The organism is Nonomuraea sp. NPDC005730, assembly GCF_040630865.1.
GTDB lineage: Bacteria > Actinomycetota > Actinomycetes > Streptosporangiales > Streptosporangiaceae > Nonomuraea.
Window position 1 is genome coordinate 1 of record NZ_JBEXYK010000076.1, and the last position, 46417, is coordinate 46417.

General features: G+C 73.5%; 45 protein-coding genes. 25 read left to right on the forward strand and 20 right to left on the reverse strand.

What is annotated here, in order from left to right; genetic code table 11:
- Nucleotides 1–88 precede the first annotated feature (88 nt).
- Nucleotides 89–3685, forward strand: a complete 3597-nt coding sequence (locus ABZ444_RS45460) for a hypothetical protein (protein ID WP_358010463.1) — start codon at nucleotides 89–91, stop codon at nucleotides 3683–3685.
- A 7-nt stretch (nucleotides 3686–3692) separates the two neighbouring features.
- On the opposite strand, the gene ABZ444_RS45465 is transcribed toward ABZ444_RS45460, so the two are convergent.
- Nucleotides 3693–4898, reverse strand: a complete 1206-nt coding sequence (locus ABZ444_RS45465) for an alpha/beta hydrolase (RefSeq protein ID WP_358010464.1) — start codon at nucleotides 4896–4898, stop codon at nucleotides 3693–3695.
- Nucleotides 4899–4908: 10 nt separating this feature from the next.
- Nucleotides 4909–5199 (reverse strand): hypothetical protein, encoded by a 291-nt coding sequence (locus tag ABZ444_RS45470; protein WP_358010465.1) that lies wholly within the window; start codon nucleotides 5197–5199, stop codon nucleotides 4909–4911.
- 112 nt (nucleotides 5200–5311) lie between these two features.
- Here ABZ444_RS45470 and ABZ444_RS45475 point away from each other — a divergent pair, with 112 nt between their 5' ends.
- Complete coding sequence (locus tag ABZ444_RS45475) at nucleotides 5312–6289, forward strand: alpha/beta fold hydrolase (protein ID WP_358010467.1); 978 nt, start codon at nucleotides 5312–5314, stop codon at nucleotides 6287–6289.
- A gap of 52 nt (nucleotides 6290–6341) precedes the next feature.
- On the opposite strand, the gene ABZ444_RS45480 is transcribed toward ABZ444_RS45475, so the two are convergent.
- Both ABZ444_RS45480 and ABZ444_RS45485 read right to left on the reverse strand, forming a co-directional pair.
- Nucleotides 6342–6629 carry an iron-sulfur cluster biosynthesis family protein gene (locus ABZ444_RS45480; RefSeq protein ID WP_358010469.1) on the reverse strand — a complete coding sequence of 96 codons (288 nt, stop codon included), beginning with the start codon at nucleotides 6627–6629 and terminating at the stop codon, nucleotides 6342–6344.
- Between the two features lie 138 nt (nucleotides 6630–6767).
- Nucleotides 6768–7217, reverse strand: a complete 450-nt coding sequence (locus ABZ444_RS45485; protein WP_358010470.1) for a pyridoxamine 5'-phosphate oxidase family protein — start codon at nucleotides 7215–7217, stop codon at nucleotides 6768–6770.
- A gap of 180 nt (nucleotides 7218–7397) precedes the next feature.
- Here ABZ444_RS45485 and ABZ444_RS45490 point away from each other — a divergent pair, with 180 nt between their 5' ends.
- The 3 genes from ABZ444_RS45490 (at nucleotide 7398) to ABZ444_RS45500 (ending at nucleotide 9589) form a co-directional block, all read left to right on the forward strand.
- Nucleotides 7398–7943: a DUF4142 domain-containing protein gene (locus tag ABZ444_RS45490; protein WP_358010471.1), complete on the forward strand. Its 546-nt coding sequence runs from the start codon at nucleotides 7398–7400 to the stop codon at nucleotides 7941–7943.
- 14 nt (nucleotides 7944–7957) lie between these two features.
- Nucleotides 7958–8593 carry a hypothetical protein gene (locus ABZ444_RS45495; RefSeq protein WP_358010472.1) on the forward strand — a complete coding sequence of 212 codons (636 nt, stop codon included), beginning with the start codon at nucleotides 7958–7960 and terminating at the stop codon, nucleotides 8591–8593.
- Nucleotides 8594–8698: 105 nt separating this feature from the next.
- A complete protein-coding gene (locus ABZ444_RS45500) occupies nucleotides 8699–9589 on the forward strand; it encodes a PRC and DUF2382 domain-containing protein (RefSeq protein ID WP_358010473.1) in 891 nt (296 codons plus the stop codon).
- Nucleotides 9590–9683: 94 nt separating this feature from the next.
- On the opposite strand, the gene ABZ444_RS45505 is transcribed toward ABZ444_RS45500, so the two are convergent.
- The 5 genes from ABZ444_RS45505 to ABZ444_RS45525 all read right to left on the reverse strand — a co-directional run bounded on the left by ABZ444_RS45505 (nucleotide 9684) and on the right by ABZ444_RS45525 (nucleotide 15537).
- Nucleotides 9684–11000: a flavin-dependent oxidoreductase gene (locus tag ABZ444_RS45505; protein WP_358010474.1), complete on the reverse strand. Its 1317-nt coding sequence runs from the start codon at nucleotides 10998–11000 to the stop codon at nucleotides 9684–9686.
- Nucleotides 10997–11965, reverse strand: coding sequence for an ABC transporter substrate-binding protein (locus ABZ444_RS45510; RefSeq protein WP_358010476.1), 969 nt, complete (start codon nucleotides 11963–11965; stop codon nucleotides 10997–10999). Before ABZ444_RS45510 ends, ABZ444_RS45505 begins: the two co-directional genes overlap by 4 nt.
- 87 nt (nucleotides 11966–12052) lie before the next feature.
- Nucleotides 12053–12796: an ABC transporter permease gene (locus ABZ444_RS45515; protein WP_358010477.1), complete on the reverse strand. Its 744-nt coding sequence runs from the start codon at nucleotides 12794–12796 to the stop codon at nucleotides 12053–12055.
- Entirely contained in the window at nucleotides 12793–13587 is a 795-nt protein-coding gene (locus tag ABZ444_RS45520; protein ID WP_358010478.1) for an ABC transporter permease subunit, read from the reverse strand. The genes ABZ444_RS45515 and ABZ444_RS45520 overlap by 4 nt, the downstream gene beginning before the upstream one ends.
- 246 nt (nucleotides 13588–13833) lie before the next feature.
- Nucleotides 13834–15537, reverse strand: coding sequence for an exo-alpha-sialidase (locus ABZ444_RS45525; protein WP_358010512.1), 1704 nt, complete (start codon nucleotides 15535–15537; stop codon nucleotides 13834–13836).
- Between the two features lie 247 nt (nucleotides 15538–15784).
- Between ABZ444_RS45525 and ABZ444_RS45530 the strand changes: the two genes are divergently transcribed.
- From ABZ444_RS45530 to ABZ444_RS45550, 5 genes are all read left to right on the forward strand, one after another.
- On the forward strand, nucleotides 15785–16675 hold the full coding sequence (locus tag ABZ444_RS45530; RefSeq protein ID WP_358010479.1) for a hypothetical protein: 891 nt from the start codon (nucleotides 15785–15787) through the stop codon (nucleotides 16673–16675).
- Between the two features lie 69 nt (nucleotides 16676–16744).
- Complete coding sequence (locus ABZ444_RS45535; RefSeq protein WP_358010480.1) at nucleotides 16745–17005, forward strand: hypothetical protein; 261 nt, start codon at nucleotides 16745–16747, stop codon at nucleotides 17003–17005.
- 46 nt (nucleotides 17006–17051) lie between these two features.
- Entirely contained in the window at nucleotides 17052–18437 is a 1386-nt protein-coding gene (locus ABZ444_RS45540) for an FAD-binding oxidoreductase (RefSeq protein ID WP_358010481.1), read from the forward strand.
- A gap of 85 nt (nucleotides 18438–18522) precedes the next feature.
- Nucleotides 18523–20091: an MFS transporter gene (locus tag ABZ444_RS45545; protein ID WP_358010482.1), complete on the forward strand. Its 1569-nt coding sequence runs from the start codon at nucleotides 18523–18525 to the stop codon at nucleotides 20089–20091.
- Between the two features lie 25 nt (nucleotides 20092–20116).
- The gene (locus ABZ444_RS45550) at nucleotides 20117–21256 is read left to right on the forward strand and encodes an FAD-dependent oxidoreductase (protein ID WP_358010483.1); all 1140 of its coding nucleotides are present in this window, start codon (nucleotides 20117–20119) and stop codon (nucleotides 21254–21256) included.
- Nucleotides 21257–21292: 36 nt separating this feature from the next.
- Here the strand turns inward: ABZ444_RS45550 and ABZ444_RS45555 are convergent, their stop codons facing one another.
- Nucleotides 21293–21751 carry an Lrp/AsnC family transcriptional regulator gene (locus ABZ444_RS45555; protein ID WP_358010484.1) on the reverse strand — a complete coding sequence of 153 codons (459 nt, stop codon included), beginning with the start codon at nucleotides 21749–21751 and terminating at the stop codon, nucleotides 21293–21295.
- Between the two features lie 95 nt (nucleotides 21752–21846).
- Between ABZ444_RS45555 and ABZ444_RS45560 the strand changes: the two genes are divergently transcribed.
- The 3 genes from ABZ444_RS45560 to ABZ444_RS45570 all read left to right on the forward strand — a co-directional run bounded on the left by ABZ444_RS45560 (nucleotide 21847) and on the right by ABZ444_RS45570 (nucleotide 24329).
- Nucleotides 21847–22728 (forward strand): LLM class flavin-dependent oxidoreductase, encoded by an 882-nt coding sequence (locus tag ABZ444_RS45560; protein WP_358010486.1) that lies wholly within the window; start codon nucleotides 21847–21849, stop codon nucleotides 22726–22728.
- The gene (locus ABZ444_RS45565) at nucleotides 22715–23140 is read left to right on the forward strand and encodes a nucleoside deaminase (RefSeq protein WP_358010487.1); all 426 of its coding nucleotides are present in this window, start codon (nucleotides 22715–22717) and stop codon (nucleotides 23138–23140) included. The genes ABZ444_RS45560 and ABZ444_RS45565 overlap by 14 nt, the downstream gene beginning before the upstream one ends.
- Nucleotides 23141–23363: 223 nt before the next feature.
- A complete protein-coding gene (locus tag ABZ444_RS45570) occupies nucleotides 23364–24329 on the forward strand; it encodes an acyl-CoA desaturase (protein ID WP_358010514.1) in 966 nt (321 codons plus the stop codon).
- Here the strand turns inward: ABZ444_RS45570 and ABZ444_RS45575 are convergent.
- On the reverse strand, nucleotides 24296–24598 hold the full coding sequence (locus ABZ444_RS45575) for a hypothetical protein (RefSeq protein ID WP_358010489.1): 303 nt from the start codon (nucleotides 24596–24598) through the stop codon (nucleotides 24296–24298). The two genes, ABZ444_RS45570 and ABZ444_RS45575, sit on opposite strands and share 34 nt — an antisense overlap.
- Nucleotides 24599–24674: 76 nt before the next feature.
- Here ABZ444_RS45575 and ABZ444_RS45580 point away from each other — a divergent pair, with 76 nt between their 5' ends.
- From ABZ444_RS45580 to ABZ444_RS45590, 3 genes are all read left to right on the forward strand, one after another.
- Complete coding sequence (locus ABZ444_RS45580; RefSeq protein WP_358010490.1) at nucleotides 24675–25238, forward strand: hypothetical protein; 564 nt, start codon at nucleotides 24675–24677, stop codon at nucleotides 25236–25238.
- 110 nt (nucleotides 25239–25348) lie between these two features.
- Entirely contained in the window at nucleotides 25349–25882 is a 534-nt protein-coding gene (locus ABZ444_RS45585; RefSeq protein ID WP_358010491.1) for a copper resistance CopC family protein, read from the forward strand.
- Nucleotides 25872–26864: a hypothetical protein gene (locus ABZ444_RS45590; RefSeq protein ID WP_357976737.1), complete on the forward strand. Its 993-nt coding sequence runs from the start codon at nucleotides 25872–25874 to the stop codon at nucleotides 26862–26864. The genes ABZ444_RS45585 and ABZ444_RS45590 overlap by 11 nt, the downstream gene beginning before the upstream one ends.
- Nucleotides 26865–26910: 46 nt before the next feature.
- Here the strand turns inward: ABZ444_RS45590 and ABZ444_RS45595 are convergent, their stop codons facing one another.
- From ABZ444_RS45595 to ABZ444_RS45610, 4 genes are read right to left on the reverse strand one after another with little or no spacing between them, the layout of a single operon-like run.
- Nucleotides 26911–28815 (reverse strand): hypothetical protein, encoded by a 1905-nt coding sequence (locus tag ABZ444_RS45595; protein WP_358010492.1) that lies wholly within the window; start codon nucleotides 28813–28815, stop codon nucleotides 26911–26913.
- A gap of 50 nt (nucleotides 28816–28865) precedes the next feature.
- Nucleotides 28866–29483, reverse strand: coding sequence for a pentapeptide repeat-containing protein (locus ABZ444_RS45600; protein ID WP_358010493.1), 618 nt, complete (start codon nucleotides 29481–29483; stop codon nucleotides 28866–28868).
- A gap of 17 nt (nucleotides 29484–29500) precedes the next feature.
- Nucleotides 29501–30661 (reverse strand): cation:proton antiporter, encoded by a 1161-nt coding sequence (locus ABZ444_RS45605; RefSeq protein ID WP_125637599.1) that lies wholly within the window; start codon nucleotides 30659–30661, stop codon nucleotides 29501–29503.
- Nucleotides 30662–30667: 6 nt separating this feature from the next.
- Nucleotides 30668–31150 (reverse strand): cation:proton antiporter regulatory subunit, encoded by a 483-nt coding sequence (locus ABZ444_RS45610; RefSeq protein ID WP_358010494.1) that lies wholly within the window; start codon nucleotides 31148–31150, stop codon nucleotides 30668–30670.
- Nucleotides 31151–31365: 215 nt separating this feature from the next.
- Here ABZ444_RS45610 and ABZ444_RS45615 point away from each other — a divergent pair, with 215 nt between their 5' ends.
- From ABZ444_RS45615 to ABZ444_RS45625, 3 genes are all read left to right on the forward strand, one after another.
- Entirely contained in the window at nucleotides 31366–32010 is a 645-nt protein-coding gene (locus ABZ444_RS45615; protein WP_358010495.1) for a response regulator transcription factor, read from the forward strand.
- A 93-nt stretch (nucleotides 32011–32103) separates the two neighbouring features.
- Nucleotides 32104–32532, forward strand: a complete 429-nt coding sequence (locus ABZ444_RS45620) for an ATP-binding protein (RefSeq protein WP_358010496.1) — start codon at nucleotides 32104–32106, stop codon at nucleotides 32530–32532.
- 40 nt (nucleotides 32533–32572) lie between these two features.
- A complete protein-coding gene (locus ABZ444_RS45625) occupies nucleotides 32573–33997 on the forward strand; it encodes a PAS domain S-box protein (protein ID WP_358010497.1) in 1425 nt (474 codons plus the stop codon).
- Nucleotides 33998–34021: 24 nt separating this feature from the next.
- Here ABZ444_RS45625 and ABZ444_RS45630 read toward each other — a convergent pair whose 3' ends face one another.
- Both ABZ444_RS45630 and ABZ444_RS45635 read right to left on the reverse strand, forming a co-directional pair.
- Nucleotides 34022–35200: an acetate kinase gene (locus tag ABZ444_RS45630; protein ID WP_358010498.1), complete on the reverse strand. Its 1179-nt coding sequence runs from the start codon at nucleotides 35198–35200 to the stop codon at nucleotides 34022–34024.
- On the reverse strand, nucleotides 35176–37479 hold the full coding sequence (locus tag ABZ444_RS45635) for a phosphoketolase family protein (RefSeq protein WP_358010500.1): 2304 nt from the start codon (nucleotides 37477–37479) through the stop codon (nucleotides 35176–35178). The genes ABZ444_RS45630 and ABZ444_RS45635 overlap by 25 nt, the downstream gene beginning before the upstream one ends.
- Nucleotides 37480–37541: 62 nt before the next feature.
- Between ABZ444_RS45635 and ABZ444_RS45640 the strand changes: the two genes are divergently transcribed.
- The 6 genes from ABZ444_RS45640 (at nucleotide 37542) to ABZ444_RS45665 (ending at nucleotide 43566) form a co-directional block, all read left to right on the forward strand.
- Nucleotides 37542–39248: an IlvD/Edd family dehydratase gene (locus ABZ444_RS45640; RefSeq protein ID WP_358010501.1), complete on the forward strand. Its 1707-nt coding sequence runs from the start codon at nucleotides 37542–37544 to the stop codon at nucleotides 39246–39248.
- A 136-nt stretch (nucleotides 39249–39384) separates the two neighbouring features.
- Nucleotides 39385–41016 carry a glucose-6-phosphate isomerase gene (gene pgi / locus ABZ444_RS45645; protein WP_358010502.1) on the forward strand — a complete coding sequence of 544 codons (1632 nt, stop codon included), beginning with the start codon at nucleotides 39385–39387 and terminating at the stop codon, nucleotides 41014–41016.
- A gap of 2 nt (nucleotides 41017–41018) precedes the next feature.
- Entirely contained in the window at nucleotides 41019–42386 is a 1368-nt protein-coding gene (zwf, locus tag ABZ444_RS45650; protein ID WP_358010503.1) for a glucose-6-phosphate dehydrogenase, read from the forward strand.
- Between the two features lie 27 nt (nucleotides 42387–42413).
- Nucleotides 42414–42770, forward strand: coding sequence for a spore germination protein GerW family protein (locus tag ABZ444_RS45655; protein ID WP_357976703.1), 357 nt, complete (start codon nucleotides 42414–42416; stop codon nucleotides 42768–42770).
- A 19-nt stretch (nucleotides 42771–42789) separates the two neighbouring features.
- Complete coding sequence (locus ABZ444_RS45660; protein ID WP_358010504.1) at nucleotides 42790–43326, forward strand: hypothetical protein; 537 nt, start codon at nucleotides 42790–42792, stop codon at nucleotides 43324–43326.
- 18 nt (nucleotides 43327–43344) lie between these two features.
- Nucleotides 43345–43566 (forward strand): LysE family transporter, encoded by a 222-nt coding sequence (locus ABZ444_RS45665; protein ID WP_358010506.1) that lies wholly within the window; start codon nucleotides 43345–43347, stop codon nucleotides 43564–43566.
- Between the two features lie 42 nt (nucleotides 43567–43608).
- Here the strand turns inward: ABZ444_RS45665 and ABZ444_RS45670 are convergent, their stop codons facing one another.
- The 3 genes from ABZ444_RS45670 to ABZ444_RS45680 form a co-directional block, all read right to left on the reverse strand.
- A complete protein-coding gene (locus ABZ444_RS45670) occupies nucleotides 43609–44331 on the reverse strand; it encodes a VIT1/CCC1 transporter family protein (RefSeq protein WP_358010508.1) in 723 nt (240 codons plus the stop codon).
- Between the two features lie 200 nt (nucleotides 44332–44531).
- Complete coding sequence (locus ABZ444_RS45675) at nucleotides 44532–45227, reverse strand: hypothetical protein (protein WP_358010509.1); 696 nt, start codon at nucleotides 45225–45227, stop codon at nucleotides 44532–44534.
- Between the two features lie 156 nt (nucleotides 45228–45383).
- On the reverse strand, nucleotides 45384–46417 hold a 1034-nt coding region (locus ABZ444_RS45680), incomplete at its 5' end, for an alpha-1,6-glucosidase domain-containing protein (protein WP_358010511.1).

Genomic DNA, 46417 nt, shown 5'->3' on the forward strand with positions numbered 1-46417 from the left:
GGTCCGCCCGCAGGGAGGCCGCGCGGCCGTCTCGGTGAGAGGGTCGGTGGGTGACGCGGCCGGTGGGGCTCTGCCGAGGAGGCAAGGGGTGATGTATCGGTTGTGCGTGGTGGGGGTGGAGCGGGCGGTGGCCTGTTCGGCGCGCAGGCCCGTCGCCGTGCCGGTCGCCGCGGACGTCACCGGCGACGGCCTCCCCGACCTGGCGGCCGACCTGGTGCCCGCCGCGAACCCGGGGAACGGGGGCATCGGGCTCGGGTTCGCCGTCAGGAGCCTGTCCGGGAAGAGGGTCAGGGCGCTGGTCTGGGCCGAGTACGACGGCAGGGTGACCGTCGGGTTCGACGGCCTGCGCGGCGGCGCGTCGCTGTCGGTGCTCGACCGCGGGACGTTCACCATCGACCCGGACGGCCGGACGGTCAGGGCGAACGTCACCCGCAAGGACCCGGGACCGTCCGCCGTCACCCTGGCGGGGCTGACCGGACGCACGGCGGTGAGCCTGCGCCAGACCCCCGCCACCGAACGGCTCACCGTCGAGGCCACCCTCAGCTCGCTCACCCCGGCCGCCACCACCTCCCCGGCGGTCGAGCTGGACGTCACCGCCTCCCGGCCCGCCAGGCTGGACGCGGTCGCCGTCTCCCCGGGCCGCTACACGCAGGCCGTACTGGACCGCATGCCCACCCGCGCCCAGGTGCGCCTGGCGGGCGGACGGATGCGCTTCACCGCCCCCGCCCCGATCGCCCGCGCCGCGCTGCACAGCCACCTCTACCGCGACGGCCGCCTGGCCACGGCGGCGAGCGCCGAGCTGCGCGAGCTGCCCCGCTCCTTCACCGCCGCCCACGTCTCGTCCGGTGACAGGCAGAGCCTGACCGTGGAGTCGTCCGGGCCCGCGCGGACGGGCTCGGCCAAGGTGCTCTACTACGACCGGGCCGCGTCCAGGACCGTGCTGCGGGCCGAGCTGAGCGGCCTGCCGGCCCGGGTCCGGATGGAGAACGACCCGGCCGCGCAACGTGTCACGCAGACGGCCAGTGCGCCGATCGGCCGGTTCGCCGCGGTCCTGCAACGCGGCGGCGGCGCGATCTCCAGCCCCGCCGGCGGCCACGTCACCATGATCAAGAACGGCGACGCCGCCGGCGTCTCGGCACTGCTGTCCGGCGTGTCGAAGTTCGACGTCACGTACGGGAGCGCGCCGCACGCCCACCTGGAGGCCAGAGCGAGCGGCCGGCCCTTCGTGGCGGCCGGCCTCGACGGGAGGCGCCTGGCACGCCTGGAGATCTCCAACACGCCCGCCGGGGCCGACCTCACCCTCGACCCCGCCGCCGGGACGGCCGTCTACCGGGCCGGCGGCGTGATCGACCGGGTCCGGGCGGCCTACGCCGACGTCCGGAGCGGGCCGACGATCGACGGCACGGTCCGCGGGGTGCGTGGGGACGTCAGGACCGCCTGGACGCTGGGCGCGCGCTCGTCGGTCGAGGCCACCACGTCCGGCCGGCTCCGCGACCTGCGCCTCTACGCGGCCAGGTCGTACGTCACCACCCTCGACGACGCCCCGGCCGGGGACGACGTTCGGGTGGCGGTGGAAGGGGTGCCGAAACGGGCCGAACTGGTCGCCGACACCGCGGCCGGGACCCTCGCCTGGACCGCGAGCGCGCCCGTGGCCAAGGTGTCGGCGCTGGCCCGGATCAGGACGGACGGCCGGGTGCTCAGGGCCGCCGCCGACGTGACCGGCGTCCCGGCCCGCTTCGAGGCCGCCTGGAAGGGCGGCGGCTACCGCTTCCGCGGGCTGTCCGGCCCGGTGGGGTCGGCGGCCCTGGCCGTCGCCAACCACGACGGCGCCACGTCCCCCGACGGCCCGCACCTGGCCGCCCACTACGACCGGGCCGGCGGCGACCTGGACGCCAGCGTGCTGGTCAGGGGCCTGTCGCGGGTCGAGCTCAGCCCGTCCGGCCAGGGGTTCATGGCCCGCTTCCGCGCCGCCCGGCAGCGGCTGGCCGTGGACGCCGACATCGTCCTGGGGGACGTGCGCTTCGGCGTCCTCGGCAGGGTGGGGCCGGTGCCGGGCGACCTGACCGTCGCCGCCACGCCCGAGGGCAGGCTCACCTACTCCGGCTCCCGGCTCGGCGTGACCGCCCGCGCCTGGCTCGGCAGGACCGCCGCGCTGGCCCGCATGCGTCCCGCGCCCGCCGTCGAGAGCGGCCTCTCGCTGGTGGACGGCGGCTGCCCGGCCGGGGGCTGCGGGCAGGGCCCGTTCTGCACGGCGCGACGCGGCTGCTACGGCCTGCAGGGCTACCTCGACGTCACCGGCCTGCCCAGCCAGGTGACGATCGACCCGGCGGGCGGCACCTTCGCCTTCTCCGGGTTCGCGCCCAGGCGCCGGACCCTCGCTCTCCACCTGGCCAGCAGCGTGCTCGCGCCGGTCCCGGTCAAGGCGCGGGCCACGCTGACCCGGCTGCCGCCGAGGATCACCCGGTTGTCACTGGGCCCGCTGGACGCCGGGCACGTCGCCTACCGCGTCGAGCCGCCGGCCACGCTGGGCGCGCTCGACGTGCGGGCCGAGGCGGGCGGGCTGCGCGGCCACGTCGCCCTCGACCCGGTGCCCGCCGCCGTGGACGTACGGGGCACGTACGGGGCCAGGACCCGCATCCGGGTACGGAACTCCGCGCCGGTCGAACGCCTGACCGCCGAGGTCACCCTGCCCGGCCGGGGCAGCGGCGGGCTGCGCCTGACCGACGTCCCGGCGGTGCTCGGCCTGGACGCCGACGCCTCGGCCGCCGGGCTGAGCGTCCCCACGCTCACCTACCGGGGCGGCGCGAGCACCCTGGACGGCCGGCTGGCCGTGGACGGCCGCCTGGTGGACCCGTCCGGGCGGCTCGACGGCGTCTCGCTCGCGGTCGCGGACCTGGCCGCCGACACGACGATCAGGCTCAACCCCGACCAGTCGCTCGACCTGGTCTCGAAACCCGGGCCGACGGGCCGGATCGCGGTGGGCGCCGGGTTGCGCGTGGGCCCGGTCGCGCGGCAGCGGATCGCCGTGTCCAAGGAGCTCCCGTACACCTCGGGGTTCCTCACCTACCAGGTCGGCGGGGACTTCGCGCTCGGCGCGAGCGCCGTGCGGGAGGTGTCGCTGGCGGTCCGGCGGGTGTCCTGGTTGCGGGTAAGGCCGGGGCGGATCCCGTTCGGGCTCAAGGCCCCGGCCGCGGCCGGGTTCCTCGCGCCCGGCTTCGAGGGCGCCTACGACCGCCTCCACCTGGCCGCCAAGGGCGTGGACCTGCGGCCGGACGTCTCCCTGCGGGTCAGCTTGAGCAGGAGGATCGGCGCGGACGCCTTCACCGGCTCCCTGCGGCTCACCCGGGCCACCTCGCTGGCCCTGCGCCGCTACGACCAGCGCATGCGCCGCATCGGCGCCCGCCAGGAGATCGCCGCCGCCGGGATCGGGCTCGCCTGCCTCACCGTGGACGCCAAACCCGGCTTCGCCTCCGGCGGCAGGGGCGGCTCGATCACCCTGCGCGGCTCCGACGGCCCGCAGATGGTGTCCTTCCTCGACCCCGGCGGGCAGGCCCCCGACTACGCGGTGGACCTGCTGACCCACTTCATGTCGCCGTTCCCGGACGCGGGCTGGAAGGTGGCGGCGGCCACGGCCGGCTCCTGCGCCCGCCCCGGCCGCCCGGAGCCCCGGACACAGGACCGTTGATCCGGGGTCACCACGGGCCCCGGTAGCCGGGCGGCGGGGTGGCGCCCTCGTACGGCGGCACCGCCCGGCCCGCCAGGAACGCCCGCAGCATCGCCAGGTAAGCCCCCCGCCCCTCGGCGTAGACGAGCCCGGCACCGGGGATCGCCTTCCGGACGTCGGTGGCCGCCGACCAGCTCTCCCCGTCGCACGGCCCCTTGACCACCAGCACGGGCGCCGCCACCCGGGCCAGCCCCTCCCGCATCCCAGGCGGCGACGGCCGATCCACCAGCCCCGCATACCCACCCGAACCCTCCGGCTGGGGCGCCGTGGGCGTGCTTCGGGGCGGCTGCTCGACAGGCCGGCCCTTCGCGCACACGGCGGCGCCGACGGCGCGGGCGTCGAGTTCGGCGTCGCCGGCGAAGGCGTGCGCCGCCGCCGGTTCGACCCGCAGCAGCGTGTGGACCGCCAGCATCCTGGGGCTGGGCGGGCCGTCGTCCAGCAGCGTCGCGGCACGGGCCCGGTCGAGATCGGCGGGGGAGGCGAGCGCCGCCCTGGCCACCCCGTCCGGATGGGCGGACAGGTAGGCCGCCGCGAGCCGGGCGCCCTCGCCGCGCGCGACCAGGTTCAGGCGGCGGGCGCCGATCGCCTGCCGCACCTGCTCCAGGTCCGCCACGTCGCGCACCAGCCCGTACGCGGCCGGGTCCGGCAGCCGAGCCGAACGTCCCGCGCCCACCCGGTCGTAGACGTACACCTCGTGCCCGTCGGCGGCCAGCCGCCGGTAGAACGCCGGATCGGCGGCCAGGTCCGCCAGGCCGGCCCCGCCGGACAGGAGCACCACCGGCTCCGGGCGGGTGACCCGCTTCGGCGCGACCCGTACGTACGCCAGCCGCGACCCCGTCGGCAGCCGCCACTCGCGCTGCCCGGCCACCGGCGACGTGGCCGCGGCCGGCACCGGCGGCGGGGTCAGCGTCGCGTCCGCGACCCGCCAGACCACCGCCACCTCCACGGCCAGGATCAGCACCGCCCGTAACCACCGCCCCCACGTCGCGCCCGGCCGCGGCACGCACAGCAGCAGCCCGAGGTAGCACACCGAGGCGAACACCGCGAGCCCGGTCACCGTGAACACCCCGGGCCGCGCGCCCACCATCGCCGTCCCGGCCAGCGCGGCCAGCCCGGCCACGGGCGACAGCGCGAGCACCGCGGCGCCCGCCACCATCCCGGCGAAAGACCTCACAAAGGGGACGCTAGCCCCCGACGGGGGAGGGAAGCGAGCGGCCCAGGCGGATGCGCAGGCGGTCGCCGGTGCGCAGCGTCTCGCGCACGGTCCACACCCGCTCGTCGATGACGGTGCCGTTCGTGGTCATGTATCCGCCGACCCTGAGCACCGGACGTCCCGAGGCGTCGCCGAGGAGCTGGGCCCGCGACTCGGAGTCGTCGGCGAACAGCACGAGGAAGTCCTCGGCGTGCGCGGGGGCCTCCAGCACCAGGCCGGGATAGAGATGGGAGGAGGGAACCTCGATCACGTATTCGGTCACGCGATCACCACTACCCCGCACGCGCGCTTTCAGCTTCCGCCGACGGAGGATAGCGCTTACCTGGGCTGATGAGGTGAAATATCAGGGTTGCCTACAGCTTGGAGCCCCCCGCATGTCCTTGTTCGACCTCCCGATCGAGCAACTGCGCGCCTACCTCCCCGACCGCGACGAGCCCGCCGACTTCGACGACTTCTGGTCCCGTACGCTGGCCGAGGCCGAGGCGTTCGACCCGGCCGCCGAGTTCGTGCCCTACGACCTGCCGCTGAGCGGCGTCGACGTCCACGACGTGTCGTTCGCCGGGTGGGGCGGCCACCGGATCCGCGGCTGGTTCATCCTGCCGCGCGGCGTGCGGGAGCCGGTGCCGTGCGTGCTGCACTACATCGGTTACGGCGGCGGGCGCGGGTTCCCGAAGGACCACCTGCTGTGGCCCGCGGCCGGGTACGCGGTGTTCGTGATGGAGACCCGGGGACACGGCGGCGCGAGCCCCACCAGCCCCGGCGCGACCGGCGACCCGCACGGCAGCGCCGACGTCCAGGCGCCCGGCATGATGACGCGCGGCATCCTCGACCCCGAGGACTACTACTACCGGCGGGTGTTCACCGACGCGGCCAGGGCGGTCGACGTGGCCGCGGCCCACCCGGCGGTGGACGCCGAGCGCATCGTGGTCTCGGGCGGCAGCCAGGGCGGCGCGATCGCACAGGCCACGGCGGCGTTGCGCCCGTCGGTGCGGGCCGCGCTGGTGGACGTGCCGTTCCTGACGCACTTCCGGCGGGCGGTGGAGATCACCGACAGGGACCCGTACCAGGAGCTGGTCCGCTTCCTGGCCTCCCGCCGGGACGGCGCCGACCAGGTGTTCCGCACACTGTCGTACTTCGACGGCGTCAACTTCGCCGCCCGTGGCCGGGTGCCCGTGCTGTACTCGGTCGCGCTCATGGACTACGTCTGCCCGCCCTCCACGGTCTTCGCCGCCTACAACCACTGGCAGGGGCCGAAGGAGATCACCGTCTGGCCCTGGAACGGGCACGAGGGCGGGTCGGGCTACCAGACCGAGGAGCAGATCCGTTACCTGCACAAGCTCCTGGCCGGCTGACCCGGGTGCGGGGCCGCCGTACCGGCGTGATCACCGGTACGGCGGCTGCCCGTCACACCGCCTGCGGGGTCACCATGAACGACACGCTCCCCTGCGCGTCGGCCCCGGCGTCGAGGGACTTGTCGTCCAGCACGGTCGCGGCCACGGGATCGAGGTAGACCCGCGCACCCTCGGTCTCGACCACCTCGTCGGCCGGCTCAGGGGCCGTGGCCAGGGAGAGGCTGAGTGAGTTCGCGCCCTCGCCCTGCGACGAGATGCGGATCCCGCCCTGGGCGGGTTCCGGCGCGGACGCGGTCAGGTCGCGGATCGCCTGGGCTGCGTTGGCTGTCAGGGTGAGCACTACGGCTCCTCCAAACGGTCGACGTACAGAAGTTGCCTGCCCTTCCCCCCATGCCGGAGCCCAACCCTTCTCGGCGTTTTCTTTACCGGAAATTCCCGGCCGGTGGACAGCGCCGGTCGTCACCCGTCCGGGGTTCGGTCAGACGGTCCACTTCCCGGCGAGCATGAGGTCGCGCCCCGCGAGTTCGTTCACCTCGCGCCACGCCTGCACCAGCACCGGCGTGACCCAGAAGTACGTGTACGGCCCACGCGACACCCGCGGGTCGAACCCGGTCTTCACCGCGAACGCGTCGCCGATGTCGTCCGGGATCGTGGCGGCCGGCTGCGCGGTCACGGTGCCGTGGATGAGGACGACGTCCCTGGTCAGGCCCAGGCCGAGCCGCACGGTGCCGCTGTCGAGCAGGTTGCGGGCGGTGGGTGTGGCGTCGGCGGTGGAGAGCAGGAGCCGGTGCCCGTCCCACAGGAACGACAGCGGCGTCATGTACGGGCCGCCGTCGCCCGCCGTGGCCACCCAGGCGTCGACGTCGTGTTCGAGCCGGTCGAGCGTGTCCTGCTTGCGCTGCTCCGGTGATCGGGCCGGTGGCGTCATCCTTCTCCTCGCACTCTCGGCGGCCACGTCGACCGCGTCACGTCCGTCAACATGATGACGGACCCGGCGGCGGCCCGCGACACCCGGCCAGGGGTGCGACGCGGCGCGCCTGAGGGGGAAGTCACGCGCGCGTGGTTACTCTCTGTGACGGAGAAGTGTCACCATGTCATAGGAAACCTCATGCGCACTCGTCTGACCATGCTGCTGGCCGCCGCGGCCGTCGTCGCCCTGTCGGGGTGCGGCGACAACGCCACAACCAACACCGCGGGGCTGGCGCCGCGGACCGATGCTCAGCCGTCCGAGCAGGACAGGACCTGGATGGCGACCATCCACCAGGGGAACCTGGCCGAGATCGAGGCGGGCCGCCTGGCCGAGAAGAAGGGCGCCACCGATCAGGTCAAGTCGATCGGCCGGATGCTCGTCGACGACCACACCCAGTTCGACAAGAAGGTGACCGAGACCGCGGGCCGGCTCGCCATCCAGCTTCCCGCCGCGCCGACCTCCGCGCAGACCGCCATGGCCAAGCGCCTCCAGGACCTCAAGGGCAAGGAGTTCGACAAGGAGTTCGTCGTCGGCATGGTCAAGGCCCACAAGACGGCGATCGAGGCCACCAAGGAGGAGATCTCCAAGGGGTCCTCGCCGGCGGTGGTGGCCCTGGCCAAGTCCGCGTCCCCGACGCTGCAGGAGCACCTCAAGGCGCTGAAGAAGGCGCAGGAAGACTACTGACGAGGGCGTCCGCGATGCCCGACGGCGCGGGCGTGCCGGCCGCGCTCGCCTCCTTCGCCCGCGCAGCGGCGCGCGCGCTGGCCGGGCTCCGGCACGGCCGCGCGCTGCACCGGCGCGGCCTGCTCCTGGCGGGCACGCTGACGGTCGAGGCGGCGCCCCTGGGGGAGCCGGGCGAGCACGAGGTACGGGCCCGGCTGTCCAAGGGGCTGTCCCTGCCGGGCCGGCTGCCCGACGTGCTGGGGCTGGCCGTGCGCCTGCCCAACGGGGTCGACCTGCTGCTGTCCACCGGCGTGGGCGCCCTGCCGGTGCCGCGTCGCACCTTCACCTCGGGGCCGTACTCCAGCCTCACGGCGTACGTGTACGGAACGGGTCTGTACCGGCTGGTCGCCCGGCCCGAGGGGGAGCGCGTGCCCGCCGATCCCGCGCTGCTGCCCGGCGCGCTGGCCCGCGGGCCGCTGCTGTTCCACCTGTGGGCGGGCGGTCGCTACCTGGCCCGCCTGCGCCTGCACACCGCGCTGCCCGGCGAGGACCTGACCTTCGACCCCGTGCTCAACGGCGCCCCCTGCCTGCGCCCGGCCGGATGGACGGCCCAGCTGCGGCGGGCTGCCTACGAGGGCTCCCGGGAGGGCCGCGGCGTGCCTCCGCCGTAGGCCGATTCATGGCAAAGACTGGCCGAACCGTGTGTGCAAATGCGGCTCTCTGGGGTATTTGTCCTTTTTGAACCAGGACGAACAATCGGGGGGATCGTCGTGGCTATGCAAACAGAGATCCGGAGCCTGCTCGAGTGCCATGTGATCGGGTCGGACGGACAGTCGATCGGCAAGGTGGGCCAGGTCTACCTCAGTGACCGCACCGGCGAGCCGGAGTGGGTGACCGTGCGCACGGGGTTCTTCGGCATGAAGCAGACCTTCGTGCCGCTGGCCAACGCCCGCCGTTCCGGGGACGAGATCAGGGTCCCCTTCGACAAGGAGATGATCAAGGGCGCGCCCAACATCGACGTGGACGGCCGCCTGTCGCTGGAGGAGGAGGCCGAGCTCTACCGGTACTACGGGATGCAGCCGTCCACCATCCCGTCCCAGCGCTCGCCCGCCGCGGGGGAGCGGCAGGCCCAGCGGGCCGCCGGCGAGTCGCGGACGGCCGAGGAACGCGGCAGGCGCCCGGGCATGACCGGCCAGCCGGGTGCGATGGGCCAGCCGGGGCAGCCGGGCCGGATGCGCGGCAGGGACGTGGGCGACCGCGACATCGACATGACCACGTCCGAGGAGCAGCTGCACATCGGCAAGGAGAGCCGCGAGAGCGGGCACGTCCGGCTGCGCAAGTACGTCGAGACCGAGAACGTCCAGGAGAGGGTGCCGCTCGCGCACGAGGAGGTCGTGATCGAGCGCGAGCCCATCAGGGACGGCGAGCCCGGCACGTACGAGATCGGCGAGGACGAGCAGCAGATCACCCTGCACGAGGAGCGGCCGGTGATCGGCAAGGAGACCAGGCCGGTCGAGCACATCCGCGTGCACAAGGAGCGCGTCGAGCACGAGGAGACCGTCGAGGGCCAGGTCAGGAGGGAACGCCTGGAGGTCGACGAGGACGGCGACGCGCGCGAGCACACCCGCAACCGCAACCGCGGGGACGACCTCCCGCCGAAGCGGTAGGAGGCCGCGCCCGGTCCCGCGCGGGGGCGCCCACGCGCCCCCGCCTCACCACGCCCACCTCCAGGACGCGCCCGCTACCAGGACGCGACACCGGTCAGGGCGCGCCCTCGACCTGCCCGGCGTTCAGGGGAACGGGCTCCTGCCCGGCGTTCAGGGGAACGGGCTCCTGCCCGGCGTTCAGGGGAACGGGCTCCTGGCCGGTGTCCGGGGGGACCGACCAGCTGGGGCGGGCGTTCAGGGTGGCCGGCTCGAAGCCCGCGAGCTGCTTGTAGTGCAGCGCGATCTTCTCCAGCGTGTCCCGGGGGATGACCTCCTCGATGTCGGCGAACCCGGCAGGGGCGCGTTCGTGCGCCAGCCGCAGGACGACCTCGGGCCCGTCCTCCCGGTTGGCCAGCACGATCCGGTTCGTGACCGGCCGCCGCCGGCTCTCGTAGAACTCCAGGCCCTGGCCGGTGGCCAGCGCGTGGGCCAGCACGCGGGCGTCGATGACGGCCTGCGTGCCGCCGTTGGACCCGGTCGGGTACATCGGGTGCGCGGCGTCGCCCATCAGCGTCACCGTCCCCGACGACCAGTACGGCAGCGGGTCCCGGTCCACCAGCGGGTACTCGTACGCCTTGTCGGCCGAGGCGATGAGGCCGGGGATGTCGAGGGCGTCGGAGCGCACGTCCGTCACGTGGTGCAGGAACTTGCCGACCTCCACCTCCCGGTTCCAGTCGCCCCGGGGGACGGTCTCGGGGGCCCGGTGCTGGATGGCCCAGTTGACGAGCTGCGTGCCGTCGGGGTCCGGCGGCGCGATCGGATAGATGACGATCTTCTGGGTGCCGTCGCCCGCCATGATCATGGATCGGCCGGTCAGGAACGGCCGGGCGCGCGACGTGCCGCGCCACAGCACGTGACCGCCCCACAGCGGCTCGCCTTCGTCCGGGAACAGCGCGGCCCTGACGCCGGAGCGGATGCCGTCGGCGCCGACGAGCAGGTCGGCGTCGTGGTCGAGCCGGGTGACGGGGGAGCCGGTCACCACGGCGTCCGGGCCGAGCCGCTCGCGTACCGCGTCGAGGAGCATGACCTGCAGCCGGCCGCGGTGGATCGAGTACTGGGGCCAGGCGTGGCCCGCGGCCCGGCCGCGCGGCTCGGTCCAGATGCGCTGCCCGCGCCGGGTGACGAAGGTCAGGTCGGCCGTCTCGACGCCGATGCGGGCCAGGCGGTCGCCCAGGCCGAGCTCGATGAGCTCGCGCACGGCGTGCGGCAGCAGGTTGATGCCCACGCCGAGCGGCCGGATGTCCTTGACGGCCTCGCGCACGGTCACGTCCGTGATTCCGGCCGCGTGCAGGCTGAGGGCGGCGGTGAGCCCGGCGATGCCCGCCCCGGCGATGACCACCCGCCGCGGGCGTCGTCCCGCGAGGCCGGTCATGACGAGCCGCCGGGAAGGAGCAGGGTGGAGACGTCGAACGGCGCCTCCAGGTAGCCGTTGCCCTTGAAGTCCAGCATGAGGTCGGCCACGCGCTGCAACCGGGCCTTGTCGACGCTGGTGGAGTAGCCGCCCAGCGCCATCAGGTCGGCGGTCGCCTTGTCGATCTTCGTGTACTTGAGCAGCGCGGCCTTGGCCTGGGCCGGGTCGGCGATCGCCAGGTCCACCGCCTTGCGCAGGCCGCGCTGGAAGGCGGCCACGGTGCGCGGATTGTCGGCCGCGAAGCCCTCGGTGGTCAGGTAGCCCGCCATCGGGAAGTCGGCGGTCGCCCCGGTGAACAGGTCCGACAGGCTGCGGGCCCCGCTGGTGGCGGCCGCGGTCTGCCAGAACGGCTCGGGCAGCACGGCGGCGTCCACGTCGCCGTTGGCCAGGGCGCCGGCCATCTGCGGGAAGGGCCGTTCGACGAAGGTGATGTCGGCGGGCGCCACGCCGGCGGGCTTGAGCAGCGCGCTCACGGCCAGGGTGGCGACGTTGCCGAGGGTGTTGACGCCGACCTTCCTGCCCTTGAGGTCGGCCAGCTTCGTGACGGGCGAGTCCTTCCGCGTCATGAGGACGAAGTTGCCTGGCTTGGCCGCGTAGGCGTCGCCCACGACCTTCAACCGGCCCACGCCGCGCGCGGCGGCCAGCATCGCCGAGACGTAGTTGCTGTGCAGGACGTCGAGCTTGCCGCTGATCAGGTCGGGCATCGCGGCGGCCCCGCCCTGGATCACGACGGGCTTGACGGTCAGCCCCTCCGCCGCGAAGAAGCCCTTGTCGATGCCGATCTGGACGGGGGCGACCTCGGGAAGGGCCAGCATGCCGAGGTTCAGCACGGCCTTCTCTGGCCCGCCGGACGACGGCCGTGGATCCGCCCCGCCGCACCCGGTCATCGCCAGGGCGAGGGCGACCGCCGCGAGTAACAGACGCATGAACGCTCCCAAAGAGTTGAGTTCGTGAACAAAGCGTGCCGGGGAAAAGAACAGCCGTCCGGCAATCTTCTTCATTCCCGTGCGGCTTTATTCGGTCGCGCCATAATGCGCCACCACCCGGCGTTCCAGAATCAGGAAAACCTGATTGAGCAGATATCCGAGAACGCCGAGCACGGTGACGGCCGCCCACATGCCCGGCAGGTCGAAGGAACGCTGGGCGGCGCGCAATCGGAAACCGACGCCGTCGGTGGCGAAGAACTCGGCGATCACCATGAGGATGAGCGCGAGCGACAGGCTGAGCCGCAGCCCGGCGAGGATCTTCGGGGCCGCCGAGGGCAGCACGACCCGCAGCAGGCGCTGCCCGGCCGACAGCCTGAAGACCCGCGCGGTGTCCAGGTGGAGCCGGTCCACGTTGCGGGCGCCGTCGGCGGCGTTGACCAGCACCGGCCAGACGATGCCGCACGCGATGGTCGCGACCTGCATGAGCGTGCCGGTCGAGAACAGCGCCAGGAACACGGGCAGCAGCGCGGGCGGCGGCAGCGCCCGGCAGAACTGCACGGCCGGGTCCACGAACCTCGACAGCAGCGGCGAGCGGCCCATGGCGACCCCGGCCGCCACGCCCGCCACGCCGGCCAGCACCCACCCGGTCAGCAGCCGGCCCAGGCTGTGGGAGAGGTCGTCCAGGGCCGTCCGGCTGATCCACAACTCGCGCAGCCGCAGCGCGATCGTGGACGGCGGCGGGAAGTAGGGGTTGCCCGCCGCCCTGGTGGCCAGCTCCCAGACGGCCACGACGACGGGCACTGCCCACAGCCGCGCCACGGATCTGATCATCGTGCCGCTCCCGTCAGCGCCGTGTGCCAGCGCAGCAGCCGCCGGAAGACGTGGGCGAGCAGGGCGTTGGTGAGCAGGCCGAGCGCGCCGGCCCACAGGGTGGCGGCGATGGTCAGCCGCAGGCCGTCGGGGCTGCTCTCGGCCACGATGATGAAGTGGCCGATGCCGCTGGTGCCGGCCAGCAGCTCGGTGCTGACGGCCAGGATCAGGGCGATGGCCGCGGCCACCCGCACGCCGGTCGCCACGAAGGGGGCCGCGCTCGGCAGGCTGACCCGCCACAGGACGGCCGGCGCGCCGAAGCCGAAGGCCCGCATCGTCTCCTTGGCCAGCGGGTCGACCTCGCGCAGCCCGTACATGGTGTTGAGCAGGACGGGCCAGGTCGCGGCGTACACGATCATCGCGACCTCCGTCTCCAGCCGGCCGGTGAAGACGAACGCGGCCAGGGGGATGAGCGCCACCGAGGGGATCGGCCGCAGGAACTCCAGCACGGGACGCAGGGCCCGCTCGACCGGCGGCAGGCTGCCCAGCAGCAGCCCGGCGGGCACGGCCACCGCCACGGCGGTCAGCAGCCCGAGCGCCCACGCGCCGCAGGTGGCCAGCACGTCGGCCAGGAAGGCGGGGTCGGCGGCGAGCCCGGCGGCGGTGGCCAGGACCGCCGAGGCGAGCGGCAGCTCCAGCTGGGAGACGAGCCCGAGGCGGCCGGCCGTCTCGGCGGCGCACAGCAGCGCGACGGTGCCCGTCACGCCGCACACGGCGGCGCTGTCGAAGGGGCGGGAGGGGATCAGGCGCACGGCGACGCCTCGGCGCCGGGGGAGCAGGGCGGCAATTTATCGGCTCTCCGGAACATCGGTCCGGCCATTCGTCACCGCGGCAGGCCGGAAGGCGGGCAGAGAGGAACGGAAGTCACAGTAACCGAGCCGCGCGTTTCCGCCCGGCCGGGAAAACTCCAGTTACCGAAAGCCGCCGAGTCCGGCGGCACATTCTGTTGCGGTCACACCATTTCGGCCCGCCTGTTAATACGCATATTCCGGCCGGGTTCAGCGTCCGTAGAGTTCGAGTTCGTTGAGCATGCTGCAGGAGTCGCCGATCTCGGCGTCGCAGCCGTCCGTCGGCTCGGTGACGATCATGACGTGCGCGCCGGTGCGGGCCACCGTGTGGTAGCGCATGGCGAAGTCGGTCCGGTCCTCGACGGTGACGGCGGGCTCGCCCCAGGAGCGGCCGTCGGCGGAGACGTACACGCGGGCGCCGGCCGCGTGCCCGGGGCGCAGGCTGAGGCCGATCCGGTTGATCGCGTACGCGCGGTCGAGGTGCAGGACGTACCGGCCGGGGCCGGCGGCCACGGCGCTGGACCAGTAGTCGGTGCTGCCGTCGAAGGCGCCCGCCGGGCCGGAGCGCGGCCGGCCGGGGCGGGTCCACCGCATGTCGGTCTCGACCCTGAGCGCGCCGCGGCGGTACAGGGCGGCCAGGTCGAGCAGGTCGGGGCCGGGGGCGGTGACGGTGAACAGCCGGCGCTTGATCGCGTACCAGCCGCCGTTCTCGAACTTGCCGTGGGCCGGGCAGGCCGTCTCGTTGAGCAGCCCGTCCGGGCGCACGCCGGGCAGCTTGCAGTTGTCGAACACCTGGATCAGCCGGTGCGGGCCGACCGCGGCCACGGCGGTGTAGCCCGAGGAGCCGTGCACGTCCCGCACGCCGTCGCTGTTGCGGTACGTCACCGTCTGGTGCCGCCACTCCTCGCCGATCCCGTCGGGGGCGATCGCCAGCCAGTTGTACGGACGCCCGGCGCTGAGCACGAGGACGCCGTCCGGCATCAGCAGCAGCCGTGGCGCCACGCCGCGCACCAGGCAGTCCTGGCCGTCGATGCGCAGCGGCCGGACCGGCGACCAGGTGCGGCCGCCGTCGGACGAGCGGCTCTGGTGCAGCGTGGAGGGGGGCTCGCCGTCCCTGCGCAGCACCGCCAGCAGGGAGCCGTCGAGCGTCTGGGCGAGGGCGGCCTCGTTGTAGACGAACGGCCCTTGGGGAGGGGCGATCACGCCGCGCCTGGCGAACGTGCGGCCGCCGTCGTCGCTGGCGAACACCTCCGGCTGGTAGGTCTCGCTGTCGCCCTGGCGGATGTAGGCCGTGAACAGGATCGTGCCGTCGGCGAGCTGGATCGGCAGGCCGTGCGCGGCCCCGCCGGAGGCGCCGGCGTCCGGCGAGGAGACCGTGGCATCCCAGCGCACCCAGCTCTCGTCGTGGGCGGAGGTGGAGGACAGCACGCCCAGCTTGGCGGTGCCCGGCCCGGAGCGCCGCAGGTAGTACTCCAGGGCCAGCAGCCGGCCGTCGCGCAGCTCGATCGGCGCCTCCCGCAGCGGCGTGCGGTTGGTCGGGCCGAACGTGAGGCCGCCGTCCTCGGAGGTCGCCGACTCGCTGGAGAGGGTGACGACCTTGTCCACGTTGGTGGCGTAGGTGACCAGGAGCTTCCTGACCGGAGCACCGTCGCGGCCCACCGTGTCGAGCGCCGCCACGCTCGGGAACCCGGCGAAGTCGAGCCGCTGCTCCGACGACGGCTCGCGCTCGGCCGGCGTCGGGTACGGGTAAATCCACCGCGGTGAGACATCAGTGTCGATCAGGTAAGGCCCCTCCGGGACCGACCTGCCGGTGAACTCCGGGAGACGGCAGAACGTCTCGCCGGCGTGCGTGACCCCATGGGCCGCGGGCAGGCCGGCGGCCAGGAACACCGCCGCCAGCGCGGCTCTGGGCATCGCCACCGGGCACTCCTTCCTCTCGTGGCCGCCCGCGGGCGGCCGCCTCGCGACGGGCGAGGCCATGCCTTGTCTCTTCCCCCTCCGGCCCCTTGGTTCACCTGCGTCCCAGGGTTGCCAACAGTGGATCCGATAGGTATTCGTTAAGTGTCAGTTGACAGCGACGGGCCGCGACCCGAGGATCAGAGCTGCAGGATTAAGTGTCAATTTACGTAGGAGGGACCTTCGGGTCTGGAGGTGGCCTCAGATGAGCATCGAGCCCAGGGCGCGAGTCGCCCCCGAGCGCGTGCCGCCGGTCTGGGCGGCGGACCCGGTGCCGGTGGCGCCGGAGACGGCGGCGCAGCAGAAGGTCGTCCAGCGCATCTGCGCCAGGGTGGCCCCCGAAGGGGTCGAGGTCGGCGTCGGCGAGCTGCCTCCCGGCGGCCTGCAGGTGTGGATCGACACCCCCGTCCACGTCGACCCGCGCGAGTCGTGGGTGCTCCACCACCGCATGGCCCGCGAGGTCAGCCTCGTCGGCTGGCACTGCGAGGCCGACAGCGACCGGCTGCTGGTGCTCGGCTGGAGCGCCGCCTGCCTGCACAACCGCATCAGGCTGCTGCAGAGCGGGCTGAAGCGGCTGTCCGACTTCGAGCACACCGCGCAGCGGGCCGTGCAACTGGAGGGCGAGGACCCGCGGGGCCGCACCGCGGCCGACGTCGCCGCCGCGACCCGCGCCGCCGTCGAGCGGCGGCTGCGCTGGCCGGCCCGGCTGGCCGAGCTCGACGGGTTCGACCGCAGCTCCGGCCTGGCCCACCTGCAACTGCTCCTGGCCCAGGTGGTCGGGCTGGAGTCGAAGGTGGCCACGGCCTGCGAAGAGCACCTGATCATGGCCCGCGCCCTCGCGTGGTCCGTCTGTGAGCACTACGCCGCCCACGGCGACTTGCCCAGGGCGCAGCGCGAGGTGCTGGCCGAGACCCGCCGGTGGGTGCACGCCAGCTCGATCATCCGCGGCACGGCCACCGTACGGCCGGCCGGCGCGCCCCGTCCGCACATGGGGCTGACCGAGCGCCGGATCGCCGCCAGCGTCATCAACCACGGCGTGCCGAGGGCGACCCCCACGGCCGTCATCCCCCGCTCCGGCCATCAGGAGGGCACCTGACGACCCAGGTGCCGCGCCACGGGCGGCAGCACGCACAACCCGTACGAACCCTGTAGGAGAGCTCCCGTCATGCGAACCCCACCGCATCTGCCCGCGCTCGTCCGGCACGAGTCGTCCGACACCGAACGCACCCGCGCCCGCCGCCACCCCTACGGCCCGCACGACGTGCCCGTGCAGGCCGCGCCGCGCGGCTCACTCGACTTCCCCGCCCCCGCCGCCGTCCCGGCCGCGCCCTACGAGGCGTTCACCGAGCAGCGGCTGCGTGAGATCAGGGAGATGTCCACCCAGGCCATCGGCTCCATCGACGACCTCCTCCAGCACACCGCCTGACGTGATTTCGCATCCCCCGAGGAGAGCCATGCAGGGACTATCGCGAGTGGATCTGCGGCCGCGTGACGTGGGCGCCCACCGACCGCGTTCGCTGGCGGGCACCGAGACCCCGCACACCCTGGACGAGGTCCGCGCCCTCGTCCGCCGGGCCATGGTGAGCAAGAGCCGCCTCTACCCGGTCAGCACCGGCAGGAACTGGGGCATGGGCTCCGCGCTGCCCGTCACCGAGGACAACGTCGTCGTCGACCTCAGCCAGATGAACCGCATCCGCGGCCTCGACCTGGAGGCCGGCTACGCCGTCATCGAGCCCGGCGTGACCCAGGCCCAGCTCGCCGAGGCGCTGCGGGACACGCCGTGGATGCTCAACGTGACCGCCTCCTGCGCCGACACCTCCGTCATCGGCAACGCCCTCGAACGCGGCGACGGCTGCTTCCGCTCCCGGGTCCACGACGTGGCCGGCATCGAGGCCGTGCTCGCCGACGGCAGCGTGATCACCACCGGCGGGCTCGACCCCACCGGCGTCTACCACGGCCGGGTCGCCGGGCCCGACCTGACGGCCGCGTTCGTCCAGCACAACCTGGGCGTCGTCACGGCCATGGCTGTCTCGCTGGTGCCGCGCCCGGAGCGGATCGGGCTCGTGCACGCGCGCATCCGGCGCGACCAGGTCGGCGCCGCGATCGGCGCCATGGCCGGGTTCCTGCGCCGCGGCAACCCCGCCGGCGGGCTCATGCGGCTCCGCGAGCTCGCCCTCGCGCCCGCCCGCGACGACGGCTGGTTGCTGCCGGCGGGCGTGGACACCGGCAAGTTCACCGTCCTCGGGCCGCTGCTGGGCACCGGCGCCACCGTCGAGCTGGCCGAGGAGATGCTGCGCAAGGCGCTCATCGAGGTCGAGGGCGGCGAGACGCTGCGCGTGCTCGACGCCGCCGCGGTCGGCCCCGACGACCCGCTCTACACCAGGGCACTCACCGCCCAGGGCATCCCGACCTGCAAGGGCGTGCGCAACGCGCTCGGCGTCACCTCCTGCGAGCAGATCGACGCCGGCAGCATGGGCTTCCTCGTGCTGCTGCCGCTGATGCCGCTGCACGCCAGGAGGACCGAGCGCATCCTCGACGCCCTGCAGACCGCCGTCGACACCCACGGCATCGCCCTGATGGTGGAGTGGAACCTGGTCAGCCCGCACATGGCCAACGCCGTCATCCAGATCTTCTTCGACCGGGCCGACGCCGACGCCGCCCACCGCGCCCACCAGCTGCGCAACGACGCGAGCTGCCTGCTGCGCGGCAACGGCTGCGCCATCTACCGCTCCGACATCGACCACGCCGCGGCCGACGTCTGGTCCGAGACCAGCACCGCCAGCCTCGGCATGCTCCACCGGCTCAAGACCGCTCTCGACCCGGACGGCCTGCTCTCTCCCGGCCGCTACGGCGCCTGACCCCCCGAACCACCCCGCGCCGGTCGCACCCACCGCAGTGTGCCGGCCGGCGGGGAACCTGAGGCTTTCTTGCGAGGAGGACCGAGTGCGTGAGACACCAGTGGCCGTCAGAGCAACCGGCGTGACCCGCCGTCACGCCGTGATGCTGCGGCTGGTCGGCGCGGGCGTGATGCTGACCGTGATGGCCGACACCACGGCCACCACCCTGGCCGTCGGCGTGCTGCGTTACACCCCCGCGGGCGCCGGCATGCCGCTGGGCGACCTGGTCTGGCTGACCAGCGCCGCCTTCATCCCGATCGCGGCGCTGCTGGCCACGGCCGGCCGCTGGGCCGACCTGTTCGGCCGCCGCCGGGTGCTGGCGTTCGGGCTGGTGGTCTTCGTGGCCGGCGGGGTCGCCACCGTGGCGGCGTCGTCCTGGTCGTTCGTGCTGGCCGCGCGGGCGGTGCAGGGCGCGGGCGCGGCGGCGATGATCCCGGCCAGCCTCGGGTTGCTGCTCGGCGAGCTGCCCGAGTCGCAACGCCGGGGCGCGATCGCGCTGTGGAGCTCGGCCTCCGGGCTCGGCTGCCTGCTCATGCAGGCCGGCGGCGGCTGGCTGGCCGCCACCGTCGACTGGCGCGCCCTGTTCGTGCCCGACGTCGTCATCGGCGTCGCGCTGCTGATCGCCTGCGCCGCGCTCCCGTCCGGCAGGCGTACCGCGGCCAAGGGCGTGCCGGACGTGCTCGGCGCCTGGCTGCTGGCCGCCGGGATCGCGGTGATCGTGCTGGCCATCTCCAAGGCCATGGCCTGGGGCCTGGACGTCGTGTGGCTGGCCGTCGCGGCCCTGGCGCTGCTCGGCGGCGCGCTGGCGCAGGCCAGGCACCACCGCCTGCCCGCCATCGACCTGGCCTTGTGGCGGCAGCGCAAGTTCGTCTGGGGCTGGCTGGCCACCTGGTTCTTCGGTGCCCTGTCCTACGGGCTGCTCACCGTGCAGCCGCTGTACCTGCTCCACCTCGGCTACCCCATGCTGGAGGTGGCCATGTGGCTGACGCCCACCTCCGTGGCCGTCGTCGTCACCAGCTACCTGGCCGGCAAGCTGCTCAAGCACATCGGCGCGTACGGCCTGATCTACGCCGGCTCCCTGCTCTGCGGCGGCGCGTGCGTGCTCGTGCTGACCCAGTCGGGGCCGACGGTGTGGGGCCTGATCGCCAGCGTCGTGGTCGGCATGGGCGTCGGCGCGCTGGCGCCCGGCACCTCCGTGGCCACCACCCTGGCCGCCCGCCCCAGCCAGTACGCCTCCGCCGTCGGCGCGGCCACCATGGCGCGCATGGTCGGCGGGGCCGTCGGCATCGCCGTGGTGTCCCTCGTCATCGACCACCCGTTCATCCTGACCGGCCCGCTGGCCGGGCTGGCCGGCGCGCTCGCCATGTGCGTGGCCATCTCGGTGTTTATCGGGGCCATCGCACTCACCAAGATCACCCGGCTGCGGACCGACCCGGGCGACGACATGATCAAGGTGCCGCGCCGGCTGCTGCTGGAGCTGCGCATGACCCTCGCCACCGTCGCGGCGGAGGCCGACGCGCTGCTGCCTGTCGAGACCCGCACGACCCCCAGGGATCACATCCCGAGGCCCCGGGCGGCAGAGAGCTCGGAGACCTACGGAACCACGCACGTCTAGTTCAACCTCAAGAAGGGCTCTCGTCATGGCAACCACCTCGTGCGACGTGGCCATCGTCGGCGCCGGGCTCGGCGGCTGTTTCCTCGCACTGCTGCTGCGCCGCCGCGGGCAGCGCGTCGTCGTCATCGAGCAGGGACCTTCGATCCCGAGCGCGGGCGCCGACTTCCTCAAGCCCCCCGGCCTGCGGGTGCTGGCCCGCCACGGGCTGGCCGAGCTCGTCGAGCGCCACGGCCTGCGGCGCGACCTCATCCGCTACTACCACGACGGCGAGCCGATCAGGGAGTGCCGCTTCCCCGACGGGGGCTTCCTCATCCGCCCCTACCGCGAGCTGGTCGAGCTCATCTACGCCTGCTGCGCGATGGAGGGCGTCGAGTTCTGCTTCGACGCCGCCATCGAGCACGTCGAGCGCGACGGCGACCGCATCGAGCTGCTGACGCTGTCCGACGGCAGCCGGCTGCGCGCCGACGTGGTCGTGGGCGCCGACGGCACGAAGTCGGCCGTCCGCCGGGCGCTCGACATCGACCAGGTCACCATGCCCTACGACCGGCTGCTGATGCGGGTGGCCACCGTGCCGCTGAGCGCCAGCGTCGCCCGGCTCAACCGGCTCTACTTCAGCTCCGGCGGCTGGCTCGCCTACCTCTACCCGCTCGACAAGGACCAGGCCAGGGTGTTCGTCGGCCTGCCCCCCGAGCAGGACGACGAGGTCTTCGGCCGGGGCGCCACCAGCCTGCCCGACATGCTGAAGGGCTTCGTCACCGACAGCACCGACGCCTTCGCCTCCCTGCACGCCGCCGCCTGGCAGCCGATCAGGGTCTCGTCGCTGCGGGTGGGGGCGTACCACAGGGGCAACGCCGCGCTGCTCGGCTCGGCCGCCTTCGCCTGCCACCCCATGACCGGCATGGGCATGAGCTACACCCTGTACGACGCCGAGATCCTGGCCGACGTCATCTCCGCGGCCGGCGGCGACCTGCCGCTGCTCGACAAGCTGCTCCAGGCCCGCTACGAGCCGCGCCGGCAGGCGCACCGGCAGCTCATCGACTACGGCGACGCCCTGGCCGCCACCTTCCACGACCGGCGGGCGTACCTGCGGGCCTTCCGCGCCGACCTGCACATCTACGGCGACGAGGCCGCGCCCCGCACCGCGCCCGCGCTGCAGCCGATCTGACCCCGCCGCCCTCCGGGAGGCCCCGGCGCGCCCGCCTCAGAGCCGTACGGGCGGGGCGGCCGGGCCCCGGTAGGGCAGGGTCTGGCTGTAGACGATGTTGGTCGTGGTGCTGCCGAACCGGGCCAGCTCGTCGATGACGCGTTCGAGGTGGGGCATCGAGCCGGCCGCGACCTTCAGCGTGTAGCAGTCCTCGCCGGTGGTGCGCAGGCATTCGAGGATCTCCGGGCGCTCGCCGAGCAGGCGGCGCAGCGGCTCGTGCCGGCTGCCCGGATACTTCAGGCGCACGACGGCCAGCACGCCGAACCCGACCTTGCCCAGGTCGACCTCCGCCCGGTAGCCGGCGATGACGCCCAGCGCCTCCAGCCGCCTGACCCGCTCGGTCGTCGCCGAGGCGCTCAGGTTGACCCGGCGGCCCAGCTCGGTCAGCGGCAGGCGGCCCTCCCGCTGCAGCTCCGCCAGGATCGCCCAGTCGGTCTCGTCGAGATCCTCGGCCATCCGGCGAATATACCGGCAGATCCACGGCGATCCCCGCCGTACGCCGTGAGCGGGGCCTTCAGTCCGGCGGGACGGCCTGGATAGCCTTCGGTGTCATGAGAATCGGCGTGAACGTACCGAACTTCGGGCCCGGCACCGACCCGGCCACGCTGCGGCGATGGGCGCAGACCGTCGAGGGCCTCGGCTACGACCTGCTGATGATCTCCGACCACGTCGCGATCACGCCCGACGTCGCCGAGCAGTACCCGGGTCCCTTCTACGAGCCGTTCACCACGCTCGCCTGGCTGGCCGGGATCACCACGCGGGTCAGGCTGGGCACCTCGGTGCTCATCGTGCCGTACCGGCATCCGCTGGTGATGGCCCGGATGGCGGCCAACCTCGACCGGTTCAGCGGCGGGCGACTGGTGCTCGGCGTGGGCGTCGGCTGGGCGCGGCAGGAGTTCGACGCGCTCGGGGTGCCGTTCGAGCGGCGCGGCCGGCTGACCGACGACCACCTGCTGGCCATGCGCGCCGCCTGGTCCGCCGCGGACGACTACCGCGCCGGGCCCATCCCCTTCTGGGTCGGCGGCAACGGCGAGGCCGGCCTGCGCCGCGCCGTACGGCTCGGCCAGGCGTGGCACCCCCTGCGCAACACCCTGCCCTGGCTGCGCGAGGCCGCCGGGCGGCTGGCGGACGTCGCCGGCGGGCTCGGCCGCCCCGTGCCCGCGTTCGCGCCCCGCATCCTGTTGCGGCTGACCGCCGAGCCGGTCACCGATCCCCGCCGCCACGCCGGGGAGGGCACCCTCGACCAGGTCCTGGCCGACCTCGACGCGCTGCGGCTGCTGGGCGCCGACACCGTCGTGCTCGACCCGTTCGCCGGCGATCCCGCCGAGACGCTGCATCCCCAGACGGCCTGGCACGCGCTCGCGGCCGTGGCCGCCCACTGGGACCTCGAATCCCGCGACCCGTCCAAGGAGGACGACGATGAACCCCGATGACGAGACCCTGCTGCGCCGGGCCATCGAGCTGGCCGCCCGCGCCCGTGCGAACGGCGAGGCCCCCTTCGGCTCGCTGCTGGCCGGCCCCGGCGGCGAGGTGCTGGCCGAGGAGCACAACACGGTCCTCGGCGACCGCGACATCTCCGCCCACCCGGAGCTGAAGCTGGCCCGCTGGGCCGCCCGCGAGCTGACCCCGGAGGCCGCGGCCGCCACCACCATGTACACCAGCTGCCAGCCGTGCGGCATGTGCGCGGGCGCCATCGAACGCTCCGGCCTCGGCCGCGTGGTGTACGCCCTGTCGAACGAGCAGCTCGCCGGCCTCAAGACCGGCCCCGGCTGGCCGCACGTCCCGCAGGAGGGGCCGGCCCTGTACGCCGAGGCCAGCGCGCCGCTGGAGGGCTACTACCGCTGACCCGCCAGGCCCGGACGAGGGCCGCCGATGGTAGGGCCTGCCCCACCATCAGGACGGGTGACAGCGGGGGTCCGCCGGAACGCCGCCGCCGCGATGCTGAGGAGTGATCACGCCCGCCTCACCAGCATCGGAGAGAACCTTGACCGTGGTGGAAACCCCTCGCGCCGCGCCCCGGGGGAGCGACTTCGCGCGGCTGTCGCGCCGCATCGCCCAGGCGGGGCTGATGGAGCGGCGGCCCGCCTACTACGCGATCAGGATCGGCCTGGTGGCCGCCCTGTTCGCCGGAGGGTGGACGCTGTTCGCCACGGTCGGCGACTCCTGGTGGCAGCTCGGCGTCGCGGCGCTGCTGGCCGTCGCCTTCGCCCAGGTCACGCTGCTGGCCCACGACCTGGCGCACGGCCAGGTGTTCCGGTCACGGCGCCGCAGCAGGTTCGCCGGGCTGCTGGTCGGCAACCTGACCGTCGGGCTCAGCTACGGCTGGTGGATGGACAAGCACACCCGCCACCACGCCAACCCCAACCACGAGGACCACGACCCCGACGTCGCGCCCGACATCCTCATCTGGTCGCGGCGGCAGGCCGAGGCCAGCCGCGGGCTGCCCCGCCTCATCGGCCGGTGGCAGGCGTTCCTGTTCTTCCCGCTGCTCACCCTCGAGGGCCTGAACCTGAAGGTGGCCGGCTTCCGCGCGCTGCCCAGGGTGAAGGGCGGACGCACCGAGGGGCTGCTGCTCGTCGCGCACAACCTGGCCTACCTGGCGGGGGTGTTCGCGGTGCTGCCGCCCGGCAAGGCGCTCGCCTTCCTCGCCGTGCACCAGGCCTGCTACGGCGTGTACCTGGGCTGCACGTTCGCGCCCAACCACAAGGGCATGCCGGTGCTCACCGCCGAGGACTCCCTGGACTTCCTCCGCCGTCAGGTGCTGACCTCCAGGAACGTGCGCGGCGGCCGGCTGATGAACGTGGCGCTCGGCGGGCTCAACTACCAGATCGAGCACCACCTGTTCCCCGGCATGCCCTCGGCCAACCTGCGCCGCGCTCGGCCCCTCGTGCGCGAGTACTGCCGCGAGCTCGGCGTCGATTACGTCGAGTGCGGGCTCGTCGAGTCGTGGGCCCAGGCCATGCGGCACCTGCACGACGTCGGGGCGCCGCTGCGCGCCCCTCAGGAGGTGACCACCAGCTCCAGGCCCTCCTGATCCTCCAGGATTTGATGGCCCGCGCGGGCCAGGACCGTCCGCAGCGCGAGCAGCACCGCGGTGCGGATGGTCGCGTACTTCACCAGGTGAGCGGCGGTGTCGGTGCCGGCCGCACCCCAGACGATCACCACCCCGCGGGACGGGTCGTGCCAGACGCTCAGGCCGCCGTCGACCGGCAGCAGGGACGGTTCGATGTTGAAACCCGCGTCGGTCAACTCCTGCCGGACCACCAGTTCCAGATCCGGCCCATCGCCTCGGGCGAAGTCCATCAGAGTCCGCTGCCCCCGCACGGACACACCGAACGCGCCGCCTGCCAAGTGTGGCGGTTGTGTAAGGATGGCGGCTGTGACCGCCGCGTCAGTCTGGCTGCGCCTGTCGCGGGCCGTCGTGTTCGCGACGGTCTGCGGCTTCGTGTCCGCGGCGGGGCACCTGCTGGCCGGTGGCGGTGCCGTCCCGCTCTGGGGCTGCGCGCTCGGGGTGCTGGCCGCCCTCGCCGCCGCTTCCACGATCAACGGCCGCGAGCGCGGCCCCGCGGCCATCCTGACCGCCACCACGCTCACCCATCTCGTGCTGCACCAGCTCTTCGAACGCCTCGCGCCCGCCACGGGCGCCGCCGCCGGGCACGGCCACCCCGCGCCCGCCATGGCGCTGGTCCACCTCACCGTCGCCGCGCTGACGGCGTGGTGGCTGCACCGCGGCGAGCGCGCGCTGTGGCTCATGATCCGCCTGTCCGCCGCACCGCCCCCGGTCCTCGGCCCGCTGCTGCTCGCGCCGGTCGAGGTGCCGATCCCGCCGCGCCGCCCCGACGGGCGCCGCCCGGCGCACGCCGACGTCCCTCCTCCGATGGGCAGGACGGCCTGCCGCACGGTCACCCGGCGAGGACCACCCCGGCGGCTCCGCCTCCGCTGAAGTCCCGCGTCCGCTCAGGACGCGTCCTCGTCCGTCCGTGCTCGTCTGTGCTCGTCTGTGCCCGGACCCGCGCCCCGGCGCCGGTCCGGCCGTCCGCATCCGGAGTTCCCATGAAGCCCTCCTGGCCCTTCCGCCTGGCCTCGCTCGCCTGCGCGGCCCTCCTGGCGCTGCTGCCGTCCACCGCGGCGCTCGCCCACGACACGCTCAAGAGCAGCTCACCGGCCAAGAACGCGCAGCTGTCCGCGCTCGAGCGGATCGAGCTGGAGTTCAACGCCCACGTCCAGTTCCCCTTCGTCGTGCTGCACGACGCGGCGGGCAAGGCCGTCGAGGTCGGCAAGCCGCGCCTCGACGGGCCCAAGGTGTTCGCCGACGTGCCCCGGCAGCCCGCGCCCGGTTCGTACGTGATCGCCTGGCGTGTCGTGTCCTCGGACGGACATCCGATCGAGGGCGAAATCCCGTTCGTCATGAAAGGATCTATTTCTCAACCGGCGGCGGCGCCCTCGCCCGTCGAGGAACGGCCCGCCGCGACGGGCGTCCCCGGCTGGATCTGGGGCGGGCTGGCGGTGCTCGTCGTGCTGGGCGCGTTCCTCCTGATCAGGGGCGCGCGCCGCGGCCCTGACCCGGAGGACGTGGATGCTGGTTGAGCGGGCCAGGCAGCTCGCGCGGCAGTGGGTGCTCGACGAGGGCGCCGGCCTGCCCGGGTTCGAGGGGGCGTTCCTGACCGGGTCCGCGCTGTGGGCGGCCCCGGGCACGGAGCTGGGCCCCACGTCCGACGTGGACGTGATGGTGCTCGCCGACCCGCCGCCCGCGATCGGCAAGTTCCGGTACGAGGGCGTCCTGCTGGAGGTCTCCGGCATCGCCCGCATCGGCTCCACCCACGAGGTGCTGAGCGACTACCACCTGGCCGGCAGCTTCCACCTGCCCAGCGTGCTGGCCGACCCGACCGGGCGGCTCGGCGAGATCCAGCGCCTGGTGGCCCGCGACTTCGCCGAGCGGCCCTGGATCATCGCCCGCTGCACGCAGGCGATGGACCGGGTGCGCGGCTGGATCAACTCCATGGACGAGAACGCGCCCGTCCCCGAGCAGGTGGCGGCCTGGCTGTTCGGCACCGGCGTGACCACGCACGTCCTGCTGGTCGCCGGGCTGCGCAACCCGACCGTGCGCCGCCGGTACGCCGCCGTGCGCGAGCTGCTGGCCGGGCACGGCCGGCTCGACTGGCACGAACACCTGCTGGAACTGCTGGGCTGCGCGCGGATGACCCCCCAGCGGGTGGAGCGGCACCTGGCGGCCCTGGAGGCGGTCTTCGACGCGACGGCCGGGCTGGAGGCGCCCTCCTACCGTTTCGCCTCCGACATCACGCCGCAGGCGCGTCCGGTGGCCATCGACGGCAGCCGCGAGCTCGTCGCCGCCGGGCTCCACCGGGAGGCGGTGTTCTGGCTGGTCGCCACGTACGCGCGTTGTCTGGACAAACGCGCCGCCGCGGGTGCGCCCGCCGGGTACGAGGAGGGCTTCCAGGAGCTGCTGGCCGACCTCGGCGCCGAGACGTTCGCCGACCGGCGCCGCCGCGGCGACCACGTCCTGGCCGCCCTGCCCAGCCTGTGGCAGACGGCCATGGCCCTGTGCTGACGGCGGTGGGGGGCTCCCCGGCCTCCGGGCAGGCCGGCCGCGCGCCTCAGGTCCGGCGCAGCGAGCGGGTCAGACCGGCGGCGATCGTCGTGGCCAGCACCCAGCCGGCCATGATGAGCCCCCAGGCCAGCCACTGCGCGCCGCCCTGCGGGCTGTAGGCCTTCTCCTGCCCGAAGTCGATGATCGGCAGCAGCAGGTCGAGGGTGTAGACCAGCGCGTGGAACGGCGGCGCCTCACCCGGCTTCAGCGGCGGCGGCACGTCGACCCCGAACACGACCGTGCCCACGGCCAGCAGCGCGGCCAGCCAGGCCGCCGCGCGCAGGGGACGGAAGCCGTAGCCGACGGTGGCGTCCTGGAGGTGGCCCCAGAAACGGGCGTACCAGGGGAGCGCGGCGCGGCGTTGCCGCTGGCCGGCCAGCAGCGTCTCGCGGGCGTCGGCGTCGCCGCCGAGCCGCCGGTACATGGCGGCCAGCTGCTCGTAGGCGCCCGGCAGATAGCCGTCGGGGTCGGTACGCAGCCAGCGCAGCCGCCGCGCGGCCGGCAGCATGGGGTCGAGCACCTCGTACGACAGCCCGTCCATGCGCATCGCCCGCGGCCACCCGCCGGGGTCGTCGCGCAGGACGCCGATCCGCGCGTACCGTAACTCCACCACCCCCTCGACCGGCGCGGCCGTGCGCAGCGCCAGCTCGCGGGCCTCCAGCCGCCAGCACTTCAGCGCCACCTCGCCGGGCGCCGCCAGGGTGGCGCCGTCGAGGCACAGGCGGCTGCCGACCTGGGCGCTGGTCAGCCTGATCCGGCCGCGGGCGGAGAAGCCGTCGCAGAGGTTGAGCACCTTGCCCACCGACAGGCCGTTGGCCGACAGCGCCGCCCCGCCGGGGTTGACCAGGGTCGCGCCCTCGAAGTGCGCCGGGCCGGTGACCGTGGCGTCGAGCAGGCTGAACTCACCCTCGGTGCGCAGCCCCCGCCAGGCCAGCAGCGAGCCGTTCACGGTGAGGCCGTCGGCGGCGACCACCACGCCGCCCGGGGCGCTCAGCCGGGCGCCCTCCAGGCCGAGGGTGCCGCCGATGACCGAGCGGTTGAGGCGCACCTGCCCCTCGGCCGTCAGCCCGGCCAGGAAGAGCCCCGCCTCGGCGTTGAGCCCGGTGGCGCGCAGCGCGAGCCCGCCCGGGTGCCGGATGCGCGAGCCGCGTAACGTGAGCGGGCCGGACACGCGGGCGAAACGCACGCTGACCTCGCCGTCGGCCTCCATGTCCCGCGCGAACAGCCCGACCTGGACGATCACGTTGGACGCCTCCAGGGCCGTGCCGCCCGGCGCGTTCAGCCGGGCGCCGTCCAGCTCGACCGCGCCGCCGATCCGGGCGGAGGCCAGGACCAGCGTGCCGTCGCAGGCGAAGCCGTCCTGGGCGCGCAGGTGGCCGGCCACGTCGAGGTGCTCGCCGTTGAGCGCCGTGCCCGCCGGATGGCTCAGGCGGGCGCAGTTGAGCACGAGGTTGCCGCTGATCCGGCCGCCGGGCAGCCGCAGCTCGCCGGTGACATGGCTGCCCGCCAGCCGCAGGTTGCCCTCGACCTGGACGTTCGAGGCGGTCAGGCCGGGCAGCAGCGAGCCGCTGAAACTGAGGAAACGGGTGCGGGCGTGGTAGAGGTCGGGGGCGGCGTCGAAGGCGCAGCCCTGGAAGGTGACGGGGAAGGGCAGCTCGGCGAACGCCAGGTTGAGCGCGCCCGTGATCCTCGCCCCCGCCAGGATCAGCCGCGGTTTGGCGGCGGGCTCGTCGAACCCGGCGAGCAGCAGCCCGGCCAGCACCTCGGCACGGACCGTGCGCCCGGCGCCCCAGGACGCGGCCGCGGCGGGATCGTCGGCGGCGGGGTCGCCGGTGCGCAGGTCGACGGCGTGGCCGTGGGCGAGCGCGGCGGCCACGGCCCGCTCGGCGTCGTTGAGATCGGCGATCGGCACACCGCCATCTTCGCCGACCCTCCCGCTGGAACGGATCTCAGGGCCGGCGCTCAGGAGCGGACCTCAAGGCCCAGCGCCTCGGCGATGACCGTGGCCTGGAACGGGTCGATGACCGCCTTCTTGAGGGTGACCGTGGCCGGATCGAGAGTGCTCAGGTCGCTGCCGCGCAGGTCGCAGCCGGTGAGGTCGGCGCCGTGCAGCCAGGCCCCCGACAGGTCGGCCCGGCGCAGCTCGGCCCCCGCCAGCCGGGCCCCGGTCAGGTCGGCCTCCCGCAGCCGGACGCCGTGGAAGGTGCTGCCGCGCAGGTCGGCGCCGGGCAGCCCGGTGTAGGACCAGTCGCCGCCGTCGACCTTCAGCAGCCCGTAGGTGCAGCCGTCGAACATGCTGCCGGTCAGCTTGCACCCCCTGAACGTGGTGTCGAACAGGGAGCACCGGCTGAACAGGCAGTTGAGGAAGCGCGCGTCCTCGTGGGTGGAGACGTTGAGCCGCACGTTCCTGAACGTGCACTCCTCGAACGACGCCCCCTGGTCGACCAGTTCGGTCAGGTCGACGCCCTGGAACAGGACCCGGTGAAAGGTCTCACCGGCGATCTCCGTCCGGTCCCAGTCGTCGGCGTGGATCGTCGTCTCGATCGGGGGCGCGGGCACCCCGTGCTTGCGGTCGGCCATGCGAACAAACTAGCGGATCACGCCTTGTTCGCGATGGCCGTGATGAGCGGCTGGACGAGCTTGGCCGCCAGCGGCCCGAACGCCGCCAGGATCAGCACGTAGGCCGCCGCCAGGGCCCCGAGGTCGGGATGGGCCCCGGCGCCCACCGCCAGGCCCGCAATGACGATGTTGAACTCGCCGCGCGGGATGAGGGCGATGCCCGCCCGTGCCTGACCGGCCTTGCCGATGCCCGCCCGTCTGGCCGCGTACGCGCCCGTCAGGAGCTTGGTCACCATGCTCACCAGCGCCAGCAGCGCGGCCAGCCCCGCCACCGGCAGGATCTTCGCCGGGTCGGTCTGGAACCCGAAGAACACGAAGAACACCGCCGCGAACAGGTCGCGCAGCGGCGCGAGCAGCGCCTGCGCGTCGTGCGCGAGCTGCCCCGACAGCGCGATCCCGACCAGGAACGCGCCGACCGCCGCCGAGACCTGCAGCTGCTGTGCCAGCCCGGCCACCAGCAGCGCCAGCCCGACCACCTTCAGCAGCAGCACCTCGGAGTTGGGGCTCGACACGAACGCCTCGATGAAGCGCCCGAAGCGCAGCGCCACGACGAGCACGACGCTCACCGTGCCGAGCGCGATGCCGACCGAGATCGCCCCGCTGACCAGGCTCAGGCCCGCCAGCAACGTGGTGAGGACCGGCAGGTAGACCGCCATGGTCAGGTCCTCGAACACCAGCAGGGACAGCACCGTCGGCGTCTCCCTGTTACCGATCCACCCCAGATCGGACAGCACCTTGGCGGTGATGCCGGAGGAGGTGGCGTAGGTGACGCCCGCCATGGCCACCGCCGCCACCGGCCCCCAGCCCAGCAACAGTGCGCAGATCGCGCCGGGGGCGGCGTTCAGCACGAGGTCGACGATGCCGGCCCGCGCGTTGCTCGTGAGGCTGGTGACCAGTTCGTCGGCGTTGTACTCCAGGCCGAGCGTCAGCAGCAGCAGGACGACGCCCAGCTCCGCGCCGACCGAGATGAACTCCTCACTGGTCGCCAGCGGCAGCACGCCGCCCGTGCCGAACGCCAGACCGGCGATCAGGTAGAGCGGGATCGGGGAGATGCCGACGCGCAGCGCGAGCGCGCCCAGAACCCCCAGACCCAGAAGAACAGCACCGAACTCGAGAAAGATGACCGCGGTTTCGTGCACCCGCGGTTACCCGTCAGCCAGGATGCCGGCGACTTCCGCGGTGCTGTCCGCGCTGCCCACCACGACCACGACGTCGCCCTCGCCGAAGACGAAGTCGGGGCCGGGGCTGGCGAACACCTGGCCGCCGCGGACCACGGCGACGATGGAGGCGCTGGTACGGGTCCTGACCCGGGCCTCGCCCATGGTGCGCCCGGCGTAGGGGGAGCCGGACGGGATGGGGAGCTGGACGCTGACCAGGCCCTCGACCTGCTGGTGCAGCTGGTTGAGCCGCTGCACGATGCGGGGGGCGCCGAGGAGCTCGGCCAGGGCGTCGGCCTCCTCGTCGTTCAGCTTGACCGTCTGACAGGCGCGGTCGGGGTCGTCCTTGTCGTAGATCACCAGGTCGCGACGGCCGGTGCGGTGCGAGACGATGCCTACCCGCTGGCCGGCGCGGGTGGTGAAATCGTGCCGAAGCCCGATCCCCGGCAACGCTGTCTGCTCAACCTCCACCTATCCCACCCATCCAAAAAATACGCATATTTCTGGACAACACTACCAACGGTCTCCGCCCCCTTGACCTCCTCGTATCCCGCCTCCCACGCCGTCCGGTGCTCCCCGGCCGCCCGCCGCGTCCCCCGTCCGGCCGGTGCGGGAACAGGAGGCGGAGGCGGGACGCGGATGGGAGGATGCCGGGGACGTTGCCGCGGGAGAGGCGAGACGAAGTGATGCCGACCACTTCCTCCATCCGGCTGCTGCTCGTGGAGGACCACGCGATGGTGGCCGAGGCCATCGGACTGGCGCTCGGCCGGGCGCCGGGCATCGAGGTCGTGGCGCAGGCGGGCACGGTCGCCGCCGCCCTGGCCGAGGCCGCCCGCCGCCGGCCCGACGTCGTGGTGCTCGACCGGCGGCTGCCCGACGGCGACGGCGTCGAGGCGATCGGCCGGTTCGCGGCGGTCGCGCCCGGGGCCCGGGTGCTGGTGCTGACCGGGGAGGCCACCGCCTCGGTCGCCGCCCGGGTGGTGGAGGCGGGCGGGGCGGGCCTGCTGGTGAAGTCGTCCAGGCTGGAGGAGCTGGAGTCGGCGGTGCGCGAGGTGGCCGCCGGCGGCGTGGTGTTCGCGCCCGGCCTGCTGCCCGGCGTGCTCGACCGGCTGACCGGCCGGGTGCGGAGCCCGGGGGCGGCGCTGACCGCGCGCGAGCGCGAGACGCTGCGGCTGCTGGCCGAAGGGGCGAGCACGGTCGAGATCGGCGCGCGGCTCGGCGTGGCCCGCAACACCGCGCGCAACCACGTCCAGCACGTCCTGGAGAAGCTCGGGGCCCGGTCCAAGCTGGAGGCCGTGGCCGTGGCGCGCAGGGAAGGGCTGCTCGACTGACGCAGATGCACCAGACGGCGTCCCTCATCCGCACCGGAAGAGGTGGTTCCACTGCGTCTCGTGATCAGTCCTGTACTGCCCGACAGTAGGAGGATGGGCAGTTTCGCTGCGCCGTACCAGGTGGACACCCAGCTGCCGGAGGAGATGGGCAGCATCACCGCGGCCCGTCAGAGAGCACGTGAGGTGCTGGCCGAGTGCGGCTACCGTGGGCGCCGCGAGGACGTCCTGCTCGTGGTCTCCGAGCTGGTGACCAACGCGCTCGTCCACGGCGACGGCCCGCCCGCCTTACGCATCCGCTGCACCCCCGTCCACGTGCGGATCGAGGTGCGCGACTCCGGCTCCCGCCTGCCCGAGCCGCGCGAGCCGGGGCCGGACAACGGCTGGGGCCTGCGCGTCATCGAGCTGCTGTCCACCGGCTGGGGCGTCTCCCGTGCCGAGGGGGGCGACGAAGGCGGCAAGGTGGTGTGGTGCGAGCTGGCGCCCCACGTCATCGCGCCCGCCCAGGAGCGCTCCAGGGCGTGATCGGGTTTCGGTCTTCCGCCGGGCCGTGCGAAGCTGCAGTATGCCCGGTCAAGACAGGCAGTCAGAGGACATCCAGCTGCTCGTCCGCAGCGTCGTCGACTACTCGATCTGTCTCCTCGACCCCGCAGGCCATGTGACCAGCTGGAACGCCGGCGCCGAGCGCATCAAGGGCTACCGGGCCGAGGAGATCATCGGCCGCCATTTCTCGGTGTTCTACCCGCCCGAGGCCGTCGCGGCCGGCCGTCCGGAACAACTGCTGGGCCGCGCGGCGGCGGCCGGCCGGGTGGCCGACGAGGGCTGGCGCGTGCGCAAGGACGGCGCCAGGTTCTGGGCGCGCGTGGTCATCACCGCCCTCCGCGACGAGCGGGGCCTGCTGCGCGGGTTCGGCAAGGTCACCGGCGACCTGACCGAGCGCCGCCTGGCCGAGCAGGCGATGCGTGACAGCGAGGAGCGCTTCCGCCTGATGGTCCAGAACGTCGTCGACTACGCCATCTTCATGCTCGACGCCCAGGGCCGGATCGTGAGCTGGAACGCCGGCGCCGAGCGCATCAAGGGCTACCGGGCCGAGGAGATCATCGGCCGGCACTTCTCGGTCTTCTACCCGCCCGAGGACGTCGCGGCCGGCAAACCCGCCATGGAGCTGGAGGTCGCCGTCGCCGACGGCCGGTGGGAGGAGGAGGGCTGGCGGGTGCGCAAGGACGGCACCAGGTTCTGGGCCAGCGTGGTCATCACCGCCCTCCACGACGACCGCGGCGAGCTGCGCGGGTTCGGCAAGGTCACCCGCGACCTGACCGAGCGCCGCAACGTGTCCCGCGCCCTCGACGAACGCGGCATGCTGCTGGCCCACCTGGTCCGCGCCCAGGAGGTCGAACGCCGGCGCATCGCCTACGACGTGCACGACGACACGATCCAGTCCATGGTCGCCGTCGGCATGCGCCTGCGCGCGATGGAGAGCGGCCTCGGCGGCGAGCGGGCCGCCGAGGTGCGCGGCATCGGCGAGGCCGTCGAGGCCGCCGTCGCCCGCCTGCGCGACCTGGCCTTCGAGCTGCGCCCGCCGGCCCTCGACGAGGAGGGGCTGGTCGAGGGCCTGGCCGGCTACCTGCGGCAGGTGACGGCCGGCACCGGGCTGTCGTTCGAGATCGACCACCGCCTCGACGCCGACCCGCCGCCCGAGGCCGCCGTCACCATCTTCCGGATCTGCCAGGAGGCGATCACCAACGTGCGCAAGCACGCCCGCGCCACCTCGATCAGGCTCTCGCTGGTCTCGCTGGACCGCGGCGTGCACGTACGCGTCGCAGACGACGGCGCCGGGCTGCCGCCGGGCGCCGAGGGGCCGCTTCGCCACTTCGGGCTGATCGAGATGCGCGAACGGGCCGAGATCGCGGGCGGCTGGTGGAGCCTGACCGACCGGCCGGGGGCCGGGACCACCGTCGACTTCTGGGTCCCGGCCGTCCCCCACGCCTGACCGGAGCGGCCGGCGGAGCGGCGCTCAGCGGCGGGGGAGCACCTCCAGGGACTGGCGGGCGATCTCCCACTCCTCGTCCGTGGGGACGACCAGCACCGCCACCTCCGCGCCCGGCGGCGAGACCGCCCGCTCCCCGGTCGGGCCGGCCGCGTTCAGCGCGGGGTCCACGGTGATGCCGAGCCGGTCGAGCCCGGCCAGGGACTCCGCGCGGGTGGCCGCGTCGTGCTCGCCGACGCCGCCGGTGAACACGATCGCGTCCAGGCGGCCGAGCAGGGCGTAGTACGCGCCGACGTACTTGCGGATGCGCCGGGTGTAGACCTCCAGGGCCAGCCGGGCCTCCTCGTCGCCGCGTGCCCGCACCTCGCGCATGTCGAGCGTCCCGGCCAGGGCGCGCAGGCCGCCCTCGTGGCTGAGCGCGCGCTCCACCTCCTCGCCGCCCATGCCGCGCACCCGCGCCAGGTAGCCGGCGATCGCGGGGTCCACGTCGCCGGAACGGGTGCCCATCACCAGCCCCTCCAGCGGGGTCAGCCCCATGGAGGTGTCCACGCTGCGCCCGCCGGACATCGCCGTCGCGCTGGCGCCGTTGCCCAGGTGCAGCACGACCAGGTCGAGGCCGGCCAGGTCGCGGCCGAGCAGGGCGGCGGCGCGGCGCGAGACGTAGGCGCAGGAGGTGCCGTGGAAGCCGTAGCGCCGCACGCCGTCCTCCCGCCAGGCCCGCGGCACCGCGTACGTGTACGCCTGCGGCGGCAGCGTGAGCTGGAACGCCGTGTCGAACACCGCCACCTGCGGCACCCCGGGGAACGCCGCCCGCGCCACCCGGATCCCCGCCAGGTTCACCGGGTTGTGCAGCGGCGCGAGCGGCGCCAGCTCCTCGATCGCGGCGATCACCTCGTCGTCCACGAGCGCCGGGCCGGTGAAGCGGGTGCCGCCGTGCACGACCCGGTGCCCGACCGCGACCGGCTCCAGCTCGGGCCCGGCCCGCGCGAACGCCTCCAGCATCGCCGCCAGCCCCTCGGCGTGCCCGGGGAAACGCTCCTCCCGCACGTACGGCGGCCCGCCGCCCGCGTGGTGCGTCAGCCGTCCGCGCTGCTCGCCGATGCGCTCCACCAGCCCGCGCGCCGGCCGCTCCCGGGTGCGCACGTCCACCAGCTCGTACTTGATGGAGGAGGAGCCGGTGTTCAGGACGAGTATTCGGCCGGCCATGTCCACGACCTGATCTCCGCCGGGTCCTCGCCGTGCTCCCTGGTGTACGCGCGGGCCCGCAGCCGCGCGTCGCTCATCCGCTGGCGCAGGTGCGCGGCCTTGGAACCGAGCCCCGGCACCCGGTCGATGACGTCGATGACCAGGTGGTAGCGGTCGATGTCGTTGAGCATGGCCATGTCGAACGGCGTGGTCGTGGTGCCCTCCTCCTTGTAGCCCCGCACGTGCATGTTGGCGTGCCCGGTGCGGCGGTAGGCGAGCTGGTGGATGAGCGAGGGGTAGCCGTGGAAGTTGAAGATGATCGGCCGGTCCACGGTGAACAGCGTGTCGAACTCGGCGTCCGGCATGCCGTGCGGATGGTCCGACCGCGGCTGCAGCCGCATCAGGTCCACCACGTTGACGACCCGCACCTTCAGCTCCGGCAGGTGCTCGCGCAGCAGCGCCGCGGCGGCCAGCGTCTCCTGGGTCGGCACGTCGCCCGCGCAGGCCAGCACCACGTCCGGCTCGCTGCCCTGGTCGGTGGAGGCCCACGGCAGGATGCCCAGGCCGCGCGTGTTGTGCGCGATCGCCTCCTCCATCGTGAACAGGTCCAGCACCGGCTGCTTGCCCGCCACGATCACGTTGACGTAGTCGCGCGAGCGCAGGCAGTGGTCGGCCACCGACAGCAGGGTGTTGGCGTCCGGCGGCAGGTAGACCCGCACCACCGACGCCTTCTTGTTGACGACGACGTCCAGGAAGCCGGGGTCCTGGTGGCTGAAGCCGTTGTGGTCCTGCCGCCACACGTGCGACGACAGCAGGTACGTCAGCGACGCCACCGGCCGCCGCCACGGGATCTTCTGCGACGACTCCAGCCACTTGGCGTGCTGGTTGAACATGGCGTCCACGATGTGGATGAACGCCTCGTAACAGTTGAACAGGCCGTGCCGGCCGGTCAGCAGGTAACCCTCCAGCCAGCCCTGGCACAGGTGCTCGCTCAGCACCTCCATCACCCGGCCGCCCGGGGCCAGGTTCTCGTCCGTGGGCAGCAGCTCGGCCTCCCACGCCCGGTCGGTGACCTCGAACACGTCCTGCAGCCGGTTGGAGGCGGTCTCGTCGGGGCCCATCAGCCGGAAGTTGCGCGGGTTGCCGGCGATCACGTCGCGCAGCAACCCGCCGAGCACCCGCGTCGGCTCGGTCAGCTGCGCGGCCGGGGACTTGACCTCGACCGCGTGCCGGCGGAAGTCCGGCAGCCGCAGCGGCTGCAGCAGCTCGCCGCCGTTGGTGTGCGGGTTGGCGCTCATCCGCAGCGCCCCCCGCGGCACCGTCGCCAGCACCTCCTCGACCGGCCTGCCGTCGGAGCCGAACAGCTCCTGCGGCCGGTACGAGCGCATCCACTCCTCCAGCATCGCCAGGTGCGCCGGGTTGTCCCGGACCGCGGCCAGCGGCACCTGGTGGGCCCGCCACGTGCCCTCCACCGGCTTGCCGTCCACCTCGCGCGGGCCGGTCCAGCCCTTCGGCGTGCGCAGGACGATCATCGGCAGCCGCCGGTCCTGGCCGTCCTTGTACTCGGCCAGCTCGTCGAAGACGGTGTCGAGGGTGGCGGCCATCTCCTCGTGCGAGGGGCCGACCAGATGGGGGCGGTAGCCGTACCCCTCCATGAGCTTGAACAGGTCCTGCTCGGGGATGCGGGCGAGCACGGTGGGGTTGGCGATCTTGTAGCCGTTCAGGTGCAGGATGGGGAGCACGACGCCGTCGCGCCGGGGGTCGAGGAACTTGCCGGAGTGCCAGCTCGCGGCCAGCGGGCCGGTCTCGGCCTCGCCGTCGCCGATGACGCAGGCCACCACCAGGCCGGGGTTGTCGAACGCGGCGCCGTAGGCGTGGGCCAGGGAGTAGCCCAGTTCGCCGCCCTCGTGGATGGAGCCGGGGGTCTCGGGCGCGACGTGGCTGGGGATGCCGCCGGGGAAGGAGAACTGGCGGAACAGCCGCCGCATGCCCTCGACGTCCTGCGAGACGTCCGGATAGCGCTCGGTGTAGGAGCCCTCCAGCCAGGCGTGCGCGACGGCGGCGGGCCCGCCGTGCCCGGGACCGGCGATGTAGATCATGTCCTGGTCGCGCTCGGAGATCACCCGGTTGAGGTGGGCGAAGCAGAAGTTCAGCCCCGGGGTGGTGCCCCAGTGGCCGAGCAGGCGCGGCTTGATGTGCTCGGGACGCAGCGGCTCGGTCAGCAGCGGGTTGTCCAGCAGGTAGATCTGCCCGACGGACAGGTAGTTGGCCGCCCGCCAGTACGCGTCTATGTGGTCCATGCCCTTGCCCATTCCTCCGCAGGCGGTGCTGAATCCCCGGGCTGCCGATAATGTGCCGTCACATGGCGCTGCGCAGTTCCCTCTGGTACTCCGGTGACGACAGGAACTCCTACATCCACCGGGCCTGGATGCGCCGCGGCCTGCCGCGCGAGGCGTTCGAGGGCGAGCGGCCGCACATCGCGATCGCCAACAGCGCCTCCGACCTCGCGCCGTGCAACTCCCACCTCGACGAGGTCGCCCGCAGCGTCATGAACGGCGTGTGGGAGGCCGGAGGCGTGCCGCTCGACCTGCCCGTCCTGTCGCTGGGCGAGACGAACGTGCGCCCGACCGCCATGCTCTGGCGCAACCTGGCCGCGATGGCCGCCGAGGAGCTGCTGCGGGCCAACCCGATCGACGGCGTGGTGCTGCTCGGCGGCTGCGACAAGACCGTTCCGGCGCTGCTCATGGCCGCCGCCTCGGTCGACCTGCCGGCGCTCGTCGTGCCCGGCGGGCCCATGCTGACCGGGCACTTCCGCGGCGTGCCGCTCGGCTGCGGCACCGACGTGTGGCGGCTCAGCGAGGAGGTGCGGGCCGGCACGCTCGCCCGCGAGGCGTTCCTCGCCTCGGAGTCGTCCATGATCCGCAGCCGCGGCCACTGCAACACGATGGGCACCGCCTCCACCATGGCCTGCCTGGCCGAGGCGCTCGGCATGACGCTGCCCGGCACGGCCGGCACTCCCGCCCCCGACAGCCGCCTGCTGGAACGCGCGCACGACAGCGGCCGGCTGGCCGTCGAGCTGGTACGCGCGGGCCGCCGCCCCAGCCACGTCATGACCAGGGCCTCCTTCCTCAACGCCATCGTGACGCTGGCCGCGATCGGCGGCTCGACCAACGCGGTCGTGCACCTGCTGGCCGTCGCCGGGCGGCTCGGCGTCGAGCTGAGCCTCGACGACTTCGACCGCGCCGGCTCGGGCGTGCCGCTGCTGGCCGACCTGCAGCCCGCCGGCCGCCACCTGATGGACGACCTGTTCCGGGCGGGCGGCCTGACCGCCCTGCTGCGGGAGGTCGAGGACCTGCTCGACCCCGCGGCGATCACCGTCACCGGCAGGCCGCTCGTCGAGCACCTGACCGGCGCCGAGATCTGGGACGACACCGTGATCCGGCGGCGCTCCGATCCGCTGCTGCCCGACGCGGGCATCGCCGTGCTGCGCGGCAACCTCGCGCCCGACGGCGCCGTGATCAAGCCCGCGGCCGCCTCGCCGGAGCTGCTGCGCCACCGCGGCAGGGCGATCGTTTTCGACGGCGTCGAGGACGCCCGCGCCCGGCTCGACTCGCCCGGCCTCGACGTCGACGAGACCTCGGTGCTGGTGCTGCGCGGCTGCGGCCCCAAGGGCTACCCGGGCATGCCGGAGGTCGGCAACCTGCCGCTGCCGCGCAAGCTGCTGGCCAGGGGCCTGCGCGACATGGTGCGGGTCAGCGACGCCCGGATGAGCGGCACCGCGTACGGCACGGTCGTCCTGCACGCCTCGCCGGAGGCGGCGGCCGGCGGCCCGCTGTCGCGGGTGCGCACCGGCGACCCGATCGTGCTCGACGTGGCCACCAGGAGGCTCGACGTCGACGTCCCCGACGCCGAGCTGGCCGCCAGGGAGCCGGTCATGACCGGCCACGCCCGCCCGGCCCGCGGCTGGGAGCGCCTGTACGTCGACCACGTCACCCAGGCCCACCTCGGCGCCGACCTCGACTTCCTGACCGGCTCCTCCGGCGACGCGCCCGGCCGGGAGTCCCACTGAACGCAAAGAGTGCCCGGCGCCGTGCGCGGAATCTTCCCCGTGGGGTACGGGGTTCCCTGACGGGAGCCCGGCTCAGCGGATCTCCCGCCAGTGCGGGACGATGTGATCAGGTTTGACGACGTATGAGGAGGAAGCGGTGAACGGCGACATCAGCCAGAGCCAGGAGTGGGCGGCTCTGGGCAAGCATCACGAGGAGCTGGCGGGAAAGCAGCTTCGTGAGCTGTTCGCGGAGGACCCGGGCAGGGCCGGGCGGATGACGGTGAGCGCCGGGGACCTCTACCTCGACTACGCCAAGCACCGCGCCACCCAGGAGACGATCGACCTGCTGGTGGCCCTGGCCGAGCGGGCGGGGCTGCGCGAGCGCATCGCCGCGATGTTCGGCGGCGAGCACATCAACGTGAGCGAGGACCGCGCCGTCCTGCACGTCGCGCTGCGCATGCGGGAGAACGCCAAGCTGGTCGTGGACGGCCAGGACGTCGTGGCCGACGTGCACGCGGTGCTGGACAAGATGAGCGCCTTCGCCGACCGGGTCAGGTCCAAGGAGTGGAAGGGCGCCACCGGCCGGCCGATCAGGACCGTGGTCAACATCGGCATCGGCGGCTCCGACCTCGGCCCGGCCATGGCCTACGAGGCGCTGCGCGACTACGTGGACGCCGGTGTCGAGGCCAGGTTCGTCTCCAACATCGACCCCGCCGACATCCTGGGCAACCTGCGCGACCTCGACCCGGCCAGCACGCTGTTCGTGGTCGCCTCCAAGACCTTCACCACCCTGGAGACGCTGACCAACGCCAGGGTCGCCCGGTCCTGGCTGGTCGACGCGCTGGGCGAGGACGCGGTCTCCAAGCACTTCGTGGCCGTCTCCACCAACGCCGAGAAGGTCGCCGAGTTCGGCATCGACACCGACAACATGTTCGGCTTCTGGGACTGGGTGGGCGGCCGCTACTCCTACGACGGCGCCATCGGCCTGTCGCTGATGGTCGCCGTCGGGCCGGACCGGTTCCGTGCGATGTTGTCCGGCTTCCACAGCATGGACCAGCACTTCCGCACCGCGCCCTTCAACGCCAACATGCCGGTCCTGATGGCCCTGCTCGGCATCTGGTACACCGACTTCTTCGGCGCCGAGACCCGCGCCGTGCTGCCCTACAGCCAGCGGCTGCACCGCTTCCCGGCCTACCTCCAGCAGCTCACCATGGAGTCCAACGGCAAGTCGGTGCGCGCCGACGGCAGCCCGGTGACCGTCCCGACCGGCGAGATCTTCTGGGGCGAGCCCGGCACCAACGGCCAGCACGCCTTCTACCAGCTCCTGCACCAGGGCACCCGGCTCGTCCCGGCCGACTTCATCGGCTTCGCCGAGCCGTTCGAGGACCGCGAGGGCATGCACGACCAGCTCACCGCCAACCTGCTCGCCCAGACCAGCGCGCTGGCCTTCGGCAAGACCGCCGAGGAGATCGCGGGCGAGGGCACGCCGCCGGAGATCGTGCCGCACAAGGTGATGCCGGGCAACCGGCCCACCTCGACGATCCTGGCGACCAAGCTCACGCCGTCCACGCTGGGCCAGCTCGTCGCGCTCTACGAGCACATCGTGTTCGTCGAGGGCACGATCTGGGGCGTCGACTCCTTCGACCAGTGGGGCGTCGAGCTGGGCAAGAAGATGGCGCTCGACGTGGCGCCCGCGCTCACCTCCGACGAGCCGCCGCAGACCTTCCCCGACTCCTCGACCGAACAACTCGTGCGCAGATACCGCGAGCTGCGCGGAAGGCGGGCCTAGAGATGGGGCGGGCGGGCGCGCTGGTCCTGTTCGGCGTCACGGGCGACCTCGCGCGCAAGATGCTGCTCCCCGCGCTCTACCACCTGACCGCCGACGGCAGGCTCGACCTGCCGATCATCGGCGTCGCCAAGACCGACATGGACCTCGACGCGCTGCGCGAGCACGCCCGCGAGGCGTGCGGCGGCGTCCAGGACGCGGCGTTCGAGAAGCTGGCCGGCAACCTGCGGCTGGTGGCGGGCGACTATCGCGACCCCGAGACGTTCGCGAGGTTGCGGGAGGAGGTCGAGGGCAAGGGGTTCCTCGTCCACTACCTGGCGGTGCCGCCCGCGCTGTTCTCCGTCGTCGCCGAGGGGCTGGCCGGCGCCGGGCTCAACCACGAGGCCAGGCTGGTGGTGGAGAAGCCGTTCGGGCACGACCTGGACTCCGCGCGCCGGCTCAACGACGAGCTGCTGAAGTACTTCGACGAGGACCACCTGCGGCGGGTCGACCACTTCCTGGGCAAGGAGCCGGTCGAGGACCTCATGGTGTTCCGGTTCGCCAACATGCTGCTCGAACCCCTGTGGAACCGGAACTACGTGCGCAGCGTGCAGATCACCATGGCCGAGGACTTCGACGTCGCCGACCGCGGCGGCTTCTACGACGCCAACGGCACGGTCCGCGACGTGGTCCAGAACCACCTGCTGCAACTGCTGGCCATCCTGGCGATGGACCCGCCGCCGTCCATGGACGCCCGCGCCCAGCTCGACGAGAAGTGGCGGGTGCTGCGCGCCGTCCAGGCCATCGACCCGGCCCACGTCGTGCGCGGCCAGTACGACGGCTACCTCGACACCCCCGGCGTCCGGCCCGGCTCCACCACCGAGACGTTCGTCGCCATGCGGCTCTACATCGACAGCTGGCGGTGGGCGGGCGTGCCGTGGTGCATCCGTTCGGGCAAGGCGCTGCCCACCACCGACCTGGAGATCGTGGCCGAGCTGCGCAAACCGCCGGTGACGATGTTCCGCGGCGGCGACGTGCCGCCGGGACCCAACCTCATCAGGTTCCGGCTGCAGCCCGACGCCGGGGTGACCTTCGACGTGCTGGCCAAGGAGCCGGGCCGGCAGCGGACGATCCCGGTGCCGGTGAGCGTCGACTTCACCAAGGTGCTCGGGCCGATGGAGGCCGCCTACGAGCGCATCCTGACCGACGCCGTCAGCGGCGACCCGCGGCGGTTCGCCCGGTTCGACCTGGTGGAGGAGTCGTGGCGGATCGTGGGCCGGCTGCTCGACCTGCCCGACCGGCCGCTGCCGTACGAGAAGGGCACCTGGGGGCCGGAACCGGCGGAGAAGATCCCGCCGGGCGGCTGGCACGAGATCTCCACCACGTTCGACTAGCGGCCGATCCGGGTGAACGATGGGCCCATGGACATCAAGGAGCTGTTGGAGCAGTCGAAGGACGCCGTCACCGTCAGGCGGGTCTTCGGTGAGCCGATCCACCACGGCGACGTCCTGGTCATCCCCGTCGCCCGGGTCGCCCAGGGCGGCGGGGCCGGTCAGGGGCAGGGCCGGGACGAGAAGGGTGAGGAGATCGGCAGCGGCGGCGGTGGCGGCTTCGGCTACAGCGCCACCCCCGCCGGGGTGTTCGTGATCAAGGACGGCGACGTGCAGTGGCGTCCGGCCGTCGACGTCAACCGGATCGTGCTCGGCGGCCAGATCGTCGGCCTCGCCCTGGTGCTGACGATCCGGACCATCTTCAAGAAGTGGCGTCGCGGGAAGTAGCGGGGGCACATCATCTGACGTGCTCATCGATCTGCTCGACGCGGGGCTGCCCGGCCACGAGGCGCTGCTGCCCGGCTCCAACCTGCCGGTGCGGGTCACCCCGCTGGGCGGCGGCACGTCGCTGGTCCGCTTCCCGCCCCGGTGGAGCCGTCCCGGCCGCGGCCACTACCTGGCGGGGGAGGAGTTCGTGCTGCTGGAGGGCGAGCTGCGGGTGTCGGGGGTGGCGTACCTGCCGGGGGAGCACGCCTGGCTGCCCGCCGGCGCCCTGCGCCACTCCGGCGCGGCGCCGGCGGGGGCGCTGGTGTGCACGTTCTTCGCCGGTGAGCCCACCTGGGTGTCCAGCGACCTGGACGAGCCCGACGGGCCCAGCCTGCGCACGCCGCTGGGGAGCGTCGTCGTCCCCGGCGGTGGGTTGCCGCTCACGTCCCACTCCGTCCTGCTGGACACGCCCGTCCCGCTCGACCACCCGGCCGAGATGATCACGGTGCCGAGCTGGACGTGGGAGCTGTCCACCTTGATCCCCGAGGGCCGGGTCCTCGTCAGGTGGACGCCGTGACGCTCCCCTTGGGTCCTGGTGCCGCAGTTCGTGGACGAGGAGGCCGCGTTGGGCGAGACGCTGCTGCTGGCGGCGGTCGCGCCGACCGGCACGATGGTCTGGTTCCTCCTGGTGGCGAACGTGGTGGGCACGCTGCGCCGGGGGGTCGCCAGGTCGGGCGTGCGCAGGGCCGTGCACGGGCTGACCGGCGCCGGGCTCATCGCCCTCGGCGTCGACCTGGCCGTCACCGGCCGCCCTTGAACGGCCCCTCGACGGCCCGCCGACGAGCGGTGCGCGCCGGCGTCAGGAGACGGCGACGCCCAGCAGATGTCCGAGGCCGAAGGTGACGGCGGCGGCGCCCGCGCCCAGCCCGAGCTGGCGCAGGCCGCCCAGCCACCACGGCCGCGCGGTCATCACGGCCACCGCCGCGCCGAACCCGAACAGCGCCACCATGCTCAGTGCCAGCGCCAGGAACAGCCCCGAGGCCCCGAACAGGAACGGCGCCAGCGGCACCAGCGCCCCGGCGGCGAAGGCGAGGAACGACGAGCCCGCCGCCAGGTAGGGCGAGGGCAGGTCGTCGGGGTCGACGCCCAGCTCCTCGCGCACGTGCACGCGCAATGCCTGCTCCGGATCGGCCGACAACCCCTCGGCGACCCGGCGGGCGAGGTCGGCGTCCAGGCCGCGCGACCGGTACAGGGCGGCCAGCTCGGCCCGCTCGCCGTCGGGGTTGCGGGCCAGCTCGCGCCGCTCCACGGCGATCTCGGCCCGCATCAGCTCGGTCTGGGACCGCACCGACGTGTACTCGCCCGCCGCCATCGAGCACGCCCCCGCGACCAGGCCCGCGAACCCGGCGAGCACCGCGCCGCGCCCGGCGCCCGCGGCGCCCACGACGCCGGCGATGAGCGCCACGTTGGAGACCAGCCCGTCCATCGCCCCGAACACCGCCGGACGCAACCAGCCGCCGGTGACGTCACGGTGGCTGTGGTGCTTCTCAGGAGAGTAGGGCCGGGCAAGCTCAATGGTCATGACAATCCTCCCCTTATTGGCAGTTCGTCAGGGAATCTAGGCCCTTCCGGCATGATCCGCAACGAAGGAGAGGCTAGCCTGATCTGCGATTTTCCCGCTGCGTCACCGACCGTGCACGCACGATCACCTGCCCGGGGACGGGAACACGAACGTCCCCCCGGAACCCGCGGCACGCGGGAGCCGGAGGGACGCGGACGGGGTCAGGCGTGCGCCGGGCTGGCGGGAACCGGCTCGGCGGGATCGGGCTGAGCGGAACCGGACCGGGCGGCCCTCGGGCCGTTGACGAGCGCGTCGCAGTCGGCGATCGCGTCCTCCAGCAGCCTGCGCAGCAGCGCGTCGGGGTCCTTGATGCACGCCTGGACGATGCCGACCACGGCGAGCTGCACCGCGTTGGGCGCCGCGTACCGGCGGAAGCCCTTCTCGGTGATCTTGGCGGCCCGGCTGAAGCGCCTGGCCTGCTCGGCCGCGTGCGGCACCTGCTCCATCGCGCTGCGGCTCAGCTCGCTCAGCCGGCCGGACGGCGCGCCGTCGAGCCTGGCCAGCATCTCCTCGGCCGCCAGCACCGACACCGCGAGCGCGAGCTGGCGCTCGGCGGCGGCGACCGGCAGGGCCGTGGTCGCGCAGCGCAGCGCGATGTGCGCGTCGATCCGCAGGTCGTCGCCGGCCAGCCCGATGATGGACGGCACGAGCCCCACCAATCGGGCGCGGCTCTCGTCGCCGGTGTTGTCGTTGACCAGGCGGGCGAGTGCGGCCAGCAGCGGATGGGTGCAGGCCGGGTGGTCGCTCCACCGCTCGCCGGCCAGGTAGGACGCCAGCTCCATGAAACAGGCGCCGCGTTTCGGGTTGCGATGCCTGCCGCGGGACAGGACCGGCATGTGATCAAGGTGATTGTCCACGGGGTGCTCCATGCTCCACGCGATCGCCGTCCAGCCAGTTTGCGCTGTCGGGCGCGTCAAAGCCAGTGATCGGGCATCTTCCACAGGAATGGTTCCCTCAGGCGATGCGATCATTCCTCAACCGCCATTCATGGTTATGGCACCAAAGAATTTAATTTATGAGGAATTTTCGGCATTTATGACGAAAACAGCGGCCGTACGGGCCGGAACCGTCAGCGTGCCGGCCACCGGATCGTAGGACGACCGCATGACCACCTCGTCCGCCGACGCCGCCTGCACCGGGTGCAGCGCCACCCGGCGGCCCGGCGGCACCCCAGGCGCCCGCGTACAGGGCGACGGGGTGGGGTTGAGCACCACGAGCACCGCGTCCCAGCGCGGGTCCAGTCCCGCGGTGTCCACCCGCATCACGATCACGCCCTCGCCGCCGGCCGGGAACGACAGCCGCCGCCGCACCTCCTCCGCCGTGCCCAGCGCGAACGCCGGGGTCGAGGCCCTGATCCGCAGCAGCTCCCCGAACGCCGCCCGCGCCGCCCCGATCGCCGCGCAGCCCGGACGCAGCGCCGGGTCCGCCAGCAACGGCCGGGCGTACGGCCAGGCGGCCTCGTTGTCCGCCCTCGGCGGCAGGCCCGCGCCGAACCCGTTGCCCGCCGAGCAGTCCCACAGCAGCCGGTTGAACCAGTCGCCGGAGTCGTAGGAGTTGCGGTCGAGCGACTTCGAGCGCAGTCGCTCGCTGCCCGCGTGCACGAACGCCGCCCCCTGCCCCAGCAGCACGGTGGCCAGCGACAACACCTGCATGCGCACCCGGTCGGCCATCGGCGTGCCCGCGGGCAGCTTGTAGGCCAGCGCGTCGAACAGCGTCTCGTTGTCGTGCGCGTCCACGTACGTCACGACGTCGTCCGGCCAGGCGGCGTAACCGGCGGCGGCGCCGTTGTGGCCGAGCTCCGAGCCGGCGCGGCCCGAGGGCAGCACGTAGTCGCGCAGGCCGCCGGCCAGGCCCAGCATGACCAGCTCGGTGCAGTGGCGCAGGCGCTCGCGCTGCTGCTCCTCCGAGCCGTGGGGGGGCGGCGGCGGGGGGGGCGCCGGCCGCGCCGCGCCCGGGCGAGGACGGCGCCGCAGCGGGGGCACTGTGTGAGGGCGCCGGTGTCGCTGCCGCATCGCCCGCACCGCCCCCCGGCGCCTGAATGGTGGAC

Bases quoted from the DNA above. Each gene is read 5' to 3' on its own strand.
- ABZ444_RS45475 (WP_358010467.1), top strand. From the start codon at position 5,312: ATGTCCTTGTTCGACCTCCCGATCGAGCAACTGCGCGCCTACCTCCCC.
- ABZ444_RS45485 (WP_358010470.1), bottom strand. From the start codon at position 7,217: ATGACGCCACCGGCCCGATCACCGGAGCAGCGCAAGCAGGACACGCTC.
- ABZ444_RS45490 (WP_358010471.1), top strand. From the start codon at position 7,398: ATGCGCACTCGTCTGACCATGCTGCTGGCCGCCGCGGCCGTCGTCGCC.
- ABZ444_RS45495 (WP_358010472.1), top strand. From the start codon at position 7,958: ATGCCCGACGGCGCGGGCGTGCCGGCCGCGCTCGCCTCCTTCGCCCGC.
- ABZ444_RS45500 (WP_358010473.1), top strand. From the start codon at position 8,699: ATGCAAACAGAGATCCGGAGCCTGCTCGAGTGCCATGTGATCGGGTCG.
- ABZ444_RS45505 (WP_358010474.1), bottom strand. From the start codon at position 11,000: ATGACCGGCCTCGCGGGACGACGCCCGCGGCGGGTGGTCATCGCCGGG.
- ABZ444_RS45510 (WP_358010476.1), bottom strand. From the start codon at position 11,965: ATGCGTCTGTTACTCGCGGCGGTCGCCCTCGCCCTGGCGATGACCGGG.
- ABZ444_RS45515 (WP_358010477.1), bottom strand. From the start codon at position 12,796: ATGATCAGATCCGTGGCGCGGCTGTGGGCAGTGCCCGTCGTCGTGGCC.
- ABZ444_RS45525 (WP_358010512.1), bottom strand. From the start codon at position 15,537: ATGCCCAGAGCCGCGCTGGCGGCGGTGTTCCTGGCCGCCGGCCTGCCC.
- ABZ444_RS45530 (WP_358010479.1), top strand. From the start codon at position 15,785: ATGAGCATCGAGCCCAGGGCGCGAGTCGCCCCCGAGCGCGTGCCGCCG.
- ABZ444_RS45535 (WP_358010480.1), top strand. From the start codon at position 16,745: ATGCGAACCCCACCGCATCTGCCCGCGCTCGTCCGGCACGAGTCGTCC.
- ABZ444_RS45550 (WP_358010483.1), top strand. From the start codon at position 20,117: ATGGCAACCACCTCGTGCGACGTGGCCATCGTCGGCGCCGGGCTCGGC.
- ABZ444_RS45555 (WP_358010484.1), bottom strand. From the start codon at position 21,751: ATGGCCGAGGATCTCGACGAGACCGACTGGGCGATCCTGGCGGAGCTG.
- ABZ444_RS45560 (WP_358010486.1), top strand. From the start codon at position 21,847: ATGAGAATCGGCGTGAACGTACCGAACTTCGGGCCCGGCACCGACCCG.
- ABZ444_RS45565 (WP_358010487.1), top strand. From the start codon at position 22,715: ATGAACCCCGATGACGAGACCCTGCTGCGCCGGGCCATCGAGCTGGCC.
- ABZ444_RS45570 (WP_358010514.1), top strand. From the start codon at position 23,364: ATGGAGCGGCGGCCCGCCTACTACGCGATCAGGATCGGCCTGGTGGCC.
- ABZ444_RS45575 (WP_358010489.1), bottom strand. From the start codon at position 24,598: ATGGACTTCGCCCGAGGCGATGGGCCGGATCTGGAACTGGTGGTCCGG.
- ABZ444_RS45585 (WP_358010491.1), top strand. From the start codon at position 25,349: ATGAAGCCCTCCTGGCCCTTCCGCCTGGCCTCGCTCGCCTGCGCGGCC.
- ABZ444_RS45590 (WP_357976737.1), top strand. From the start codon at position 25,872: ATGCTGGTTGAGCGGGCCAGGCAGCTCGCGCGGCAGTGGGTGCTCGAC.
- ABZ444_RS45600 (WP_358010493.1), bottom strand. From the start codon at position 29,483: ATGGCCGACCGCAAGCACGGGGTGCCCGCGCCCCCGATCGAGACGACG.
- ABZ444_RS45615 (WP_358010495.1), top strand. From the start codon at position 31,366: ATGCCGACCACTTCCTCCATCCGGCTGCTGCTCGTGGAGGACCACGCG.
- ABZ444_RS45620 (WP_358010496.1), top strand. From the start codon at position 32,104: ATGGGCAGTTTCGCTGCGCCGTACCAGGTGGACACCCAGCTGCCGGAG.
- ABZ444_RS45625 (WP_358010497.1), top strand. From the start codon at position 32,573: ATGCCCGGTCAAGACAGGCAGTCAGAGGACATCCAGCTGCTCGTCCGC.
- ABZ444_RS45630 (WP_358010498.1), bottom strand. From the start codon at position 35,200: ATGGCCGGCCGAATACTCGTCCTGAACACCGGCTCCTCCTCCATCAAG.
- ABZ444_RS45635 (WP_358010500.1), bottom strand. From the start codon at position 37,479: ATGGACCACATAGACGCGTACTGGCGGGCGGCCAACTACCTGTCCGTC.
- ABZ444_RS45640 (WP_358010501.1), top strand. From the start codon at position 37,542: ATGGCGCTGCGCAGTTCCCTCTGGTACTCCGGTGACGACAGGAACTCC.
- zwf (WP_358010503.1), top strand. From the start codon at position 41,019: ATGGGGCGGGCGGGCGCGCTGGTCCTGTTCGGCGTCACGGGCGACCTC.
- ABZ444_RS45655 (WP_357976703.1), top strand. From the start codon at position 42,414: ATGGACATCAAGGAGCTGTTGGAGCAGTCGAAGGACGCCGTCACCGTC.
- ABZ444_RS45670 (WP_358010508.1), bottom strand. From the start codon at position 44,331: ATGACCATTGAGCTTGCCCGGCCCTACTCTCCTGAGAAGCACCACAGC.